The organism is Micromonospora sp. H61, assembly GCF_018070325.1.
In the GTDB taxonomy this organism is placed as follows: Bacteria; Actinomycetota; Actinomycetes; order Mycobacteriales; family Micromonosporaceae; genus Micromonospora; species Micromonospora salmantinae.
This window is the reverse complement of the sequence record NZ_JAGPXY010000007.1, coordinates 57,265-114,935: the sequence shown is the minus strand read 5'-3', so window position 1 is coordinate 114,935 and position 57,671 is coordinate 57,265. Positions and strand designations below refer to the sequence as shown.

42 protein-coding genes and 1 pseudogene (2 of these 43 only partly in view) are annotated in these 57,671 nt (G+C 69.0%); 31 read left to right on the top strand and 12 right to left on the bottom strand.

What is annotated here, in order from left to right; translation table 11 throughout:
• The 3 genes in view from KBX08_RS06390 to KBX08_RS06380 are tightly spaced (at most 21 nt apart) and all read left to right on the top strand, a layout consistent with a single transcriptional unit that may run on beyond the window.
• Positions 1 to 335 carry the 3' portion of a sensor histidine kinase gene (locus tag KBX08_RS06390; protein WP_247668957.1) on the top strand. 1,021 nt of this gene lie to the left of the window's left edge, so the window shows 335 of its 1,356 coding nt (coding positions 1,022-1,356); its start codon lies off the left edge, out of view; its stop codon occupies positions 333 to 335.
• Entirely contained in the window at positions 323 to 967 is a 645-nt protein-coding gene (locus KBX08_RS06385; RefSeq protein ID WP_210781654.1) for a response regulator transcription factor, read from the top strand. The genes KBX08_RS06390 and KBX08_RS06385 overlap by 13 nt, the downstream gene beginning before the upstream one ends.
• Positions 968 to 988: 21 nt before the next feature.
• A complete protein-coding gene (locus tag KBX08_RS06380; RefSeq protein ID WP_210781653.1) occupies positions 989 to 1,210 on the top strand; it encodes a hypothetical protein in 222 nt (73 codons plus the stop codon).
• Here KBX08_RS06380 and KBX08_RS06375 read toward each other — a convergent pair.
• Positions 1,186 to 2,661 (bottom strand): arabinofuranosidase catalytic domain-containing protein, encoded by a 1,476-nt coding sequence (locus KBX08_RS06375; protein WP_210781652.1) that lies wholly within the window; start codon positions 2,659 to 2,661, stop codon positions 1,186 to 1,188. The two genes, KBX08_RS06380 and KBX08_RS06375, sit on opposite strands and share 25 nt — an antisense overlap.
• A 205-nt stretch (positions 2,662 to 2,866) precedes the next feature.
• Here KBX08_RS06375 and KBX08_RS06370 point away from each other — a divergent pair, with 205 nt between their 5' ends.
• The gene (locus tag KBX08_RS06370; RefSeq protein ID WP_210781651.1) at positions 2,867 to 3,880 is read left to right on the top strand and encodes a LacI family DNA-binding transcriptional regulator; all 1,014 of its coding nucleotides are present in this window, start codon (positions 2,867 to 2,869) and stop codon (positions 3,878 to 3,880) included.
• Between the two features lie 10 nt (positions 3,881 to 3,890).
• On the opposite strand, the gene KBX08_RS06365 is transcribed toward KBX08_RS06370, so the two are convergent.
• The 4 genes from KBX08_RS06365 to KBX08_RS06350 form a co-directional block, all read right to left on the bottom strand.
• Positions 3,891 to 5,603 carry an amylo-alpha-1,6-glucosidase gene (locus KBX08_RS06365; RefSeq protein ID WP_210781650.1) on the bottom strand — a complete coding sequence of 571 codons (1,713 nt, stop codon included), beginning with the start codon at positions 5,601 to 5,603 and terminating at the stop codon, positions 3,891 to 3,893.
• A 56-nt stretch (positions 5,604 to 5,659) separates the two neighbouring features.
• Positions 5,660 to 6,484, bottom strand: coding sequence for a carbohydrate ABC transporter permease (locus tag KBX08_RS06360; RefSeq protein ID WP_210781649.1), 825 nt, complete (start codon positions 6,482 to 6,484; stop codon positions 5,660 to 5,662).
• Positions 6,481 to 7,320 (bottom strand): carbohydrate ABC transporter permease, encoded by an 840-nt coding sequence (locus KBX08_RS06355; RefSeq protein WP_238689546.1) that lies wholly within the window; start codon positions 7,318 to 7,320, stop codon positions 6,481 to 6,483. Before KBX08_RS06355 ends, KBX08_RS06360 begins: the two co-directional genes overlap by 4 nt.
• A gap of 150 nt (positions 7,321 to 7,470) precedes the next feature.
• A complete protein-coding gene (locus KBX08_RS06350) occupies positions 7,471 to 8,709 on the bottom strand; it encodes an extracellular solute-binding protein (RefSeq protein WP_210781648.1) in 1,239 nt (412 codons plus the stop codon).
• 299 nt (positions 8,710 to 9,008) lie between these two features.
• On the opposite strand from KBX08_RS06350, the gene KBX08_RS06345 reads away from it, so the two are divergent.
• Both KBX08_RS06345 and KBX08_RS06340 read left to right on the top strand, forming a co-directional pair.
• On the top strand, positions 9,009 to 10,844 hold the full coding sequence (locus KBX08_RS06345) for an RICIN domain-containing protein (protein WP_210781647.1): 1,836 nt from the start codon (positions 9,009 to 9,011) through the stop codon (positions 10,842 to 10,844).
• Positions 10,845 to 11,030: 186 nt separating this feature from the next.
• Positions 11,031 to 12,608: an arabinofuranosidase catalytic domain-containing protein gene (locus KBX08_RS06340; RefSeq protein ID WP_307850460.1), complete on the top strand. Its 1,578-nt coding sequence runs from the start codon at positions 11,031 to 11,033 to the stop codon at positions 12,606 to 12,608.
• Between the two features lie 81 nt (positions 12,609 to 12,689).
• On the opposite strand, the gene KBX08_RS06335 is transcribed toward KBX08_RS06340, so the two are convergent.
• Positions 12,690 to 14,012, bottom strand: a complete 1,323-nt coding sequence (locus KBX08_RS06335; protein ID WP_210781646.1) for a PHB depolymerase family esterase — start codon at positions 14,010 to 14,012, stop codon at positions 12,690 to 12,692.
• A gap of 733 nt (positions 14,013 to 14,745) precedes the next feature.
• Between KBX08_RS06335 and KBX08_RS06330 the strand changes: the two genes are divergently transcribed.
• Both KBX08_RS06330 and KBX08_RS06325 read left to right on the top strand, forming a co-directional pair.
• On the top strand, positions 14,746 to 16,215 hold the full coding sequence (locus tag KBX08_RS06330; protein ID WP_210781645.1) for an endo-1,4-beta-xylanase: 1,470 nt from the start codon (positions 14,746 to 14,748) through the stop codon (positions 16,213 to 16,215).
• Between the two features lie 428 nt (positions 16,216 to 16,643).
• Entirely contained in the window at positions 16,644 to 18,041 is a 1,398-nt protein-coding gene (locus KBX08_RS06325) for an RICIN domain-containing protein (RefSeq protein ID WP_210781644.1), read from the top strand.
• 70 nt (positions 18,042 to 18,111) lie between these two features.
• On the opposite strand, the gene KBX08_RS06320 is transcribed toward KBX08_RS06325, so the two are convergent.
• Complete coding sequence (locus KBX08_RS06320; RefSeq protein ID WP_210781643.1) at positions 18,112 to 18,882, bottom strand: FadR/GntR family transcriptional regulator; 771 nt, start codon at positions 18,880 to 18,882, stop codon at positions 18,112 to 18,114.
• A 147-nt stretch (positions 18,883 to 19,029) separates the two neighbouring features.
• On the opposite strand from KBX08_RS06320, the gene KBX08_RS06315 reads away from it, so the two are divergent.
• From KBX08_RS06315 to KBX08_RS06280, 8 genes are all read left to right on the top strand, one after another.
• On the top strand, positions 19,030 to 20,292 hold the full coding sequence (locus KBX08_RS06315; RefSeq protein ID WP_210781642.1) for an ABC transporter substrate-binding protein: 1,263 nt from the start codon (positions 19,030 to 19,032) through the stop codon (positions 20,290 to 20,292).
• A gap of 4 nt (positions 20,293 to 20,296) precedes the next feature.
• Entirely contained in the window at positions 20,297 to 21,277 is a 981-nt protein-coding gene (locus tag KBX08_RS06310) for a carbohydrate ABC transporter permease (protein WP_210781641.1), read from the top strand.
• The gene (locus KBX08_RS06305) at positions 21,277 to 22,104 is read left to right on the top strand and encodes a carbohydrate ABC transporter permease (protein ID WP_210781640.1); all 828 of its coding nucleotides are present in this window, start codon (positions 21,277 to 21,279) and stop codon (positions 22,102 to 22,104) included. Before KBX08_RS06310 ends, KBX08_RS06305 begins: the two co-directional genes overlap by 1 nt.
• Before the next feature lies 1 nt (position 22,105).
• Positions 22,106 to 23,329, top strand: coding sequence for a mandelate racemase/muconate lactonizing enzyme family protein (locus tag KBX08_RS06300; protein ID WP_210781639.1), 1,224 nt, complete (start codon positions 22,106 to 22,108; stop codon positions 23,327 to 23,329).
• A gap of 106 nt (positions 23,330 to 23,435) precedes the next feature.
• Complete coding sequence (locus tag KBX08_RS06295; protein WP_210781638.1) at positions 23,436 to 24,461, top strand: zinc-binding dehydrogenase; 1,026 nt, start codon at positions 23,436 to 23,438, stop codon at positions 24,459 to 24,461.
• Positions 24,458 to 25,219 (top strand): 2-dehydro-3-deoxy-D-gluconate 5-dehydrogenase KduD, encoded by a 762-nt coding sequence (gene kduD, locus KBX08_RS06290; RefSeq protein ID WP_210781637.1) that lies wholly within the window; start codon positions 24,458 to 24,460, stop codon positions 25,217 to 25,219. Before KBX08_RS06295 ends, kduD begins: the two co-directional genes overlap by 4 nt.
• On the top strand, positions 25,216 to 26,094 hold the full coding sequence (locus KBX08_RS06285; protein ID WP_210781636.1) for an amidohydrolase: 879 nt from the start codon (positions 25,216 to 25,218) through the stop codon (positions 26,092 to 26,094). The genes kduD and KBX08_RS06285 overlap by 4 nt, the downstream gene beginning before the upstream one ends.
• Complete coding sequence (locus tag KBX08_RS06280) at positions 26,091 to 27,083, top strand: aldo/keto reductase (RefSeq protein ID WP_210781635.1); 993 nt, start codon at positions 26,091 to 26,093, stop codon at positions 27,081 to 27,083. The genes KBX08_RS06285 and KBX08_RS06280 overlap by 4 nt, the downstream gene beginning before the upstream one ends.
• Before the next feature lie 89 nt (positions 27,084 to 27,172).
• Here the strand turns inward: KBX08_RS06280 and KBX08_RS06275 are convergent, their stop codons facing one another.
• Positions 27,173 to 30,715 (bottom strand): ThuA domain-containing protein, encoded by a 3,543-nt coding sequence (locus KBX08_RS06275; protein ID WP_210781634.1) that lies wholly within the window; start codon positions 30,713 to 30,715, stop codon positions 27,173 to 27,175.
• 525 nt (positions 30,716 to 31,240) lie between these two features.
• On the opposite strand from KBX08_RS06275, the gene KBX08_RS06270 reads away from it, so the two are divergent.
• From KBX08_RS06270 to KBX08_RS06245, 6 genes are all read left to right on the top strand, one after another.
• Positions 31,241 to 32,752, top strand: coding sequence for a sugar ABC transporter ATP-binding protein (locus KBX08_RS06270; protein WP_210781633.1), 1,512 nt, complete (start codon positions 31,241 to 31,243; stop codon positions 32,750 to 32,752).
• Positions 32,753 to 32,807: 55 nt separating this feature from the next.
• Positions 32,808 to 33,779, top strand: coding sequence for an ABC transporter permease (locus KBX08_RS06265; RefSeq protein WP_210781632.1), 972 nt, complete (start codon positions 32,808 to 32,810; stop codon positions 33,777 to 33,779).
• A gap of 2 nt (positions 33,780 to 33,781) precedes the next feature.
• Entirely contained in the window at positions 33,782 to 34,765 is a 984-nt protein-coding gene (locus KBX08_RS06260) for an ABC transporter permease (protein WP_091401048.1), read from the top strand.
• A gap of 13 nt (positions 34,766 to 34,778) precedes the next feature.
• Positions 34,779 to 35,963 carry a substrate-binding domain-containing protein gene (locus KBX08_RS06255; protein ID WP_238689555.1) on the top strand — a complete coding sequence of 395 codons (1,185 nt, stop codon included), beginning with the start codon at positions 34,779 to 34,781 and terminating at the stop codon, positions 35,961 to 35,963.
• Positions 35,964 to 35,970: 7 nt separating this feature from the next.
• On the top strand, positions 35,971 to 36,822 hold the full coding sequence (locus tag KBX08_RS06250; protein WP_210781631.1) for a sugar phosphate isomerase/epimerase: 852 nt from the start codon (positions 35,971 to 35,973) through the stop codon (positions 36,820 to 36,822).
• Between the two features lie 80 nt (positions 36,823 to 36,902).
• Positions 36,903 to 39,296 (top strand): RICIN domain-containing protein, encoded by a 2,394-nt coding sequence (locus KBX08_RS06245; protein WP_210781630.1) that lies wholly within the window; start codon positions 36,903 to 36,905, stop codon positions 39,294 to 39,296.
• 63 nt (positions 39,297 to 39,359) lie between these two features.
• Here the strand turns inward: KBX08_RS06245 and KBX08_RS06240 are convergent.
• Positions 39,360 to 40,319, bottom strand: a pseudogene (locus KBX08_RS06240) (family 43 glycosylhydrolase); the annotation flags it as partial.
• 54 nt (positions 40,320 to 40,373) lie between these two features.
• Positions 40,374 to 41,399: a LacI family DNA-binding transcriptional regulator gene (locus KBX08_RS06235; protein WP_210781628.1), complete on the bottom strand. Its 1,026-nt coding sequence runs from the start codon at positions 41,397 to 41,399 to the stop codon at positions 40,374 to 40,376.
• Between the two features lie 372 nt (positions 41,400 to 41,771).
• On the opposite strand from KBX08_RS06235, the gene KBX08_RS06230 reads away from it, so the two are divergent.
• The 8 genes from KBX08_RS06230 to KBX08_RS06195 all read left to right on the top strand — a co-directional run bounded on the left by KBX08_RS06230 (position 41,772) and on the right by KBX08_RS06195 (position 53,227).
• Positions 41,772 to 43,127 carry an ABC transporter substrate-binding protein gene (locus KBX08_RS06230; RefSeq protein ID WP_210781627.1) on the top strand — a complete coding sequence of 452 codons (1,356 nt, stop codon included), beginning with the start codon at positions 41,772 to 41,774 and terminating at the stop codon, positions 43,125 to 43,127.
• Positions 43,124 to 44,077: a carbohydrate ABC transporter permease gene (locus KBX08_RS06225; protein WP_210781626.1), complete on the top strand. Its 954-nt coding sequence runs from the start codon at positions 43,124 to 43,126 to the stop codon at positions 44,075 to 44,077. The genes KBX08_RS06230 and KBX08_RS06225 overlap by 4 nt, the downstream gene beginning before the upstream one ends.
• Positions 44,074 to 44,898: a carbohydrate ABC transporter permease gene (locus tag KBX08_RS06220; protein ID WP_210781625.1), complete on the top strand. Its 825-nt coding sequence runs from the start codon at positions 44,074 to 44,076 to the stop codon at positions 44,896 to 44,898. The genes KBX08_RS06225 and KBX08_RS06220 overlap by 4 nt, the downstream gene beginning before the upstream one ends.
• Positions 44,899 to 44,901: 3 nt before the next feature.
• Positions 44,902 to 46,056, top strand: a complete 1,155-nt coding sequence (locus KBX08_RS06215; protein ID WP_210781624.1) for a serine hydrolase domain-containing protein — start codon at positions 44,902 to 44,904, stop codon at positions 46,054 to 46,056.
• A 282-nt stretch (positions 46,057 to 46,338) separates the two neighbouring features.
• Positions 46,339 to 48,804, top strand: a complete 2,466-nt coding sequence (locus KBX08_RS06210) for a glycoside hydrolase 43 family protein (RefSeq protein ID WP_307850459.1) — start codon at positions 46,339 to 46,341, stop codon at positions 48,802 to 48,804.
• Between the two features lie 204 nt (positions 48,805 to 49,008).
• A complete protein-coding gene (locus tag KBX08_RS06205) occupies positions 49,009 to 51,429 on the top strand; it encodes a family 43 glycosylhydrolase (RefSeq protein WP_210781623.1) in 2,421 nt (806 codons plus the stop codon).
• A 26-nt stretch (positions 51,430 to 51,455) separates the two neighbouring features.
• Complete coding sequence (locus KBX08_RS06200; RefSeq protein ID WP_210781622.1) at positions 51,456 to 52,088, top strand: hypothetical protein; 633 nt, start codon at positions 51,456 to 51,458, stop codon at positions 52,086 to 52,088.
• A 59-nt stretch (positions 52,089 to 52,147) separates the two neighbouring features.
• A complete protein-coding gene (locus KBX08_RS06195) occupies positions 52,148 to 53,227 on the top strand; it encodes a WxL protein peptidoglycan domain-containing protein (RefSeq protein ID WP_210781621.1) in 1,080 nt (359 codons plus the stop codon).
• Between the two features lie 61 nt (positions 53,228 to 53,288).
• On the opposite strand, the gene KBX08_RS06190 is transcribed toward KBX08_RS06195, so the two are convergent.
• A complete protein-coding gene (locus KBX08_RS06190; protein WP_210781620.1) occupies positions 53,289 to 54,602 on the bottom strand; it encodes a hypothetical protein in 1,314 nt (437 codons plus the stop codon).
• Positions 54,603 to 55,017: 415 nt separating this feature from the next.
• On the opposite strand from KBX08_RS06190, the gene KBX08_RS06185 reads away from it, so the two are divergent.
• Positions 55,018 to 56,568 (top strand): polysaccharide lyase family 1 protein, encoded by a 1,551-nt coding sequence (locus tag KBX08_RS06185; RefSeq protein WP_210781619.1) that lies wholly within the window; start codon positions 55,018 to 55,020, stop codon positions 56,566 to 56,568.
• 138 nt (positions 56,569 to 56,706) lie between these two features.
• On the opposite strand, the gene KBX08_RS06180 is transcribed toward KBX08_RS06185, so the two are convergent.
• Positions 56,707 to 57,671 carry the 3' portion of a radical SAM protein gene (locus KBX08_RS06180; protein ID WP_247668956.1) on the bottom strand. The gene runs 313 nt beyond the window's last position, so the window shows 965 of its 1,278 coding nt (coding positions 314-1,278); its start codon lies off the right edge, out of view; its stop codon occupies positions 56,707 to 56,709.

The window sequence follows — 57,671 nt, the reverse complement described above, 5'->3', positions numbered from 1 at the left end:
CGACCACGGTGGTGACCCGCCTACCCGGACGGCTGCCGGCCCCGATCGAGTCCGCGGCCTACTTCGCCGTCGCCGAGGCCTTGTCGAACGCCATCAAGCACGCCCAGGCCCAGCAGATCCGGATCACCGTGGAGTTCGCACCCCACCGGGGCGGCGCTGCCGGGGAACTGACGATGCTGGTGTCCGACGACGGCCGTGGGGGTGCTTCGATCGATTCCGGCACGGGCCTGCGTGGCATCGTCCGTCGCCTGGCGGCCTTCGACGGCACGCTGACCGTTGACAGCCCGCCGGGCGGACCTACCGAGGTGAGGATGTCGCTGCCGTGCGTATCGTGATAGCCGAGGACCTCGCCCTGCTCCGCGAGGGCCTGATCAGGATCCTGCGGGCCAATTCATTCGAGGTCGTGGAAGCCGTTGACAACGGCCCCGCGCTGATCCGGTCGCTGACGACGCACCGCCCCGACGTCGCCATCGTCGACGTGCGGTTGCCGCCGACCTTCACCGACGAGGGGCTGCGTTCCGCGATCGAGGCCCGCCGCCAGATTCCAGGGCTGCCCATCATGGTGCTGTCGCAGTATGTCGAGCAGATCTACGCCAGGGAGCTGATGTCAGATCGCGCGGGCGCGGTGGGCTACCTGTTGAAGGACCGGGTTACGGACGTCGACCAATTCGTCGCCAGTGTCCGGCAGGTCGCTACCGGCAGCACCGTTATGGACCCCGACGTGGTGAGTGCGCTACTCACCCACCGCTCCACCGACCCTAAGCTCCTGGAGCTGAGCCCACGCGAGCATGAGGTCCTCACCCTGATGGCCGAGGGCCGCTCGAACGCTGCGATCGCCGCCCGGATGTTCGTCACCGAGAAAACCGTCAGCAAACACAGCAACAACATCTTCACCAAGCTCGGTCTCAAGCCCTCCGAGGACGACAACCGCCGCATCCTGGCGGTCCTCGCCTACCTGGAAGGCTGATTCCTTGGCCGCTGCCCCACCATGAGTGCGACCGAGGAACTGCCGAGCAACAAGGGCCGGTGGGGCGACGACGAAGAACAAAGCACCCTGAATCTGGTCACGTCGGAGGATCTTGAGGCCGCGGCGCTCCGCTCCGCCTCGTCGATGCCGGTGCCGTCCTGTCGTGCCGCCCCCGGCGGCGCTGCGGGGGCGGCACGATCGACCGATCGGGCGGTGGGTCAGCTGCGGGTGGACCACCGCTGATTGGTGCCGCCGTTGCAGGCCCAGAGGATGAGCTTGGTGCCGTTGGCGGTGGCGGCCGCGTTGGCGTCGAGGCAGAGCCCGGACTGGACGCCGGTGATGGTGCCGTTGGAGTTGAGGTTCCATTGTTGGTTGGTGCCGCCGTGGCAGTCCCAGATGATGGCCTGGGTGCCGTTGGCGGTGCCCTGGCCGGAGGCGTCGAGGCACTTGTTGCCGTACACCTGGAGTTGTTTGCCGGCGGTGTGGGTCCAGCGCTGCGCGGTGTTGCCGACGCAGTCCCAGAGTTGGACCTGGGTGCCGTTCGTGGTGCTGCCGTTGGGTACGTCGATGCAGCGGTTGGACTGGGCGCCGACGACCTGGACGTTCTGTTGCGGGTTGCCGCCGCCGGCCGGCGCGTAGGCGGCGGCGTTGATGTTGGCCTGGACGGCGTTCTCGGTGGCCGCCGTCGGGTAGCCGGAGGTCAGTACGCCCTCGAAGAAGGTGCCGCGACCGGTGATGCTGTTGTCACCGCCGATGCCGAGCAGGATGGCGCCCTCCTTCTTCATCGGGTGGTAGCCGTTGGGGCGTGGCCCGTCGAAGTAGGTCGTCAGGCTGCCTGACTGGGCGTTGCCGCCCCGGATCGCCCAGTGGTTCGGCTCGCCCTTGACCATGGCGGTGACGAAGCGGTGGTTGATCGACGCGATGTTGTTGTAGCCCGCGTTGACCCCGGAGAACAGCCCCCACTCCAGGTCGGCCATGATCCACGGGCCGGCCCCCGCCCCGTAGCCCCACTGTTTGTTGGCGCCGAAGTAGACGGTCTCCATGATGGCGCGTTCGTCGGCGAGGTTGTTGGTCTGCGCGTTGCCGTAGTCGAAGCAGCACCACTGGTTGTAGTGCGTGCCGTCGACAACCGCGTAGATGCCCTCGGGCTGGTCGCCGGTCGCGACACCGTTGGTGTTGTTGTTGCGGTAGCCGGTGCCGGGGGCGATGTAGACGCCGTACGCCTTCTGCCCGCCGACGGTGACCGGTGCCGCCTTCGCGTCGGCGAGGTTGTCGAATCCGCCGGGAGCGGGGCCGACGAAGTAGCCGGGGGGCGCCTGGGTGAGACGGTTGTTGCGGCCGGACTGGTCGTAGATGATCGTGATGACGCAGTTGGTGTTGGCGCAGAACGTGTCCTGGGTGGCGGCGTTGGCGTAGCCGCCCTCGCTGAGCACACCGACGTCGCGGGTGGTGTTGTCCGACGATCGTCGGACCTGGTAGAGCGGGCCGTTGTACGCGCCGTACAGCGCGCGGGTGGTGCTGTGCGCGGCCACGCACGGCGTGCCGCCGGAGGCGTAGATGTCACATGGACCCGTGCCGGCGGCGTGGGCGACGCCCGGCGCGTCCGAGACCACATAGGCGCCGGCGCCGACGACGAGGACGAACAGGGTCCCGGCGGCGGCCGTCAGGCGACCCAGTTTTCTCTTCACGTTCATCGGATCCTTTCGGGTGCGTGGTGGGGGTGGGGTGCGGCGAGGGAATTGACGTCACACGTCATACCTGTGACATTAATGGGCGTCCATCTATTAGCGCTAGTTCGCACACGTTGGTCATCGATCGATGAGCCTGAGGACGGATATGCTGGTCGGCGGAGCAAGGTGCGTCCCCGTATCGGGGCAAAAATCGATTCGAGGGCGATTGATGAACATCGGGGAGATCGCTCGCCGGGCGGGGGTGTCCCGCAGCACCGTTTCCTACGTGCTCAGCGGAAAACGCAGCGTGTCGGAGGCGACCCGGCAACGGATCCAGTCGGTCATCGACGAGTTGGACTACCGGCCGAACGCCAGCGCCCGTGCTCTCAAGGAGGGGCGCACCCGCACCCTCGGGCTGGTCATCCCGCCGGCGAGCCAGCGGTTGACCGACATGCAGCTGGGCTTCGTGGCCAGCGTCGTCGAGGCCGCCGCCCGCCACGACCTCGACGTGCTGCTGTCCCCCTCCGGTGGCGACCATGACCGGTCGTTCGAGCGGATCGTCACCGGGCGCCGGGTGGACGGCGTGGTCCTCATGGAGATCCGGTTGGCGGACGACCGGGTGACCCGGCTGACCAAGGCCGGCCTGCCGTTCGTCACCATCGGCCGGACCGCCGAGCCGCACGGGATGAGCTGGATCGACATCGACTACGCCGGGCTGATCGCCCGCTGCGTGCAGCACCTGGCCGATCTGGGGCACCGGCACGTGGCACTCGTGAACCGGTCCGCCGAGTTGGTGGCCGCCGGGTACGGCCCCAGCCATCGCGCGCTGACCGGCTTTCGTGCGGCGGCGGTGGAGCGGGGCTTGACCGGCGTGGAGGTCTGCAGCGGCGACGACACCGCCTCCGGCGAGGCGTGTATGGAGCAACTGCTCGCGACGCACCCGGAGGTCACGGCAGTGGCCACCATCAACGAGGCCGCACTGCCCGGAATGCAGCGCGCGTTGACCGGCGCCGGGCTGTCAGTGCCACGCGACTTCTCCGTCACCGGAGTCGCCGCGCAGCACTGGGCGGAGGATTTCCGCCCGCCGCTGACGGCCGCCGACGTGCCGATGGTCGAGATGGGCGCCGAGGCGGTGTCGCTACTTTTGGAGATCATCGCGGCTCCCGGCGCCGTGCCACGACACCGCCTTTACAGCCCGCCCATCTCGTTGCGTTCCAGCACGGGCCCGGTCCGGGGCCGCTGATCCGACTCGGCTATCCGCCCCTGGCCCGCCGTTCCTCCTGGGCGGCGGCGAGGATGAGATAGCTGCTGGCGGTCCAGGTGTAGGCGCGGTCCCGCAGCCCGGTGCCGGTCTCGGCGTCGAAGTTCTCCGCGAAGCCGGACTTCTCGCACAGCGCGAGGAACCGCCGACTGATGTCGTCGGCGATTCTGGTCTGCCCGGCCCGGCGTAGGCCGTCCTCGACCAGGACGGTGGAGGGTGCCCAGATCGGGCCACGCCAGTAGCCGTCGGCCAGGTAGTGGGCCGAGTCGGTCGGTTCGGTGGCCAGCCCGTGCGTGGTCAGGTGGGTTTCGACGCCGCGCGCCAGGGCAGCGGCGACCGTGGCCGGCAGGTCGGCCCCGAGCGCGACGGGCATCAGGTCGAGCAGGCTGCGGCTGGGTCGCCGGTGCCCGGTGTGGGGGTCCCGCGCGCAGAAGCGTTCGCCGTCCCACAGGTCGCGCAGCATCGCCCCGTGGATCCGGTCGGCCTCCCGGGACCAGCGGGTGGCGGGCTCGCCCAGCTCGGTGGCGAGGTCGGCGAGGTAGCGAAGCTGCGAGACCAGGAACGCGGCGAGGTCAGCGGTCTCGAGGACCCGGTTGTCGTCGAAGGTGGTGGCGTTGTCCCAGCCGCTGTCGTTGCCGTGCTGGTAGTGCGGCAGGTCGTGGCCGGGGGCGCGTCGCGCGTCGAGCCAGAACCCGGTCCAGCGGGCGAGCCGGTCGTACGTCTGCGCCAGCGCCGCCCGGTCCGGTGGCTGGGGAAGGCGTCGGCGCAGGTGCCGGAGGGCCCAGCCGTGGATCGGGGGCTTGACGTAGTTGTGCAGGACCTCCGAATGGGTGACCGAGTCGGGGAGGGCGCCGGCCTCGTCCTGGTGGTCGAAGGGCAACTGGAACTGGTGCCAGGCCAGCTCCGGCTCGCCGGCCGCCAGGGCGATCGCGTTGAAGCAGTGGTCCCAGCTCCACACCTTGTCCATCCAGTGCTTGGACATCAGGACGGCCGGCCGGGTGACGAAGCCCGCCGGGGCGACAGTGGCCGACCACAGGACGTACGCGGCCAGTTCGGCGGCCGGGGTCTCCGGGCCGCGCCAGGGCGCTATCGCGTCGACGAACGCGGTGAACTCCGCGAACCGGTCGCGGCACAACTGCTCGAAGGTGGCGGACCCGGCGTACGGGCGGCGGGCGGTGGCGTACTCCTCGATCGCGATCTCCCAGGGCTGGTCCCCGGGAAGGTCAAGGGAGCGCTCGGCGGTGCCGAGCGCCTGCGAGCCGTCGGTCCGCAGCAGTGCGCCGGAAAGCACGGTGACGCGGTAGCGGCGACCGGTCTCGTACGAGGTGAACACGTGTGATCCGTCGACCGGATCGGCGTACAGGTAGGTGCCGCTGAACGGGGTGAGGGTGTGCGCGGCAGCGGCCACCCGCAGGCCGAGCCGGTGGCCCCGGATCCGCAGGGTTTCCGGCCCTTCGTAGACGGCCTCGATCCGGTTGGCCCCGTTGCGCCAGGTCAGCAGCGCGGGCGTGGCGACGACAGTGGTGCCGGCGACCATGGGAGTGAGTCGCAGTACGGGGTGCAGCCCGGTCTGGTGGGAGACCAGGTGCAGGTCGTCGGCGTACGTCTTCTCGGCTACCACCGGGGAGATGTTGAACCAGGATCCGCGGTAGCTGAACGGGATGTCCTGGATTGCGAACTCCGGACCGGACGGGGCGACGGTCATGGGTGGCGGGTGCCTTTCTGTGGTGCGGGTGGTCAGTCCTCGACCGCCGCGGATGGTCAGTCCTTGACGGCGCCGGCGGTCACGCCCATCGAGACGTACCGCTGGGCCAGGACCAGCAGCACGGCGGCGGGGATCGAGGCGACGACTGCGGTGGCCATGATGGCGTTCCACTGCTGGTTGTTGTTGCCGATGTAGTGGTAGATGCCGAGGGTGATCGGCTGGTAGTCGCCGCCGCCGGCCAGGGTCGAGGCGAAGATGAAGTCCGACCACGACCACAGGAACGCGAAGAGCGACACCGTGACGATCGAGTTGCGGCTGACCGGCAGCACGACCGACCAGAAGGTCCGCAGCCGACCGGCCCCGTCGACCACGGCGGCCTGGAGCAGTTCGTCGGGGATGCCGGACATGAACGCCGTGAAGATCAGGACAGCGAACGGCACCGCGAGCGTCGTGTCGGCCAGGATCAGGCCGGGCAGCGTGTTGAGGACGCCGAGGGTGAGGTAGATGGCGTAGAAGCCCATCGCCATGATGATCCCCGGGATCATCTGCGCGATCAGCAGCAGGAAACTCAACGCCGGGCCGCCGGGCGGCCGGAGCTTCGCCAGGGCGTAACCGGCGGGGGCGGCCAGCGCCACGGTCAGCACCACAGTGCCGAGGCCGACCAGAAAGCTGGTGCCGAGGTACGGCAGTTGCTGGTCGAGCACCGCCCGGTAGCCGTCCAGGGTGCCGTTGGTGGGGAACAGGTGCGGGGGACTGGCCCGCATGTCCTGGTCCCGGGTGAAGGACACGTTGATCATCCAGTAGACGGGGAAGAGCATCAGCCCGGTCAGCACCAGGCCGACGCCGGTCTTCCACCAGGCCCGAGGCGTCGAGGTGGTCATCGGAGCTGCTGCCTCCGCTCGATCCGGATGTAGACGAGGCCGGCGATCAGGGCCAGCACGATGAGCAGGTTCCCGATGGCCGCGCCCGGGCCGAACTCGGGCAGCAGGTTGCCGAAGCCGAGCCGGTACGACCAGGTGGCGAGGGTTGCCGAGGAGCCGGTCGGGCCGCCCTTCGTCATGATCCAGATGATGTCGAAGACCTTCAGCGTGTAGATCAGCCCCAGCAGCAGCGTGATCAGGGAGACGGGACGCAGCAACGGGAAGGTGATCCCCCAGAACCGTTGCCACCCCGTCGCGCCGTCGAGCGCGGATGCCTCGTACATCTCGGTCGGGATCGCCTGTAGGCCGCTGTAGAGCACCACCAGGTTGAACGGGATGCCGATCCAGACGTTCGCGATGATCACCGAGGTGAGTGACCAGCCCGGCGAGGTGAGCCAGTTGACCGGGTCGATCCCGACGACGCCGAGCGCCGCGTTGACCAGCCCCGAGTCACTGTTGAGCAGCCACGACCAGGTCGACGCCGAGACGATCAGTGGCAGCAGCCACGGCACGAGGATCAGTGCCCGCAGCGTGCGCGACAGCGGGAAGTGCTGGTGGAAGAAGAGGGCCAGGGCCATGCCGATGGTGAACTGGAAGACGAGCGAGGCCGCTGTGAAGACCACTGTGTGCGTCAGCGTCGGCCCGAACGCCGGGTCGGTCAGGACCGTCCGGTAGTTGTCGAGGCCGGCGAAGGGCGCTCCGCCCTGCACGAACGAGCGGACTGTGTACTCGCGCAGGCTCAACTCGACGTTGCGGTAGAGCGGGTAGGCGTAGAAGGCCGCCAGGTAGATGGTCACGGGTGCCAGGAAGCCCCACGCCCACCATCGGCTGGGCCGCCGGGCACGGGACGGGGGAGGCCCGGGTGGGGCGGCGCTCGCCGCCCCACCCTGGTCTCGTACGGCGGTGGAGGTCTCTGTCGTGGAGGGCATGGTGTCGGTTCGGATCGCTTACCTGGTCGTGGCGGCGGTCTGCGCGGCGGCGAGTGCCTCCTGTGGCGACTTCCCGCCGCTGAGGGCCGACTGCACAGCGGTCCACAGCGCTTCGGAGATCTTCGGGTACTTCGTGCCGAGGTCGTCACCGGTGCGGCCCTTGGCTGCCCGGACCGCCTCCACCCACACCTTGAGCTTGGGGTCCGCGGTGGCCTGTCGCTCCTGTACGGCGGCGACGGGCGCGACGTAGGAGAGCGTGGTGTCGGTGGTGAGGAGGTTGTCGGCGTTGGTCAGGCAGGTGACGAGCTTCTGCGACGTCTCGTACCGGCTGGTCTTCTTCTGCACCGGGATGGAGACGAACTCACCGCCGGTGGGCGCCGGGGCCGGGCCGCCCGCGCTGGCCGGGATGGGGATAGTGCCGTACGAGAAGCCCAGCTTCTCCGCGTTGGCCAACTGCCAGGTGCCGTTCTCGGCGAACGCGTAGTCGCCGGTGGCGAACTCCTGCCAGCTCGTGGTCTGGGTGTTGTTGATGACGGAGTTCGGGGCGTGGCCCTGCTTGAGCCAGTCGGTCCAGAGCGTCAGCGCGGACACCGCCTGCGGCGAGTCCAGACTCGTCAGTTGGGCACCCGACCCCCAGAACCAGGGCAGGAACTGGAAGCTGCCCTCCTCGGTGCCGATCGCGGAGAAGGTGATGCCCTTCTTCCCCTTGGCCTTGACCTTGGTCAGTGCCGCGGTCAGTGAGGTCCAGTCCTTGACGGCGGCGGGATCGACGCCGGCGGCGGTGAGCACGTCCTTGTTGTAGTAGAGGGCGAGGGTGTTCGCCCCGATCGGCACCCCGTAGGTCTTGCCGTTGCTCTGGCCGGCGCCGAGCAGGTTCTTCTCCATGGCCGAGACGTCCAGCTTGTTGTCGTCGGTGGTGGTGAGCGCACCGGCTTCGGCCAGAGTTGAGATGACCGGGTTGTCCACGATCAGCACGTCCGGTGAGTTTCCCTGCTGGGCGGCGAGCAGCGCCTTGTTGGTCAGGTCGGTGGTGTCGTAGCCGGTCCGCTCGACCGTCACGCCCGCGGAGGTGCCGCACTTCTTGAGCAGCGCTACCCACTCGGAGTCGTCGGCGAACTGCGGATACGGGTCCCAGACGAGGTAGGCGCCACCGTCGGCGCCACCGTCGCCGGACGACGAACAGGCGCTGCCCGTCACTGTGGCGAGAGCTATCACGGCGACGGCGGCCAGGCGCCGCCGACGACTGAGTCCGGTCATGTGGTGCCTCACTTCAAATCGATCGTCAGGTGGGGTGTGTCGGTTGATCGTCGCGGGTCGGACCAGTCCAACCATGAGGCGAATCGATTCGACGAATCGGTTCGCCCGAAGATAGGTCTGGCCATACCCGGGGGTCAAGGGTCAGTTGGTCGTACCGGGAGGATCGCTGGGCAACGCGGGCGTCACCGCGCCGTCACTTCATTGACATCGTTCAGTTCCCGGTCCTACGATCCGTGCGAATCGATTCGCAAGTGCTGCCCTCCGGAGAGCGTCCCCCGCGCCCCACCAAGGAGCCGCCCGTGAAAACCCCGTCCCGCAGCAGGTCAGGACGAGCCCGCGTGTTCGTGGCCCGACTCGTCGTCGGCCTGCTCGCCGCCGCTGCCGCCGTCACCGTCGTCCCGGCCCCCGCCCAGGCCGCCGACGAGTCGATCAGCGTCAACTTCGCCACCACCAACGGCGCGCCGACCTACCGCGCCTCTGGCTGGATCTACGGCATGACCGAGAACGCCAGCGGTCCGGCCGACCACTTCTACCGGGACGTCAAGTTCCAGTACATGCGCGCCGGCGGCGCGCAGCTCCCGGGCAGTGGCTGGGTCGGCGGAACCTACGACCGGCGCTGGAACTCCACACTCGCCCAGGCGCGTCGTACCACCGCCCTCGGCGGGAAGTTCATTCTCCTGCCGCACGACCTCTGGGGTGCCGACGGCGCCGGAATCTCCCGCTTCCCCGGTGACAACGGAAACTGGACCGACTACGACAACTTCCTGACCCGCCTGATCAGCGACGTCCGGGCGTCCGGGCTGTCGGTGCAGTGGGACATCTGGAACGAACCCAACATCACCATCTTCTGGAACCGGCCGATCTCCCAGTACCTCGAACTGTGGCGGCGGACCTACCAGCGCATCCGGGCGGAGTTCCCCAGCCAGCTCATCGTCGGGCCGAGCTGCGCCTGCGTACCGTCGACCACACACACCTTCTGGAACCAGTACCTGGACTTCGTCCGCTCGACAAACACCGTGCCGGACATCATCAGCTGGCACTCGCTGCCCGGTGACCCGGTCGCGAACGTCGCCGCCGCCAACGCCACCCTCGACCCGCGCGGCATCGCCCACCCGCGTCCGTACCAGATCAACGAGTACGGCGCGCCCGACGAGCAGAACCCGGCCGACGGCGCCTGGTACATCGCGCGCCTGGAACGGGCCCGGGCCGACGGCCTGCGGGCGAACTGGGCCAGCGGCGGCAGCCTGCACAACGACCTCGGCAACCTGTTGATCCGTAACTCGGCCGGCCAGCACCAGCCCAAGGGGGAGTGGTGGAACTACCGCTACTACGCCTCCCAGGTCGGGGAGATCGTCGCGGTGACCCCCAGCCAGTCGTACGACGCGTATGCCACCAAGGCTGCCGGGGTGGCGAAGGTGCTGGTCGGCGGTGGTCGTACCACCGGGAACCTGTCCGTCAACCTGCAACGACTGGACACCACCAGCGGCATCGTGCAGAACAACCAGGTCCGGGTCCTCACCCAACGCATTGCGCACAACGGTGGCGGTGCCGTGGCGGGGCCGGTCACGGTCTCGAACAGCGTGGTCGGGGTGTCGAACAACAACGCCACGGTGACAGTGCCGTACACCAACCAGAGCGACACGTACACCGTCACGCTGCTGCCCCCCTCGGACGGTGGCTTCCAGTCGGTGGCGGTGGCCCAGCACTCTCAGCAGTGCCTGAACAACGCCGGCCTGAGCACCGCGGACGGCAACGTCCAACAGCAGAACTACTGCGACGGCGGTGACCAGCAGCTCTGGAACTTCCGCCCGGTCGCCGGAGTGGCCAACACCTACACCGTGGTCAACCAGCAGAGCGGCAAGTGCCTCGACGTCAGCGGCGTCTCCACCGCCGACGGCGCGGCGGTGCACCAGTGGACCTGCCTGAACGGCCTCAACCAGCAGTTCACGCTGCGTAAGGTCACCTACTCGGGCAACGACTCGCACGACTACCAACTCGTCGCCCGACACAGTGGCAAGTGCGTCGATGTCAACGCGGTCTCCACGGCGGCTGGCGCGCTGGTCCACCAGTGGACCTGCAGGGCGGTCAATCAGGGCAGCCCGTTGAACCAGACCTGGCGGCTCCTGGGGCGGTAGGCGTCCCGGGACGGTGGATGCGCTGGCCGTCCGCCCAACGGCCAGCGCACCACCCCGCTACCGCATTCATTGACACCAATTAATTAAAGGTCATACGATTCGCTGCGAATCGATTCGCCATCGCCACCACCCCTCGTGGCGCGTCGACACCCCCACCGCGCTTCCACGACTCCGAGGAGCCACCTCGTGCGAACCCCTTCCCCCACCGGGCCAGGAACAGCCCGTGAACTCGTCCCGAGACGTCATCGCGCCCGACGTCTGACCGCCCTGGCGGCCGCGCTGGTCGGAGTGCTCGTCGGCATCGGCGCCACCCCCGGTGCCACGTCGCCGATCGCCGAGGCCGCCGCCGCCCCGATGGCCGCCGCCGCCATCACGCCGGGGCAGAGCACCCCGATCGTCGGTACGCCGTCCGGCCGCTGCCTCGAAGTGCCCAACTCCAGCACCACAAACGGCACCCAGACGCAACTCTGGGACTGCAACGGCAGCGCCGGCCAGACCTGGACCTGGACGTCCACCAAGCAGATCCAGGCGTACGGCAACAAGTGCCTGGACGCCTCCGGCCGTGGCACCGCCAACGGCACCCAGGTGATCATCTGGGACTGCAACGGCCAGAACAACCAACAGTGGAACGTCAACAGCAACGGCACCATCACCGGTGTGCAGTCCGGGTTGTGCCTCGACGCCAACGCCGCGGCCACCGCGAACGGCACCAAAATCATCCTCTGGGCCTGTAACGGCGGCACCAACCAGCAGTGGGCCTCGCCGACCACCACCCCGCCACCGACCGACCCGCCGACCGGCGCGCGTCCGTGCGACATCTACGCCTCCGGCGGCACCCCGTGCATCGCGGCGCACAGCACCACGCGGGCGCTCTTCGAGGCGTATGCCGGCAACCTCTACCAGGTCCGACGCTCGTCGGACAACACGACCCGCAACATCGGGCTCACGGGAACCGGCGGCACCGCCAACGCGGCGACGCAGGACTCGTTCTGCTCCGGCACCACCTGCGTGATCACTGTCGTCTTCGACCAGTCCGGGCGCGGCAACGACCTCTGGTACCAGGGTTCGAGCGTCGTTCCGGGCTCCCCGCAGAGCAGGCCGGCGATCGCGACCTCGGAGTCGCTGACAGTGGGCGGCGCCAAGGCGTACTCGCTCTACATCAACCCCGGCAACAGCTACTGGCGCGACGGGCACCTCACCGGCGTGCCGACCGGCGCGGCACCCGAGGGCATGTACATGGTCACCAGCGGCACCCACGTCAACAACGGCTGCTGCTTCGACTACGGCAACAGCGAGACGACGCGCAAGGCCGACGCCGCCGGTGCGATGGACGCCATCAACTTCAGCAAGCAGTGCTGGTTCGGTGGCTGCTCCGGCAGCGGGCCCTGGGTGCAGGCCGACCTCGAGTGGGGTCTCTTCCCCGGTGGCAGCCAGAGCTGGAACCCGAACCAGCGCGCCTTCACCAGCAAGTTCGTCACCGCGACGCTGAAGAACAATGGCACGACCCGGTTCGCCATCAAGGGTAGCGACGCGCAGGCCGGCAGCCTCTACACGCTGTACGACGGCTCGCTCCCGCCGGGCTACAGCCCGATGAAGAAGCAGGGTGCGATCATCCTGGGCAGTGGCGGTGACTGTTGCAAGCCCGACGGCGGCGCGAACCTGAGCGCCGGCACCTTCTACGAGGGGGCCATGGTCGCCGGCTACCCGTCCGACGCGACCGAGGCCGCGGTGCAGGCCAGCATCGTGAGCGCCGGCTACCGCTGATCCTGGCTACGCCGTACGAGTCGTGCGCCGGTCACCACCTCGTGGTGACCGGCGCACGCGCGGGTGGACGTCGAGCCGGTCTCAGGCGACGGTGCAGGACGCGCCGTTGAGGGTGAACGAGGACGGTCGGGCGTTGTTACCGGTGTGGGTGGCCTGGAAGCCGAAGCTCACCGAGCCGTTGGTGGGGATGCCGCCGTTGTAGGCGACGTTGCGCGCCGTCACCTGCCCCGAGCTGGGCGAGTAGGTGGCGTTCCAGCCCGAGGTGATGGTCTGCCCACCCGGCAGGGTGAAGACCACGGACCAGCCGTTGACGGCGCTGGTGCCGGTGTTCGTGACGGTGATGTTCTCGGTCAGCCCGGTGTTCCAGGCGTTGACGTCGACGGTCACCCGGCAGGCGCCGGAAGCCGGCGGCGGGGTGGTCGGCGGCGGCGTGGTGGGCGGTGGCGTGGTGGTCGGGGGCGGTGTCGTGGGGTCGGTCAGTCCGAAGAACGCGATGGCGGACGCGGCCATGCCGCCGGAGGGCAGGCTGTGCCCGGCCCCCTGGATGCTGTACGCCTCGACCTGGACGGTGCCGCCGCTGTCGGCGTACCGACGCCGGTTCCAGTTGGCCTGGGGTGTGTCTGTGGAGGTGGGTGTCTGGCTCAGCCCGAACACGTTGGTCCACTGCTCGATCGCCTCCTGCAACAGCGAGTACGGCACGAGCGTGTCGTTGGTGCCGTGCCACAGCTGCACGCGCGGGCGGGGCCCGGAGTGGCCGGGGTACGCCTGGCGGACCGCGTCACCCCACTGCTGCGGGGTCCGGTTCATGTTTCCGCCGGTGCACTGGCTGCTGGTGGGCGGGAAGTCCGCCGCGTTGGCGAAGCAGTTGAACGGCACGCCCATGAACGCGGCGCCGGCCTTGAACAGGTCGGGATAGAGCGCCAGCATGTGGTTGGTCATCATGCCGCCGGACGAGCTGCCGGTGGCGTAGACCCGCTCCGGATCGGCCGCGTACTGCTGTTGCACGTACCTGACCATCGAGACGATCGACACCGGGTCGCTGCCGCCGCCCCGTCGCTTGGCGGCGTCCGACCAGACGTCGAAGCAGTTGCCGAAACCGGCCTGTTGGGTGGCGGACGGGTAGATCACGATGTACCCGTGGCGGTCGGCGAGGCTGGCGAACTCGCTCCCGGAGTAGAAGCCGGGGCCGGACCCGCCGCAGCCGTGCATGGCCACCACGACCGCCGGCCGGGCCGGACGGTTGTCCGGCACGTAGACGTGCATGCGCATCCGGCCCGGGTTGTCACCGAAGCTGGTCACCTCGGTCAGTGACGCCGCGTACGCGGGCCCGACAGTGGGGGCCACCAGGCCGGCCGCCACCAGTGACGCGGCCAGGGCGAGTAGCAGTTTCCTTCTGATTCTCAACGGACGACTCCTTCGATTGCCTGTGCAGGCTGGATTGGCCGTGCGAACCGGTCGCGGTGTGCCCGACTCCCGCGGTGATCGCACGATGCCCGCTACCTGTGGCTCGCCCAGCCCGGCTTCGGATGGCGTCGCGTAGCAGTTAGTGTTCTCTCCGGGCCAGGAAGTGTCAATCGAGGATCCTCGATCCATGGTGATGGCTGACTACACGCCGCGAACCCGGGTCGCCCTCCCGTCCGCGGCCATCGTCGCGCTGCTCGAGGAGACCGGCGTGCTACCGGGTGCTCGTGAACGACCAGGGGTCGCGGGCCGCGACTGTGAGCGATAACAGGATTGCCGTCCGGCGTGGCCTGAGCGACGCGGTGGCACGACTCGTCCGCTGGTCGCGCGGTGGTTGAGCACTGTTGCTCTGGGGGTTTGGTACCGGGCGAAACGCGGCGTTCCGGGAGATCGGCGTGAACGACCCGTTACGTCTTGACGAACGGCATGTTATCGCTCACTCTCGATATAGAGGACGATCGTTGCCGTGGCTCACCGGGCGAGCCGCACGGGTCGTGCCTCTGATCACGACGTCCGCAAGGGCATGCGGCCGTCACCTCGGGACCGGCAGTTGCCGGCGACAGCCCTCTCGGACCGCGCGTGCTGATGCCGGGTGGCCAGGAAGACCGTCCCGATCGGTCGCCCCGAGTGAAGTGGCACATCACCACCACCGATGCAACCACTGAAAAGGAACGCCATGAAACCCATGAGAACGATGCTGGCGGCGGCGACAATCGCCGTCGCCCTCACCGCCGCCGGTATGACGGTGGCGCTGGCTCCCGCATCCGGTGCCGGCACGACCCTGAAGGCGGCCGCCGCCGAGAAGGGCCGCTACTTCGGCGCCGCCGTCGCGACCGGCAAGCTCTCCACCGGCGCCTACACGACCATCCTGAACCGTGAGTTCAACAGTGTCGTGGCCGAGAACGAGATGAAGTGGGCATCCAACGAGCCGTCGCAGGGCCAGTTCAACCACTCCGGTGGTGATCGTCTGGTCAGCCATGCGCAGGCCAACGGGATGAGCGTGCGGGGTCATACCCTGCTGTGGCACGCACAGCAGCCGGGCTGGGCGCAGGGCATGTCCGGCACCGCGTTGCGGAACGCGGCGATCAACCACGTCACGCAGGTCGCGACGCACTACCGGGGCAAGATCCACTCGTGGGACGTGGTGAACGAGGCGTTCGCCGACGGTGGTAGCGGTGGGCGTCGTGACTCGAACCTGCAGCGCACCGGCAACGACTGGATCGAGGCGGCGTTCCGGGCGGCGCGGGCTGCGGATCCGGGCGCGAAGTTGTGTTACAACGACTACAACACCGACGGGATCAACGCGAAGTCGACGGGCATCTACAACATGGTGCGGGACTTCAGGTCCCGTGGCGTGCCGATCGACTGCGTGGGCTTCCAGTCGCACCTGGGCACCTCGCTGGCCGGTGACTACCAGGCCAACCTGCAGCGGTTCGCCGATCTCGGTGTGGATGTGCAGATCACCGAGCTGGACGTGATGACCGGCGGCAACCAGGCCAACATCTACGGCGCCGTCACCCGCGCCTGCCTGGCCGTCTCGCGCTGCACCGGCATCACCACCTGGGGTGTGCGGGACTGCGACTCGTGGCGCGGTTCCGACAACGCCCTGCTGTTCGACTGCAACGGCAACAAGAAGGCCGCGTACACCGCCGTCCTGGACGCCCTCAACGGTGGCTCCACCCCGCCCACCACGCCCCCGCCGGGCTCCGGGGTGGACACCAGCGCCTGGTACGTGTTGCTGAACCGGAACAGCGGCAAGGCGATGGACGTCTACGCCTCGGCGACCAACGACGGGGCGCGGATCAGCCAGTGGACGCGCAACAACGGCGTCAACCAGCAGTGGCAGTTCGTCGACTCGGGGGGCGGCTACTACCGGCTGAAGGCCCGCAACTCCAGCAAGGTGCTCGACGTCAGCGGCTTCTCCACCGCCGACGGCGGCGCGATCGTGCAGTGGTCCGACCTCAACGGCACGAACCAGCAGTTCCGACTCGCGAACTCGGCCGACGGCTACGTGCGCCTGATCAACCGCAACAGCAACAAGGCCGTCGAGGTGCAGGGCGCGTCCACCGCCGACGGTGGAAACGTCGTCCAGTACGCCGACTGGGGCGGTAACAACCAGCAGTGGCAACTGGTCCGAATCGGCTGACGACCGCCCGTCATCGACTGGCGGAGCGGGAGTTGCCGGCCGTACGGGATCCGGCCGGCGCCCGCCCAGGCGAGGCGTGACGAGTGGCGGCCCGCCCACACCGGGGCGGGCCGCCGCGACCGTCGGGTTGCCGCTGCCGGACATCTGCTCGGATCGACATCAATCGTTTGACGTATGACGTCTTACCCGCTAATTTTCACCCCGCGGGCCACCCGGCCAGCGGGAGCCACGACGTCGTACCGCGCGATTCGGCGCGGGCCTGCCACGAAGCCCGGATCGTGGCATCGCCCATCGACGTACGCCGTTGGCCGCGGGTTGCCCGCACAACACCCCAGACGTGCTGACGCCACCACCACGACGCCGGCACGCACGCCAGGGCACGCGCGGGCGCTCCCGCTCGTGGGTGACCCCGATCGAAGGAGTGGACCATGGAAGCCCTCGGTGAGGCTCGTCCCGCCTCTCGACAAAGATCTCGCTGGCGGTCAGGGTTGGCCGTGGCGGCTGCCGCGGTCATGGCAGCCAGCGCACTCGTCGCGGTCAACGCGGCGCCCGCGGCGGCAGCGACAGTGGACACCAACGCCTCCTACGTGCTGGTGAACCGCAACAGCGGTAAGGCGTTGGACCTGTACGCCTCGGCCACCAACGACGGGGCGCGGATCAGCCAGTGGACGCGTAACAACGGCGCCAACCAGCAGTGGCAGTTCGTCGACTCCGGTGGTGGCTACTACCGGATCAAGTCGCGGCACTCGGGCAAGGTGCTCGACGTCAGTGGTTTCTCCACCGCCGACGGTGGTGCGATCGTGCAGTGGGCCGATCTCAACGGGACGAACCAGCAGTTCCGGCTGGCCGACTCGGACGGTGGCTATGTTCGGCTGATCAACCGCAACAGCAACAAGGTCGTCGAGGTGCAGGGCGCGTCCACCGCCGACGGTGGGAACGTCGTGCAGTACGCCGACTGGAACGGCGCCAACCAGCAGTGGCAGCTCGTCCGCGTCGACGGCGGGACCGACCCCACGACGCCACCCCCGTCGGGTGGTAGCGGGTGCGGCAAGGCGCCGACTCTGGCCAGCGGCACGCACACCATCCAGAGCAACGGCAAGAGCCGAACCTTCATCCTGCGGATGCCGGCGAACTACAACAACAGCAACCCCTACCGGCTGATCTTCGCGTTCCACTGGCGCGGCGGCACCATGCAGGAGATCTCCTCCGGCGGCACCAGCGGAACACCGTGGTCCTACTACGGGCAGCAGGAGCAGTCGAACAACAGCGCGATCCTGGTCGCGCCCCAGGGGTTCGGCAACGGCTGGGGCAACTCCGGCGGTGAGGACATCGTCTTCGTCGACGACATGATCAGCCGGATCGAGAGCAGCCTCTGCGTCAACCCGAGGCAGCGGTTCGCGCTCGGCTTCAGCTGGGGTGGCGGCATGAGCTACGCCGTCGCCTGTGCGCGGGCCAACGTCTTCCGGGCCGTCGCGGTCATCTCCGGTGGGCAGATCAGCGGGTGCAGCGGCGGTACCCAGCCGATCGCGTACTTCGGGCTGCACGGCATCTCGGACAATGTCCTGGGCATCTCGGGTGGCCGGGCGTTGCGCGACACGTTCGTCCGCAACAACGGCTGCACCGCGCAGAGCCCGCGCGAGCCGGCGGCCGGCAGCCGCACGCACATCACGACCACGTACTCGGGTTGCCGGGCCGGATACCCGGTGCAGTGGGCCGCGTACGACAACGGCCACATGCCCGGCCCGGTGGACGGCACCTACGCCGAGAGCGGCATCACCACCTGGACCAAGGGTGAGATCTGGAGGTTCTTCGCCCAGTTCTCGTGACTCTTGTCGGCCACAGCTGGCGGCGCCTGCTCCCTTACCGGGGGCGGGCGCCGTCCGTTTCCCGTGACGGTCAGCGTTCGAGGCGGACCGGGCTCCCCGAGCCACTGCGACGGACCAGCCAGGCCTCGGTGATGTGGGTGAACATCGCCTCGGCGGCGCCGTTGGGGTCGTGGGCGGCGATGCGTTCGTAGATGCGTCGGTGACCCTGGTTGGACGCCACGCACAGCGCCCGTTCGGTCCGGCCCATGTACCGGGCGGTGTTGATGACCTGGCTCTCCAGCGCGCGTACGACGCCACGGGCGATCCGGTTCCCGGATGCCTGCATGATCGTGTCGTGGAAGGCCCGGTCGTGGTCGTGGTACGTGACGTGGTCGTCGACGAGTTCGTCCATCCGGTCCACCATGGCCCGGAGTCGATCGACGGTGCCGCTGTCGGCGAGGCGGGCGGCGACGTTCGCCATGTCGGACTCCAGCACCCGCCGGGTGACGACCAGGTCGTCGAGGATGGCGAGGCTGTCGTCCACGGCGATGGTGGCCGCGAGGACGAGTTCGTCGAGCATGTCCCAGTGTGACGGCGGGGTGACCATGGTGCCGGCGCCCTGACGGACCTGCACCAGCCCCTTCTCCTGAAGGATCTTCACTGCTTCCCGGACGACGGTCCGGCTCACGCCGAAGGTCTCGCAGAGGATCGGCTCGGGAGGTAGGGACGACCCGGACGGGTGTACGCCGCGGACGATGCGCTCCACCAGTTCGGCGGTGACCGCCCTGGCGAGGTTGGTCGGCCGACGCACCCACGCCGGGGTCGCCGGACTGTTCAGGGCTGTCTCCTGCGGTGGCGTCATGTCCCCCTCCGAATGGCTCGCCGTGGCACGACGTCTGGGCCAGTGTACGGCCGACTGTTGACGTCACACGTCATACGAGTTACCTTCCGGTCAACATTTGGCTCGCGGGACACCCGCCGGCCACCCCCCATATAGAGGTGACAATCGATGAGACAGCGCGCAATATGGTCGGCCGTCCTCGTTGTGGGCCTGGCCCTGACCGGTTGTGGAAGTGCTAGCGATTCGGGCAAGTCAACCAGCTCGGACGGCAAGTTGGTCGTGTGGGACTGGAAGTCCGGCGAGCCGTTCGCCAAATCCTATCTGGAGAAGGCCAAGGCCGACTTCAAGAAGAAGCACGCCGACGTTGAGGTCGAGTTCGTCGCGCAGCCCTTCGACCAGTACTACACCCTGCTCGGTGCAGCGATCCAGTCCGGCAAGGGCCCGGACGTCATGCTGTTCAACGGTGGCGGCCAGATCCGCGACCGGGTGGACGCGCTGGTGCCCCTCGACGACTACGTGGCCGAGGACAGGCAGCGGCTGGCCGGCTGGGAGGCGTTCGGCAAGGACGGCAAGACCTACGCCGCCCCGGTGACGCTGCAGGGCTACCCGATCTACTACAACAAGGCGATCTACCAGAAGGCGAACCTCGACCCGGCGAGCCCGGCCACCACGTGGGACAAGTTCGTCGCCGACTGCGCCGCCATCGCCAAGGCCGGCTCCAAGTGCTTCGCCCTCGGCAACAAGGAGGGCGTCGGCATCCAGTTCTGGCTCTCCAGCATGGGCTCGACCACCCTCACCGCCGCGGAGTACGACGCCTGGATCGCCGGTAAGCGCGACTGGAACTCGGCCAACGTCAAGCGGCTCTTCCAGACCTGGAAGGAGACCGGCGACAAGAAGATGAACAGCGACGGGGCCAACTCGACCGCCATGTTCAACGACTCCTTCGCCCTCTTCCAGTCCGGTAAGGCCGCCCACGTCATGGGTCTGATGTCCGACGTGGGGCACTGGCAGGACTTCAACGAGTTCCTGACCGCGGAGAAGCTCGGCGTCATGAAGGCCCCCGTCGTCACCGCCGGCACCACCCCGAGCCTCCCGTACGACGGTGGCATCGGGTACGCGGTCGCCAAGTGGACGAAGGACCCGAAGGTGGCCGCCGACCTGGTGCGCTCCCTGAGCTCGGCCGATGCGTTGAAGGCCTTCTACGCCGACGCCGGCGCGATCGCCGCCGACACCACCATCGACGTGTCGCAGGCCGGGCCGGCCGTCGCCACGCTCGTCGGCGAGCTGAAGAGCGGCAAGCCCGCTCTGCACGTGGCGCTCTCCTCGAAGACGCTGGACCTGATGGGGCGCCTCTCCCAGCAGCTGCTCAGCGGGTCGATCACCGTCGACGAGGTGGTGAAGCAGTTGGCCGCTTCCGACCAGGCGGGCTGACCTCGTGCCGATCGGAAACACGCAACCGTCGGTCCGTCCGGCTTCGGCCGGACGGGCCGGCGGGGCGGCGCCCACCCCCGCCGCGCATCGGCATGGCGCACAACCCCGTCGCACCCGTGGCGGCCTGGGGGCCGAGCGCTTCGCCCCCTACATCCTGGTCCTTCCGGCCGTCCTGATCATCGTGCTGCTGCGGCTCTACCCGCTGCTGCTGGGTGTCAACTTCTCCTTCACCGGTGACGGCGCGCAGAACGGGACCGCTGTCGGATTCGGCAACTACCGCGAGCTGTTCGGAGATCCGCTGTTCCGGACCGCGCTGAGCAACGTCGGGCTGCTGGTGCTGCTGTTGCCGGTGGCGGTGGCGATCCCCGGTCTGCTCGCGACGTTCATCTACCTCCGGGTGCCGGGCCACCGCTTCTACCGCAGCGTCTACTTCTTTCCGGCTGTGCTCTCGCCGGTCATCGTCGGCGCGATCTTCAACCTGTTGCTCGCCTTCGACGGCCCGCTCAACGCCGTGCTCGGGTCGTTCGGTGTCGGTCCGGTGGACTGGCTCGGAGACCCGGACATCGCGATGTTCATGGTGGTGGGCGTGCACATCTGGGCCACCTTCGGGATGGCGCTGGTGGTGTTCCTCGCCGGCTTCGCCACGCTGGACGCCGCGCTCCTGGACGCCGCCCGGGTGGACGGTGCGTCGTTGCGCCAGGTCGTCTGGCACGTCATCATCCCGAGTCTCGCCCGGACCATCCAGTTCGTCTTCGTGACCACGATGATCGGGATGCTGACCTCCATGTTCGGTCTGCTCTTCGTGATGACCAGCGGCGGCCCGGAGGGCTCGACATACCTGCCGGAGTACTACATCTGGATCCAGCAGGGCCAGATGAACCGTCCGGCTCTCGCGTCGGCCGCGTCGACGATCCTCTTCGTGATCATGCTCGTCGTGGGGCTGTTGCAGATCAAGCTGCTCGAACGATCCGGAAAGGAGGATTGATGTCTCGCCTCCGCCTGGGACGGTGGCTTATCGCCATCCCCATGTCGCTGCTCGCCCTGGCGACGATCTACCCCCTGCTGTTCACCGCCAACGTCGCGATGAAGACCCGGCGTGACTACATCCTCGACCGGTTCGGTCTGACCGACGCCCTGCGCTGGGAGAACATCAGCACGGCGTGGAACAGCGTCGGCATGGGCCGTTACTTCATCAACTCGCTGTTCGTCGTGACGGTGTCGGTGTTCCTGCTGCTGCTGTTCGGGTCGATGGCCGGCTTCGCCCTGAGCCAGCTGCGGTTCCGCGGCTCGTCGGCGCTGTTCCTGGGTTGCCTCGCGGGGCTCTTCATCCCGTTCCAGGTGATCATGGTGCCGCTCGCCCGGATCATGGCCGACACCGCGCTCATCGACACGTACCCGGGCCTGATCCTGGTCTACGTAGCCCAGTTCCTGCCCTTCACGGTCTTTCTCATGACGAGCTACTACAAGGGCATTCCGCCGGAGATCGTCGACGCCGCGCGGATCGACGGCAGCACCGTGTACGGCGTGTACCGCCGGATCATGCTGCCGCTGGGCACCCCGGCGCTGTTGTCGGTCGGCATCCTCAACGCCCTGTTCTGCTGGAACGACGTCCTCATGGCGCTGGTGATGATGCCCTCGGCCGAGCACCGGACGCTCATGATCGGGGTGACCTCGCTGCGCGGGCAGTACTCCGACAACATCCCCACCTTCGCCTCCGGGGTGCTGATCGCCGCGATACCCGTCCTGTTGGTCTACCTGTTCCTCCAGCGCCAAATTGCCGACGGCGTGGCCGCCGGTTCCACGAAGGGTTGACATGCGGATCACGGGATATCGGACGCTCTCCACGGTCCAGGAATGGGGCCGACCAGTCGGCGACGCCAACGGTGTGTTCGCCGACGGGGTGGTTCCGGTCTCGATCGTCATCGTCGACACCGACGAGGGCATCTCGGGAGTCGGCCTCGGGCCGCACGTCGAGATCGAGCGGATCTTCCCAGCCATCGAGGGTGAAGACCCCCGGGCCGTGACGTCCCTGTACGACCGTATGTTGCGGCACACCTTCAAGGCGGGCCACGCCGGGCCGGTGTTCGGCACCATCGGCGCCCTGGACACCGCGCTCTGGGACATCAAGGCGCAGGCCGCCGGCGAACCGCTGTGGCGGCTGTTGGGCGGACGGGACCGGCGGGTCACCGCCTACGCGTCGGGGCTGGACATCGGGCTCACCGACGACGAACTCGTCGCGGAGTACGAGGTCTACGCGAGCCACGGCCTGCGGGCGGCCAAGCTCAAGGGCGGCCTCGACGTCGAGCGCGATCGGCACCGCCTGAGCCTGGTCAAGGAGGTCCTGACCGAGGCCGGGCACGGCAGACGGCCGGGCCTGATGCTCGACGTCAACGAGGCGTGGACCCGCAAGCAGGCGGTCCGGCATGTCTGCGAACTGGAACGCACCCTGGATCTCATCTGGATCGAGGAGCCGGTCCGGCGCTGGGACGCCGAGGGTCTCGCCGCGGTCAGCCGAGGCGTGTCCGCGTCGGTCGCCACCGGTGAGAACCTCACCGGGCTCGAACAGTACCGTCCCCTGATCGCCGCCGGCGCTGTCGACATCGTCCAGATGGCGGCCGTCTGGGGGGTCACCCACTTCCTGCGGGCGTCCGCCCTGGCCCACGCCCACGACCTGCCGGTCAGCCCGATCGGCAACAGCCCGGTCGGGTTGCTGCACGCCGCGACCTCGGTGCCGAACCACCTGACCAGCGAGTTGCAGGACCTGCACACACCCGTTGGTGTCTCCATCGACCTGCACGTCGAGGACGGCGCCTTCATCCTCGGCGACACACCCGGGCTCGGGGTCCGGGTGGACGAGGAGCGGATCCGGGCGGTCAACCGCCGCCCGCAGGCGCAGACGGCCGACAGCCCCAACGTCCGGCCGGAGCGGGCCGGACGACGGCTGCTGGCCGGAGTCGACGGGGTGATCCCCACCCGCCAGGTGCCTGTCGTGTCGCTGAACTCCCGCAACGAGGTGTCGCCGACCGTACGGCACTGAGCTGACCACCAGAACAGGAAAGGCGTGGGTGCATCGCGACGGCGGTGCACCCACGACCATGCCCGGTCGGCACGACCGACGTACCGACCGTCGAGACGGAGGAACGATGAAGGCAGTCGTCTACCGGGGAGCGCGACACCTCGGAATCGAGAACCGCGACCCGGAGCCACCGGGCCCTGGCCAGGTACGGATCGAGGTGGCGTACACCGGCATCTGCGGTACGGATCTGCACATCTACCACGGGGACATGGACGCCCGGGTCGGTGACTCAGCGATCATCGGGCACGAGATGTCCGGGCGGATCGCGGCCGTCGGCGAGGGCGTGACCGGCTGGAGCATCGGTCAGGCCGTCACCGTGATGCCGACCCGGCCCTGCGGACGCTGCGCCGCCTGCCAGCGGGGCAACTCCCACGTCTGCCACGCGATGAACTTCCTCGGCATCGACTCGCCGGGTGCCATGCAGTCCTCCTGGACCGTGCCGGTGGAGCTGGTTCTGCCGCTTCCGGACGAGTTGCCCCTCGACCACGCGGCGCTCGTCGAGCCGGTGGCGGTCGCCGTGCACGACGTACGCCGGGGCAACGTGACCGCCGACGACCAGGTGGTAGTGGTCGGTGGTGGGCCGGTCGGCGTCCGCATCGCCACCGTCGCGCGGGGCCGTGGCGCGCGGGTGCTCCTCGTCGAGCCGGACCCGTTCCGACGCGAGGTGGCGGAGGGGATCGGGATCGAGGCCGTCGATCCGCGAGTGACCGACGTCGTGGCGCTGGTCAACGACCGCACCGATGGCGCGGGCGCCGACATCGCCTTCGAGGTGTCCGGCTCCCCGGCCGGCGTCACCACGGCGGTAGACGTTCTCACCACTCGCGGGCGGTTGGTCATGGTGGCGATCCATCCTCAGCCCCGCGAGGTCAACCTGCACCGGTTCTTCTGGCGTGAGCTGGAACTGCTGGGTGCCCGGCTGTATCAGCGCGACGACATGGTGGAGGCGATCCGGTTGGTCGCCTCGGGTGCGATCCCGGCACGGCAGCTGATCTCCCGGGTCGAGCCGGTCGAGGCGGCCAGCGCGGCCTTCGCGGCGCTGGAGGGTGGCGGCGTCATGAAGGTGCTGCTCGATGTGCGGGAGGGTAACCAGTGACCACGTTGTTCGACCTGTCCGGCCAGACCGCCGTCGTGACCGGGGCGCGGCGCGGTATCGGTCTCGCCATGGCCGAGGCCCTGGCCCTGGCCGGCGCCGACATCGTGGGGGTCTCCGCCCAGCTCGAAGCGGAGGGCAGCGAGGTCGAACGCCGGGTGCGCGCCACCGGCCGCCGGTTCACCGCGCTGCGGGCGGACCTCGGCGACCGGGCGGCCGTGCACCGGTTGGCCCGCGACATCACCGCTCTCGGGCCGGTCGACATCCTGGTGAACAACGGCGGCACGATCGCCCGGACGCCGGCCGCGGAGCACCCGGACGAGATGTGGGACCACGTGATCGAGGTGAACCTCAGCAGCCAGTTCATCCTCAGCCGGGAGATCGGCCGGACGATGGTCGAGCGCGGCCGAGGGAAGATCATTTTCACCGCGTCGCTGTTGAGTTTCCAGGGCGGCATCACCGTCCCCGGTTACGCCGCGTCGAAGTCGGGCGTGGCCGGCCTCACCAAGGCGTTGGCGAACGAGTGGGCGGCCCACGGGGTGAACGTCAACGCCATCGCACCCGGCTACATCGCCACCGACAACACCCAGGCGCTGCGCGACGACCCCGACCGCAACCAGGCGATCCTCGGCCGGATCCCGGCCGGGCGGTGGGGCCGGGCCGACGATCTCGGCGGCGCCACCGTCTTCCTGGCGTCGACCGCGTCGGACTACGTCAACGGCGTCGTGCTGCCCGTCGACGGCGGCTGGCTGGGCCGATGACGGGCGCACAGGAGCCCGGGCGGGCCGGGATCGTCGACGCGCACCACCACCTCTGGGTCCGCGCCCGGCACCCGCAGCCGTGGATCGACCCGGTGACCATGGCGGCCATCGACGCCGACTTCGAACCCGCCGATCTCGCGCCGCTGGCCCGGGCGGCCGGGGTCACCGCGACAGTGGTGGTGCAGTCCGTCGCCTCCGACACGGAGACGGTCGACCTGCTGGGAGTGGCGGCCGAGGACCCACTGGTCCGTGGGGTCGTCGGCTGGGTGGACCTGACCGCCGACGACGTTGCGGAGCGCCTCGACGGTCTGCGGGCGGCCCGAGGTGGGGAATGCCTCGTCGGCATCCGCCACCTCGTGCAGTCCGAGAGCGACCCGGCGTACCTGGACCGTCCCGACGTCCGTCGGGGGATCGCGGCGGTGGGCGCCGCCGGCCTCGTCTTCGACCTGCTGGTACGCCAACACCAGCTCCCCATGGCCGCGCGTCTCACGCGAGACCTGCCCGAGGTGAGCTTCGTCCTCGACCACCTGGGCAAGCCGGCGCTCGGCAGTCCGGAGATGGCCGAGTGGAGCCGGGACCTGCGCTCGGTGGCGGCCTCGCCCAACACGACGGCGAAGCTCTCCGGGCTGGTGACGGAGGTGCCGCTCCCGCACTGGACGCCGGCTGACCTCCGACAGGCCGTCGAGGACGCCCTCGACGCGTTCGGGCCGGACCGACTGATGTTCGGCTCGGACTGGCCGGTCTGTCTGCTCGCCAGTTCCTACCAGCGGTGGGTCGACACCCTGGCGGAGCTGCTGGAGGGCGAGGACGGGACCGGCCGGGCGTCGGTCTGGGGCGAGACGGCCCGCCGCGTCTACGGGCTGGGGCCGTCATGATGGCGCGCGCACTGCCGCGCCGCCCGCAGCTACGGCTCACCGAGCTGGGCTTCGGCGCGGCCCAGGGGGGCAACCTGTACCGGACGACGACGGACGAGGAGTTCGCCTCGGCGGTCGACGCCGCGTGGGAGGCGGGCGTCCGGTACTTCGACACCGCGCCGCACTACGGTCTCGGGCTGTCCGAGCGCCGCCTCGGCGCCGCGCTGCGCCAACGGCCGCGCGACGAGTACGTGGTGTCGACGAAGGTCGGGCGACTCCTGGTGCCGTCGCCTCAGGACGCGCACCTGCGGGACTCCGACGGGTTCGACGTGCCCGCGACCCACCGGCGGGTGTGGGACTTCAGCCGCGACGGCGTGCTCCGCTCCATCGAGGCCAGCCTGGACCGGACCGGGCTGGACCGGATCGACATCGTCTACCTGCACGACCCGGACGAGCACTGGGAGCAGGCGGCGCACGAGGCCGTTCCCGCCCTGATCGACCTGCGGGACGAGGGTGTCGTGGGTGCCATCGGCGCCGGCATGAACCAGTCGGCGATGCTGGCGCGGTTCGTCCGGGAGACCGACGTCGACGTGATGATGTGCGCCGGGCGGTACACCCTGCTCGAACAGGGCGCGGCGGCCGACCTGCTGCCGGCCGCCGAGAACCGGGGGGTGGGCGTGGTCATCGCGGGCGTCTACAACTCGGGTCTGCTGTCGCGGGACCGGCCGCCGGCCGACGCCGTCTACAACTACCAGCAGGCCCCGGCGGCGCTGATCGAGCGGGCGCGGCGGATCGCCACTGTCTGCGAGACATACGGGGTGACCCTGCCGCAGGCGGCCCTCGCCTTCGTCCGCCGGCACCCGGCCGTGGTGTCGACGGTGGTCGGCGTTCGCAACGAGGCGCAGGCGGTCGAGACGGTACGACGGTCCGGGATCGTCGTACCGGAGGAGTTGTGGGACGACCTGGCGGCGGCCGGGCTGCTCGCCGCGCCGCCCGGCCTGCCTGCCTGACCGACGACGACGTCCCGGCCGGGACCGGCTCCGTTACTCGGACACCGGTCCCGACCGGGACGTCAGTTGTTACCGCGACAGTTGCGGGGTCACACCGCGGTGAACCGCCACTGCTGGTTGGCGGCGCTGTGGCAGGTCCACTGCAACAGCCGGGCGCCGTCGGTGGTGGCGGCACCGTTGACGTCCACACAGAGCCCGCTCAGCACGTTGCGCACCGTGTACACGCCGGAGGTTCCGGTCGCGGTGGCGGTGAACTTCTGCTGGTTGCCGTTGTTGCAGGTGGCCTGCTGGAGGAAGGCACCCGCCGCTGTGGAGCTGCCGACCACCTCGACGCACTTGCCGCTGTGCACCGCCTTCAGGTAGACCGCGCCGCTGCCGGCGTCGACCGCCTGCCACTTCTGGTTGTTGCCACCGGTGGACGCCCACTGGGTGATCTGGGCGCCGTCGGCGGTGGAGACACCGCTGACGTCCATCAGCTTGTTGCTGTGCTGTGCCGTGAGGGTGTAGGTCTTGCCCGCCAGGCCACCACCGGTGCCGGGTGTTCCGACGCCGTTGCCGCCGAAGGTGTGCGAGTCCAGATCGAACGAGTTGCTGCTGTTCTTGAACACCATGTAGAGCGTCTGTGTCCCGCTGAGCGCGGCGACGCTCACCGGAGTCGTGGACTGGTAGTTGTCCCAGCCGCCCGTACTGGGCACCGTGGTGGTGGCCAGCAGGGTGCCGGTCGGCGAGCCGGCGCGCAGCTCGATCGAACCGCCACCGGAGGGCGACGACACCCGGTAGCTGACCGTCGAGATGCCCGACAGGCTCATCGGGCTGAACGCGATCCAGTCGTTGGTGGAGATGTCACCGACGCGCTTGGTGCTCTCCGCCGCGGCCTGGTCGACGACCCGGATGCCGGACTGGCTGCTGAAGTACTCGGACTGCTTGTGCTTCGGTTGCAGGATCGCCTGCGCGGTGCCGGTGAGCGGGGACCCGCCTCCCGAGCCGCCGTTGTCGGTGTACCGCGCGTTCAGCACGTAGAACAGGTTGGCGCCATCGGGGTGCCCACCGAGCAGATCGGTGGAGATGGTGCCCGAGCAGCCCGGGTACTCCGTGGTCTCGTGCGCGTGGTCGTCGTGACCCAGCGCCGGGTTGAGGATGACCTTCGAACAGTCGACGGTGCCGCCGTCCGGATCGGTCACGGTGATCTGGTACGACACCTTGTCGCCGAAGGTCAGCATGCCTCCGTTGCCCGGTGTGGTGATGGTGACCACCGGGGCGCTGTTGCCCACCGTGATCGGGACGTTGGCGAAGCCGGTCTTACCGGTGCTGTCGGTGACCTTCAACTGGGCCGTGTAGTTGCCGTTCGAGGTGTACGTCTTCGACGGGTTGGCCGCCGTCGAGGTGGTGCCGTCGCCGAACGTCCACAGGTAGCTCAGCGTGTTGCCGTCCGGGTCGGACGTGCCCGCGCTGCTGAACTGGACGGTTAGCGGTGCGGTGCCGCTGGTGGGTGTGCCGGTGGCCTTGACGATCGGTGACCGGCCGCCCTGGATGTAGTCGATCCGGTAGAGCCCGGAGTCGCTGTTGCCGCCGCCGAAGTTGGTGCCCCACTCCAGCAGGTAGAGCGAGCCGTCCTTGCCGAACTCCATGTCCATCGGCTTGTTGAACCCACCGCCGGGCAGGAACGGGTTGGTGCGGGTCACCGCCGAGGAGGAGTCGAAGTGCACCTCCTTGATGTAGTTGCGCGACCACTCGTAGAAGAAGTGCACCCCGTCGTAGTAGGGCGGGAACTTCGTCGCGGACGGGTTCGCCGCGTCGTACCGGTAGACCGGGCCGCCCATCGGCGCGGAGCCGCCGGAGCCCAGCTCCGGGAAGGTCGTCGAGGCGGGGTAGCCGTACCAGATGTTGGGCATGACGACCGGCTTCAGGCTGGTCAGCCCGGTGTTGTTGGGTGAGTTGTTGACCGGTGCCGAGCAGTTGAACTTCGCGCCGACCACGCCGGTGTCGGGGTTGTACGGCGCGTAGGGCTGGTTGTTGCCGTGGCAGAACGGCCAGCCGTAGTTGCCGGGCGTCTTGATCACGTTCAGCTCGACCAGGCCCTCCGGGCCACGGTTGGTGGTGGGCGGGTTGCGGTCCGGCCCGTAGTCGGCCAGGTAGACCCAGCCGGTGGCCGCGTCGATCGAGAAACGGAACGGGTTGCGGAAGCCCATCGCGTAGATTTCCGGCTTGGTCTGCGCCGTGCCCTGGGGGTAGAGGTTGCCGCTTGGGATGGTGTAGCTGCCGCTGGCGCCGGGGCGGATACGCAGCAGCTTGCCGCGCAGGTCGTTCGTGTTGCCCGCGGTCCGGGCGGCGTCCAGGTTGGACTTGCCCGAGCGCCAGTCCAGCGGGGCGTAGCCCTGCCAGTTGGGGTCGAGGTTCGGGGGCGTGTCGTCGCCGGTGCCGATGTAGAGGTTGCCGTCCGGACCGAACTCGATGTAACCGCCGGTGTGGCCGGGCTCCGGGAACGTCCGGTCCCGGTACGCCGGGATGTCGATGATCGTCACGCCGCTGGACGTGTTCAGCGTGTCGCCGCTCATCGTGAAGCGGGAGACCCGGTTGACGTCGGTCGAGCTGCTCGCCGGCGAGTGGTACAGGTACACGTACCCGTTGGTGGCGAAGTTGGGGTCCAGCGCCATGCCGGTGAGGCCGTCCTCACCGCCGGTGTAGACGCTCAGCGTCCCGGCGGTCACCGTGCTGTTTGTGGAGGGTTTGAAGATTTTCAGCTGCCCGCCGCGCTGGGCGTAGAACACGCGCCCGTCCGGGGCCACTGCCATCGCCATCGGGTCGACTGTGTTGTCGTCCAGGGTGCGCTTCTCGAAGTTGCTCCAGACGGTGCCGCCGCAGTCGCCGGGAGCGTTCCCGGCGGCCCACTTGATGCCACCGAGGACGTGGTTTTGGAAGTTCGTCTCGCTGTAGGAGGCGATCGCGTGGCCCATCGCGGTGGCCCACACCCGCCCGCCGCCGGTGTCCCGACACCAGGAGATCGGGTGGTCCGGGCCCATCGCCCGGGATCCCGGGTTGTAGGTGCGCTCGTCGGCGGTCACCAGGACGTGCACCTTGCCGCGCGGGTTGGTGTCGAAGTTGTACCACTCCTCGCTGCGGTTCCACCGGTCCGGCAGGGAGGCCGTCGACGGGTGCTTCTTGTCGGCGACGATCGCGGTGCCGGGCAGCACTCCAGGGGAGTGCTCGGGCATGTGGGCGCCACCGTTGATGGTCTGGTCCCACCACGGGTACTCGGACTCGATGCCCATGTCGGTGGCGTTGTGGACGGCCACGATGCCCTTGCCGCTGGCGAGGTAGCCCTCCACCGCCTGACGTTGGGCGGTCGAGGTCCAGACCATGCCGGAGGTCTGGAGCATGATGATCACGTCGAAGGTCGCCAGGTTACTGGCGGTGAAGACGCTCGAGTCCTCGGTCGCCACCACCTCGAAGTTGTTCGCGGTGGCCTGCTGCTGGACCATGGCGATCGCGGCGGGGATCGAGTCGTGCCGATAGCCGGTGGTCTTGGTGAACACCAGGGCGCGGAAGGCCGGGGCGGCCGACGCCGGTGGAGCGAGTCCGAGCGCCAGCAACAGGCCGGCGATCACTGAGATGAGCAATGTGTTGCGACGCATGCCGTCTCCTAGGTTGGGCGGGCAACTTCGTTTGCCACCACGGGCCCCACGGCGCGCCAGGTTGTGCCTGGACGCGCAAGGGTGCACGGGGTGCGGTGGTCGGTCTTCGTGCCGTTCGCCGAGACGGCAGTCAGACCCGCAGAACGTCACACAGCGTGATGGTCGCTGTAGATCTCGTCCGTTGATCCACGAGGTCAGGATGAGCTAGAGATAGAACAGTGTCAATTAATGGAGTGACGTCCGACGTCCTGCCCAGGTGACGACGGTCGTGCACGGCTCCCTCGCTGGGGCACCGCTGTCGATCGGGTGACGGCCCTGGCAATCAGCCCCGGTCGAGGATTGCGGACCCGCATCCAAACATCTATCTTCATACGTGTGATGTTTCGACGATGTCAAGGGAATGTTCGTAACACGCAAACATAAGCCTTCGTCGATAGCTATGAAAGTTCGCCGTGCGGTGCGGCAAAACCGCCGGAGCGCGGGGCTGGATCCAGTCGATAACTACTATCTGTGAGGGCTTTCGGGATGTCAGATCCGCCGCCGACGCCGCTTCTCACCCTTCGGGGCATCGGCAAGTCCTTCCTCGGAGTCCGCGTTCTCGACGGTGTCGACCTCGATGTCGCGCCGGGCGAGGTGCACGCCGTGGTCGGTGAGAACGGGGCCGGGAAGTCGACCCTCATGAAGATCGTCTCGGGCGGGTACGCCCCGGACGGGGGCACCGTCGAGTTCGCCGGTGCGACGCGTACGTTCCGTGGTCCGCGCGACGCGCAGCGGGCCGGCATCGGCATCATCCACCAGGAGTTCAACCTGCTCCCGGAGCGCACCGTCGCGGAGAACGTCTACCTGGGGCACGAGCCGGTCCGACGTGGGCTCGTCGATCGTCGGGCAATGCTCGACCGCACCGCGCGGCTGCTCGCCTCGATCGGTGAGACCACCTTGCCGGCCGACGCCCGGGTGGGGCAACTGGGCGTCGCGCAGCAGCAGGTCGTCGAGATCGCCAAGGCGCTCGCCCTGGACGCGCGGCTGCTCATCATGGACGAGCCGACCGCCGCGCTGGCCGACCACGAGGTCGAGTTGCTCTACGGGCTGGTGCGCCGACTCCAGGAACGGGGCATCGGGCTGCTGTACGTCTCGCACCGGCTCGCCGAGGTCTTCGACCTTTCCGGTCGGATCACAGTGCTCAAGGACGGCCGTCGGGTCACCACGGTGGACACCGTGGACACCACCGCCGACCAGTTGGTGCGGCACATGGTCGGCCGGGAACTGTCCAGCTACTACCCGGACCGGGCCGCCCCCGAGGACCGGGGCCCGGTGCGGCTCAACCTTCGCGACGCGGGAAACCGGAAGCTGCGGGACGTCAACCTCCAGTTGCGCGCCGGCGAGGTGCTCGGCATCGGCGGCCTCCAGGGCTCCGGGCGCTCGGCGCTGGCCCGCGCGATCTTCGGGGTGTCGCCGTTCACGACCGGCGACGTCACGCTCGACGACCGGCCGGTCCGACTGCGCTCACCCCGCACCGCCATGCGGGCCGGCATCGCCTACGTCACCGAGGACCGCAAAGGCGAGGGGATCGTTCCCCGGCAGTCGGTGCTGGACAACGCGCTGCTCGCCAGCCGGGCCGTCTTCGCCGCCCGGTCCGGCCGGGCCGCGAGGACCGCCCGGGTACGCGAGTTGCTGGCCGCCGTGGAGATCCGCGGCGCCGGCGACGACCAGGAGATCCGCTTTCTGTCCGGCGGCAACCAGCAGAAGGTCGTGCTGGCCCGGTGGCTCGCGCTCACCCCGCGGATCCTGCTCTTCGACGAGCCGACCCGGGGCATCGACGTGGGCGCGAAGTCAGCCATTCACGACCTCGTCCGCCGCCTCGCCCGTGATGGCGCGGCCGTGCTGATGATCTCGTCCGATCTACCGGAGCTGCTGGGGATGAGTGACCGGATCGTCGTCATGAGGGACGGCCACGTCGCGGGCGAGCTGCCCGCCGGCGCGACCGAGGAGGAGGTCGTCGCCTTGGCGGTCGGCGCCGTGCGGGAGACGGTCCAGTGAGCGCGAGGAGTGAGCCGGGTTTGCGAGCCCCGCAGTCGCGAACCGAGGTGACCCGGTGAGCGCTCTGTCGCTGCTGCCGGCCCGGCGTTCCGTACCGGGCGTGTTCGTGGCCCTGACCCTGACCCTGACGATCGGCTGGCTGGTCGTCCTGCTCGACGGGGGTCAGCTCTTCAACCAGTCCACGACGGTGAGTCTGCTGCATGTCGCCGCCGGCCTCGGGCTGGTGGCGGTGGGCCAGACCCTGGTCATCCTGGGGGGCTCGCTCGACCTCTCGGTGGCGTTCGTGATCAGCCTCAGCACCCTCGTCGCGGCCGAGACGATGAACGGCAGCGACGGCGCGGTGCTGCCGGCGATCGGCCTGGTGCTTGTCGTCAGCGCCGGCGTCGGGCTGCTCAACGGGATCCTCGTCACCAGGTTCCGGGTCAATGCGTTCATCGCGACCCTCGGCGTCGGGCTGCTGCTCAAGGGTTACCTCGACAACGGTTACGACGGCCCGGCCGGCACCACGGCACCCTCGCTGGTGCAGGCGCTCGGCTATCAGCGCGTCGGTCCGGTGCCGGTGTCGTTCCTGCTGCTGATAGCGGTCACCGCGGCGGCCTGGTTCGCGCTCTCGCGGACCCGCTTCGGTCACCACCTGGTCGCCGTCGGCGGGGATCCGGAGGTGGCCCGGCTCTCCGGCGTCCGCAACGACCGGGTCCTCGTCACCGCCCACATGCTGTGCTCGATGTGCGCGGGGCTCGCCGGCATCTACCTCGCCAGTCGGCTCGGCTCGGGCGCTCCGCGCGTCGGCACCGAGGGCCTCTACGACCTGGAGTCGATCGCCGCGGTGGTGATCGGCGGTACCGCCCTCGCCGGTGGGCGCGGCGGCGTCATCGGCACTGTCGGCGGGGTGCTGCTGCTGGCCAGCATCGACGCCATCTTCAACCAGCTCGAGGTCGACGCCTTCTTCAAGCAGGTGATCCGGGGCGTCATCATCATCGCCGCGGTCGCCGTCTACGCCCGCCGGGCCATGCGAAAGGCGGCCTAGCCATGCAGACCGTCCAGCCCCGTTCCCTGCCGCTGCGTCTGCCGCGGGTGCGTCCCGGTGGTGTCCTGCCGATCCTCGCGATCCTCGCGGTGCTGTTGGTGCTCGTCGGCATCCGGCAGCCCGACTTCCTGGCCCCGCAGTCGCTGATGTCCTTCCTCGGTCGGTCGGCGCCGATCATCCTGTTGGCCGCCGGCCAGTATTTCGTGATCGTGTCCGGCGAGTTCGACCTCTCGGTCGGTTCCCTGGTCACCGCTCAGGTGGTGGTGGCCGCCCGGCTGATCGACAGCGACCCGGCGCGTACCTGGCCGGTGGTGCTGCTCCTGCTCGCCTTCGGCGCACTGGTCGGGCTGGTCAACGGCCTGATCACGACACGGCTGCGGGTGCCGTCGTTCATCACCACCCTCGGCATGTTCCTGATCCTCGTCGGCGCCGTCTACCTGTGGTCCGACGGCGCACCGAAGGGTGGGCTCTCCGAGGAGTTCCGGCGGTTCGGCCGGCGGGCCTTCGAGGACGTGCCAGTACTGGGCCGCGTGCCGTACGCGCTGCTGGTCCTGGTGGTCCTGGCGGTGGCTGCCGTGCTGCTGATGCGCTCCGACTTCGGCCGGACGCTGGTCGCCGTCGGCGACAACCCGCGCACCGCCGAGCTGAGTGGCGTACGAGTGTGGCGCACCCGGACCTTCGCCTTCATCCTCAGTGGGCTTGCGGCGGCGGTGGCGGCCATCCTGCTGGGCGGCTACAGCGGCGTGTCGTTCCAGGCCGGCGCTGGTCTGGAGTTCGGTGCGATCACCGCTGTCGTTCTCGGTGGGGTGGCGCTCGGCGGGGGGCGCGGCGCCGTCGTCGGGGCGATGCTCGGCGCGCTGACCCTCGAACTGCTGTTCGCCCTCATGAATTTCTACGGCGTCTCCGGCGCCCTCAGGTCGACCGTCCAGGGCGGGATCATCCTGCTCGCCGTGGCGGTCTCGGCAACGCGTTCTTCTTCGAGATAAAGGGGAAACCATAGTGCGACGTTCCATGGCGGCGATTGCCGCCGTCACCCTGCTGTCCCTCGCCGCCTGTGCCACCGACGAGCCGGCCGCCAGCCCGTCGGGAAGTGCATCCGCCGCCACTGGTTCCGGCACCGGGGACCAGTCGAAGTTCTTCGTGCAGGCCGACTACGACGCCGAGCTGGCGCTGCTCGACGCGGCACCGACGGGCCCGGCCGACAAGCCGTGGGAGCAGGTGCTCAACCCGACGATGGTCGACACCGCCAAGTTCAAGAAGAACGGCCCACACAAGATCTGCTTCTCGAACGCGGCCCTGAACAACCCCTGGCGGCAGGTCGGCTTCAAGACCATGCAGGCCGAGGTCGAGGCGCAGAAGAGCCGCATCAAGGAGTTCGTGCACGTCGACGCCGAGGGCAAGGACCAGAAGCAGATCGCTGACATCAACGATCTGCTCGGCAAGGGCTGCGACGCGCTCATCGTCTCGCCGAACACCACCGCCACGCTCACCCCGGCCGTCGAGGCGGCCTGCAAGGCCGGGCTGCCGGTCGTCGTCTTCGACCGTGGCGTCAACACGAAGTGCCCGGTGACGTTCATCAACCCCATCGGCGGTTACGGGTTCGGCCACGTCGGGGCCGAGTTCGTCAGCCAGAAGATGAAGCCCGGCGGCAAGGTCCTCGCCCTGCGGATCCTGCCCGGCGTCGACGTCCTGGAGACCCGCTGGTCGGCGGCGAAGGTGGCGTTCGACAAGGCGAAGGTCGACGTCGTCGGTGTCGAGTTCACCGATGGTGATCCGGCCAAGACCAAGAAGATCGTCGACGACTACATCCAGCGGTACGGCACGATCGACGGGGTCTGGATGGACGCCGGGGCGGTGGCCGTCGCGGCGGTCGAGGCGTTTCAGGACGCGGGCAAGCCGGTTCCGCCGATGAACGGTGAGGACCAGCTCGACTTCCTGAAGATCTGGAAGGACAAGAAGCTCACCGCTATCGCGCCGACCTACCCGACCTACCAGTGGCGTACGCCGATCATCGCGGCGCTGCGGATCCTCGACGGCCAGCAGGTGTCCAACCCGTGGAAGCTGCCGCAGCCGACAGTCACCCAGGACAACCTGGACCAGTACCTCGACGCGGGCATGCCGCCGCTGCACTACGCGATGTGCGGCTGCACCGACCTGCCCGGTTACCCGCAGCGCTGGAAGTAGGGGTCTGATGTACGCCATCGGCGTCAACCCCTGGGTCTGGGCCTCGCCGGTCGACGACAAGGCCCTGGCCGAGTTGATCCCGCGGATCGCCGCGTTCGGCTTCGACGCGGTCGAGTTGCCGATCGAGCAGCCCGGCGACTGGGACCCGATCCGTACCCGGGACCTGTTGGCGGCGCACGGCCTCGTCGCCGCCGGCGTCTGCGCGGTCACCTCGCCCGGGCGGGAACTGGTCGACGCCGCACCAGCGGTGGTCGAGTCGACGGTGGCGTACCTCATGGGCTGCGTGGCGAGCGCGGCGGCCGTCGGCGCTGGATGCGTCGGCGGTCCCGCGTACGCCTCGGTCGGCCGCACCTGGCGGATGTCGCCGGCGGCTCGCGCGGCCTGCTACGCGGATTTCCGGCGGGCCCTGGCGCCGGTTGCCGAGCAGGCCGGCGAGTTGGGCGTGAGCATCGGTGTCGAGGCGTTGAACCGCTATGAGACGAGCGTCGTCAACACGATCGAGCAGACGATCGAGTTGATCGACGGGCTACCGCCCAACGTCGGCATCATGATCGATACGTATCACATGAACATCGAGGAGGCCGACCCCTACGCGGCCGTCGCGGTCGCCGGCCGGCACATCAAGCACGTCCAGGTCAGCGGCACCAACCGGGGCGCTCCCGGTGCTGACCACTTCGACTGGCCCCGCTTCTTCGCCGTCCTGCGGGACACCGGTTACCAGGGCGCGATCTGCATCGAGTCGTTCACGGCGGAGAACGAGGCCATCGCCACCGCCGCGGCGATCTGGCGTCCACTGGCCCCCTCGCAGGACCGTCTCGCCACTGACGGTCTGCGCTATCTCCGGGAGATCCTCGAATGACCGCCCCGACCGGCCACCCCCGCACTGGTCGAGGCCGTTCCACCACCCCCACCCCGAACTCATGTCAGGAGCACCGTCCCGTGTCCTCGTCCCTTCCGGCGCTGCGCCGACTGCTGGCCGGCGCCGCCGCGACAGCGGTGACCGCCCTGGTGGCGGTAACCGCCTCGGCGTCCCCGGCCCTCGCGGCCACCACCACTCTCTACGCGTCGCCCTCCGGCACCGGCACCACGTGTTCCGCCAGCCAACCCTGTTCGCTGACCGCCGCGCAGACCGCGGTGCGGGCGATCAACAGCGCGATGTCCGGTGACATCGTCGTGGAGTTGGCCAACGGCGCGTACCGGCTCTCGTCGCCGCTGCGGTTCACCGCGGCCGACTCGGGCAACAACGGCTATCAGGTGATCTGGCGGGCGGCCTCCGGGGCACGTCCGACGATCACCGGCGCCCGGGCGGTCACGGGCTGGTCGCTCGTCGACTCCGGGAAGAACATCTGGCGGGCCAACGTCGGCGCCGGGCTCGACTCCCGTCAGCTCTACGTCAACGGGGCCGTCGCCACCCGGGCACGCACCGCAGTGAACCGTTCCGACTTCACCTTCACCACGTCCGGCATGCGGTTCACCAACAGCGCGCTCAACTACCTGAACAACCTCGGTAACCAGAACCGTGTCGAGGTGGAGAGCGTCGGCTCATTCACCGACCGGTACTCGCCGGTGCAGAGCATCAGCGGAAACTTCCTGACGATGCAGCAGCCCGCGTGGAACAACAACACCTTCGGGTTCGACACCCTCTCCAGCCCGCACCGCGCCGGGCCCTTCTACCTGACCAACGCGTACGAGTTCCTGGACTCGGCGGGGGAGTGGTACCTCAACCCCAGCAACGGCCAGCTCAACTACATCCCGCTCGCCGGGCAGAACATGAGCTCGGTCAGCGTGGAGCTGCCGCAGTTGCAGTCCCTGGTGAACGTCGGCGGCACCTACGACGCGCCCGCGCACCACATCTCGTTCAGCGGGATCACCTTCACCGGCACCAGCTGGCTCGGCCCGAGCAGCAGCAACGGTTTCGCCGACCAGCAGACCGGCGCTCACATCACCGGCACCTGGTCCCGTCCGTCCGACGCGCTGACCTCCTGCCAGGCCGGCTGCCCCCAGTTCGAGGCCACCCGGCCCAACTGGAACCAGATGCCCGCCGCCGTGCAGGTCTCCGCGGCGAACACCATCACGTTCAGCGACTCCCAGTTCGTCAACCTCGGGCAGACCGCGATCGGCATCGGCAACGACGCCAACGCCCACGCCAGCGGTGTCGGCCTGGGGGCCAACAACATCACCGTCACCCGCTCTGAGATCGCCCGCAACTCCGCCGGTGGCGTCGTGGTCGGCGGCGTGCGGGCCGACGCCCACCACCCCAGTGACCAGCGGATGGTCAACCGCAACATCACTATCAGCAACAACAAGGTGCATGATCTCGGTCTGGAGTACCGGGGCGTCGTCTCGATCCTGACCACCTACGTGAACACCTCGCTGGTCTCGCACAACGAGGTCTACAACATGCCGTACACCGGCCTGTCGATCGGCTACGGCTGGGGCGCCAACGACGCCGGCGGCAGCCAGCACTACGCCAACCGTGGCCTGTACAACTACCAGCCGCGCTACTCCACGGCGACCACCGCTGCCAACAACCAGGTCATCGGCAACTATGTGCACGACGTCATGCAGCAGATGACCGACGGCGGGTGCATCTACTCGCTGTCGGCGAACCCGGGCGGGTTGATCGCCGAGAACTACTGCCTGCGCACCAACGGCTGGTTCGGGCTCTACTTCGACGAGGGCTCGCGCTACTACACCGCCCGCAACAACGTGTTCTCCTCCACCGGCACCTGGGCCACCGCCAACTACTGGTACGCGGAGAACATGGGCAACTTCACGGTCACCAACAACTGGTCGACGAACAACAGCACGAATGTGACGAACGGTGACCGCGGCAACGTCGTCAACGGCAACGTCACGGTCAGCAACGGCAACTGGCCGTCGGGCGCGCAAACGGTGATCAACACGGCCGGCGTGCAGAGCGGTGGCAGCACCAACCCGACGAACGTGCAGATCGTGGGCGTCCAGTCGGGTCGGTGCGCCGAGATCGGTAACTCCAGCACGACCAACGGCACGCAGGCCCAGATCTGGGACTGCATCAGTAACGCCGCCAACCAGCGGTGGACCCACACCGCGAGCCGGCAGCTCATGGTCTACGGCACCAAGTGCCTGGACGCCTCCGGCCAGGGCACCGTCAACGGCACGAAGGTGGTGATCTGGGACTGCAACGGCGGCACCAACCAGCAGTGGAACGTCAACGCCAACGGCACGATCACGGGCGTGCAGTCGGGTCTCTGCCTGGACGCCAACGGCGCCGCCACGGCGAACGGCACGAAGCTGATCCTCTGGTCCTGCACCGGCGGCACCAACCAGCAGTGGCAGCTGCGCAGCTGATCCAGTAGCTGGACACCGACAGGTCCGGGCCGGGGCGAGACGCCTCGGCCCGGACCTGTCCGGTTACGGCGCTTCGACCACTGTCAACCCGGTCGCGGCTTCATAGCGGACCGGGATGGGATCGGTGAGTTCCCCGACGAACGTCTCGTCGACGTGGTCGAGGAAGCCGATGAGGGACCAGTCGTCGGCGGGTCCGGGGACCAGCCGGGGCGCGTACAGGTGTGGGTGGGCGAACGGTTGGGCGGACGCGATGTCCCACGGCCCGAGGACGGTCTCGCCGGTCGCCACCCAGATCCGGTGGTCGTCGCGCCGAGCGCTGCCGGTGGCCTCGGTGGAGAAGAGCAGCAGCGGCTGCCCGTCGAGGACCGCTACCTGGGGCACCTCCAGGTGACCGAAGCCGGCCGGGGTCGACAGCGGCGGCGCGACGGTCCAGGTGACGAGGTCGGTGGAGGTGGCGTGGCCGACGACGCCACGGGTGTTCGCCGGGCCGGTGTTGGCACGGGCGGTGATGAGCATGTGCCAGCCCTCGCCGTCGGGGTCGGGGAACACCCACGGGTCACGCCACGCCTGCTCGTACCACAGCTCCTTGTCCAGCAGCTCGTACCAGGTGGGATCGGCCTGGACGATCGGTTCGGTGCCGTGCCGGTGCCAGGTCATGAGGTCGTCGGAGACGGCCAGTCCGATGCGTTGGACGAGCCCGTCCTCCGCACGACCGACCCCGGTGTAGAACAGGTACCACCGTCCGTCCGGCCCGCGGACCGTGCAGCCCGTCCAGGTCGCCAGGTCGTCCCAGCTGGGCGCGTCGGCGGGGACCACGGCGTCGGCGACCAGGCGCCACGAGCGCAGGTCCGCCGAGACGGCGTGGCCGATTGTGGCTCGGCGGTGGCGGCGGTGCGGGTCGTGCAGGGCGCGGGACGCGCGCAGGAAGAACACGTGCCAGAGGCCGTTGTCGTCCCGGGCGTACCAGCTGTCCCACACCCAGTGGTCGGGTAGACGAAGCATGGTCGGAAAACTAGCACTAAACCGTTTTAGCGTCGGCCAACGTCAACCCGGCGGCACGGATCGGAGGGCCGGTGGTCAGCCGGGCGGAGGCGCGAGGGACCGGCGTCGGCGCAGGGGCATCGCAACGAGCGAGGGCTCGACGGCGCCCCCGTCCAGGAGCAGCTCGACCGCTCGCCGCCCCATCTGCTCGTGCGGCAGCGCCGTGGTGGCCAGGCTCGGGCGCAACCAGGCGGCGATCGGGTCGTCGTCGAACGAGATGACCGAGATGTCCTCCGGGACGGTCAGCCCCGCCTCGCCGAGTGCCTGGTAGGCGCCGAAGGCCAGCCGGTCGTTCATGCAGATGATCGCGCTGGGTCGCCTCGGCTTGCTCAGCAGGCCACGCATGGCCGCGTACCCGTGCTCGGGCAACCACTCGGTGCAGAAACACTCGGCCAGGAGGCCGACCTCTGCCTCGTCCAGCGTCTGCCGGATGCCGTGCAGGCGGGCGCGGGCGGCGAGCGAGACCTCCGGGTCGTCCTCCTTGAGTCGGTTGCGGCCGATGAGCGCGATCGCGTCGCGGTGGCCAAGCTCCAGCAGGGCGGTGGCGACGGAGCGGCCGGCCCCCTCGTCGTCGGGGACCACGCTGGGCAGACCGTCGGGGCTGGTGGCGTTGAGCAGCACCACCGGGCCGCCGAGGATGGCCGCGGGCACCGTCAGCCGTCGAGTCGCCATCGCCGCGTAGATCACCCCGTCGACCTGCCGGTCCAGGACGGCCTCGATGGCGTACTGCTCGAAGGTGGCGTCGCCCTGCGTCTCGGTGATGAGCAGGACGTGGTCCCGTTCACGGGCCGCGTCGAGGGCGCCGCGGATGAGGTCGCCGGCGAACCGGGTGGTGGCCACGATGTCGGAGACGAACGCGATGGTGGCCGTCTTGCGGGTGCGCAGGCTGCGCGCGGCGAGGTTGGGCCGGTAGCCGAGTTCCTCGGCGGCGGCGAACACCCGCTGGTGTGCCTCGGCCGAGAGTCGGGTGCCCTCCCTGCCGTTGAGCACCATCGACGCGGCGGTCTTGGACAAGCCGGCTTTCCGCGCGACGTCGGCGAGTGTTGCTCTGTTGCGGCCCATCAGTCCTCCGAATCAGGCGCGGTGCCACAGGCGCCGCTCCCGCCCATCATGATGCGTCGCCGCCCGGGATCGAGCGCCGGTCACGTCGGCGTGGTGTGAACCCGACGTTTCCGCACCGTTGCCAAGTTGTCCTTGACAGCTTCCCGTGCCGCGCGCATGCTCTGCTAAATCAGTTTAGCGACCACTTCTGGTGCATCCAGAGGCGCCTTCGGTGGCCGTGCCGGGTTCTTTTCCGCTGACGGTACGGGTGCTGCGCCCGGGCGACAGGTCACGGCGTACGTGTCGTGGCGGCCACCCGGTCGCGGTGGTCCCGGTGGAGCCGTCGCGCGGCCATGGGCCGCGGGACGCGTGGAGATGTCAAGGAGTCATGAGATGGCAGAATTGCTGACAAAGTTTCCGCGACGGAGAACGGTGCTCCTCGCGTCGCTGCTGGCGGTCGGGATGACCGCGACGGCCTGCAGCGCGCCGGGCGAGGACCGGTCGTCGACCCAGAAGTCCGACGCCGCCGTCAAGACGGAGCTGGGCACCGACCCGATCACCCTGGAGATGTACGCGGAGACCGGCTTCCCGCTGGCCAAGGCGTTGGCCGACGAGTTCTCCAAGCAGCACTCGAACGTCAAGTTCAACATCCGCGAGGACCAGTTCACGGTGATCGTGGAGAACGCGCCCCGGGTGATGGCCTCGGACAACTCGCCCGACATCATCCGGCTCCCGACCATGGTCGACCTGGTCAAGGACGACCTGCTCAAGAACCTCGACCCGTACTTCACCGCGTACGGCTGGGACAAGTTCCCCGCCTCGCAGCTCATGCAGCTGCGCGTCGGCGAGAACACCCGGGGCACCGGCTCGCTGTACGGGATGGGGCTCGGCTACAGCGTCACCGGCGTCTTCTACAACAAGAAGCTGGCCAGCCAGATCGGCATGACCCAGCCACCGGCCACTGTCGCCGAGTTCGAGGAGCTGCTGGCCAAGGCGAAGACCGGCGGGGTCCAGCCGATCATGCAGTTCAACAAGAACACCGCTGGCATCAACTTCCCGCACCAGGCGCTACAGAACCAGTTCGGCGACCCGACCCAGGTCGCCGACTGGATCTTCCAGAAGCCGGGGGCCACGTTCGACACCCCGGCCGCCCTGAAGGCCACCCAGACCATCCAGAAGTGGGCCCAGGCCGGCTACTTCACCAAGGACGCCAACGCCCTGGACTACGCGGGAATGGTGGGGGAGTTCCAGAAGGGCAACGGCCTGTTCATGTTCAACGGCGACTGGGAGTCGGCCAACCTCGACAAGTCGATGCCCGGCAACGTGGGCTTCTTCCTCTTCCCCACCGAGTCTCCCGGTGGAAAGCACGTGGCGATGTCCGCTCCCAACACCTTCGGCGTCTCCGCCAAGGCCAAGAACCCGGACGCCGCCGCGTACTTCCTGAACTGGGTGCACACCAACGCCAAGGCCCGCGAGATCTCGGTGACCGTCGGCGGTTCCAGCCCCGGCGGCCCGAGTGACCTGCCGGTGCCGAGCGCCGCCCCGAACACGGTGCTGGCCGAGACCCTCAAGGCGTCGCAGCAGCTCGGCACCGAGAACGGCGCTGTGGACTTCACAGCGAACGCGACCGGCGGCATCTTCGCCGCCGCGATCACGCCCGAGATGCAGAAGCTGATCGCCGGTCAGCAGACGCCCGAGGGGTACGTGAAGGCGGTCCAGGCCGAGTATCAGAAGGAACTGTCCCGATGACGTCTGCCCTCGGCAGCGCACCAACCGGGCGCGACGATCGTCGCGCCCGCCCCACCCCGACGCGGGCCCACCCATTCCCGTGGGCCCGCGCGGCCGGGACCGGCTGGTTGTACGTTCTGCCCGCCCTGGTGATGTACGCGGTGTTCGTCCTGCGCCCGCTCGTCCTGACGCTCCAGTACTCGCTCTACGACTGGAACGGCATCGGGGTGGCCCGCTGGGTGGGCCTGGACAACTACCTGACCGTCTTCACCGACAGCGACCTGCTGAAAATCATCGGCAACGCGATGGTCCTGATCGTCTTCTTCAGCTTCATCCCCGTCGCGCTCGGGCTGTTGGTGGCGAGCATGGTTCGCCGGATCACCACCGGCGCGTTCGGCACCGTCGTCCGGACCATCCTGTTCCTGCCGCAGGTCATCCCCCTGGTGGCGGCGGGCATCGCGTGGAGCTGGCTGCTCTCGTCGAACGGTCTGGTCAACCAGGCGCTGCGCGCGGTCGGGCTGGGTGGCGTCGCCCGTGCCTGGCTCGGCGACTTCGACACGGCGCTGCCCGCCGTCGGCGTCATCGGGGCCTGGGTCCTGCTCGGCCTCTGCACGATCCTGCTGGTCACCGGCATGAGCAAGATCGATCCGGCGCTGTACGAGGCCGCCCGCCTCGACGGTGCCGGTCCGGTACGCGAGTTCCTCGCCGTGACCCTGCCCAGCCTGCGCCAGGAGATCGGCGTCTGCCTCACCGTGACGATCATCGCGGCGCTGGCGAGCTTCGACATCGTCTACATCTCGACCAGCGGCGGCCCCGGCCTCCAGACCACAGTGCCGGGCCTGGAGATCTACCGGCTGGCCTTCTCGCAGCGGCAGGTGGGGCTCGCCTCGGCGCTCGCTGTCGTACTCATGCTGCTGGTGCTGGCGTGTGTGCTGCCGATCCAGCGCCTGAGTCGAGGGGAGAAGCCGTGAACCTGAGCCGACGCGAGCAGTTGACCGGACGGGTCTTCCTGATCGCCCTGATCGTCGTCACCCTGCTGCCGTTCGTGAGCATGCTCTCGGCGGCGTTGCAGCCCCGGGGCACAGTGCCCAGCGGCCTCGAGTGGCCGTCGGACCCGCAGTGGGGGAACTTCGCCGACGCCTTCACCGCCGCGAACATGGGGGCCCTGCTCCGCTCCAGCCTGCTCATCGTGGCCGGTGTCGTACCGGTGTCGGTGCTCATCGCGACCATGGCCGGCTTCGGGCTCGGTCAGCTGCGGGTGCCCGGTGGCCGAATCGTCTTCGGCCTCTTCCTGCTGGGTCTGACCCTGCCGTTCGAGGCAGTGGTCACGCCGCTCTACTACCAGATGCAGGACCTCGGCCTGCTCAACACCCGCTGGGCAATCATCCTGCCGCTGATCGGGCTGTACATGCCGTTCGCGGTGTTCTGGATGCGGGCGCACTTCACCAACGTGCCGGTCGAGTTGTCCGAGGCGGCCCGGGTGGACGGCAGCAGCACGTGGCAGTTGTTCTGGCGGGTCCAGGTGCCGCTCGCCCGGCCGGCGATCGCCTCGCTGACGATCCTGATGTTCCTCTGGACGTGGAACCAGTTCCTGCTCGCCATCGTCCTCGTGGACGACGCCACCAAACGCACGATGGCCGGGGCGCTCGGCGCGTTCCAGGGCCAGTGGGGCACCGACCTGGTGCTGCTGTGCGCCGGGTCGCTGCTGATCCTCACCCCGACCCTCATCGTGTTCCTGATCTTCCAGCGACAGTTCATCAAGGCCCTGATCCAGGGGTCAGTGAAGGGGTAGGCAGTGGTCACACAGCCGCAGATCCACGGCGACGTCGACGATCGCTTCGGACGCGTCGCCGACGTCTTCCGCGACAACTTCACAGCCCGGGGCGAGGTCGGCGCCGCGGTCACCGTCTACGTGCGGGGCCGCAAGGTCGTCGACCTGTACGGCGGGGTGGCCGACACCCGTACCGGGCGGCAGTGGGACGCGCACACGCCGGTCGTCGTCTTCTCCTGCACCAAGGGGATCCTGGCGATCTGCGCCTACCTGCTGGCCCAGCAGGGCCGGCTCGACCTCGACGCTCCCGTGACGCGCTACTGGCCGGAGTTCGGACAGCACGGCAAGGCGCACATCCCGGTGCGCTGGCTGCTCACGCACCAGGCCGGTCTGCCCGCGGTGGACCGACCGTTGACCCTCGACGAGGTCCTGGCCTGGGATCCGGTCATCAAGGCGATCGAGGCGCAGGCCCCGCTGTGGGAGCCGGGCACGGCGCACGGCTACCACTCGATGACCTACGGCTGGCTGGTCGGAGAGGTGGTCCGCCGCATCACCGGCCAACTACCCGGCGCGTTCTTCGCCGACACCGTCGCGGGCCCGCTCGGCCTGCACACCTGGCTGGGGCTCCCCGCCGCCGAGAGCGACACCGTCGCCTGGGGCCTGGCCCCGCCCCCGGACCCTGATCCGTTCGTGGACCCGGTCGCCGAACGGGGCATCACCATGGGGGGCGCCTTCGCCTTCCCCGCCGACGCCGACGGCCTGGTCAGCTTCAACGACGACGCCATCCGGGCCGCCGGTGTGCCCGGCGCGGGCGCGGTGAGCACCGCCGAGGGCCTCGCGCGCCTCTATGCGGCCTGTGTGTCGGATCTTCGGGGTGGACCGCTGCTCACGGCGGCGTCGGTGGACGACGCGGTAGTGGTCCGCTCGCGTGGTCAGCAGCGGCACGGGCCGCCGGACACCGGGCAGCGCTGGGGCACCGGCTTCCTGCTGCACTCGCCACCGGCCCGGCCCCTGCTGGGTGAGCGCAGCTTCGGCCATGACGGCGCGGGCGGGAACCTGGCCTTCGCCGACGCCGAGCATCAGGTGGGCTTCGGCTACGTGGTCAACCAGATGCGCGGGATGGGCGACGAGCGCGCCAATCTGCTCACCGCCGCCGTCCGCACCTGCCTCGACGACTGAGGCGTCCGGGCCGAACGCGACCTCGGTGACCATGAAGTTATTGCCCTCGATGCCGGCGTGTCGGCGCAACAACTTCATGGTCACCGGGGTTCGACCTGGGAGCGTGGTGTCCACTGAGGATGGTGGGAGGTGTTACGGGGATACTTCGGGCGCGTTTCATCGATAGCCTTGACAGGTGTTGTTAGCGATAACACGATGGCCTTCACGCCGCTCTCGCGTTTGGAGCTCGCCTTGGTCGTGTCGGTCCGCTCGCGTGTCCTGAACATTGCCCGCGCATCCGCTGTGAACAGCCTGAACGCCGCCGCTCGCCACGCCACCACCACGTTGACCCGCCTGGCGTCCACAGTGCTCCCGGATCGCCTCCGTTCACTGTGTGCGCTCGCATCGGCGGCCGTTCTGGTCGGTGCGGGCCTGGTGGCCACCCCCGCCGCCGCGCACGCCGCCGACGGATGGTCGCCCCGATCGTCGTACACCTCGACCGACACCGGCGCCGGCACCTACTCGGTGCCGCTGCTCAACGCCGACGTGCCGGACATCAGCGTCGAACGGGTGCCGGCCGCCGAGAACGACGAGGGCCGCGACCTCTACTACATGATCAGCACGACCATGCACCTGAGCCCGGGCGCGCCGATCATGAAGTCGTACGACCTCGTCAACTGGGAGATCGTCAACTACGTCTTCGACCGGGCGAGCATCGGCGACTCCTTCTCACTGCGCAACGGCCAGAACTCGTACGGCCAGGGCCAGTGGGCGTCGTCGCTGCGCTACCACGACGGCACGTTCTACGCCGTCTTCAACACCAACAACCTCAGCGGGGCGTACCTCTACCGCACCGATGACATCGAGAACGGCCCGTGGCAGCGCACCGCCCTCGGCCGTGGCCTGCACGACCCGTCGCTCTTCTTCGACGTCGACGGCACGCCGTACATCTTCTACGGCTCCGGTGGCACCAGCGCCGTACGCCTCAACGCCGACCTGACCGCCATCGCGCAGGACTACCCGAACATCTTCACCGCGAACAACTACGCCGGTCAGCCGTTCATCGGCGGTCTGTTCGAGGGCGCGCAGGTCTACCACATCGACGGCTGGTACTACGCCGTCATCATCACCTGGCCGTCCGGGCAGGGGCGCCAGGTGGTGATGTTCCGGTCGAAGGACCTGCTCGGGCGCTACACCTCGGCCGGCGGGGTCAACACCTACGAGGCGCGCGGAGTGCTCAACTCCAACGGCTTCGCGCAGGGCAGCCTGGTGCCGATCAGCCGCGCGGGCGGCGGGACCGACTGGCACGGCATGTTCTTCCGGGACACGTTCCCGATCGGCCGGATCCCGGCGCTCATCCCCGCCACCTGGCAGAACGGGTGGCCGACCTTCGGCACCAACGGGGTCGTGCCGGTCAACGGCCTCTTCGACAAGCCCATCCGGCTCAGCCCGGCCGAGGAACTGTTCGAGCGGCAGAAGAGCATCGTCGCCTCGGACGACTTCGCCAACGACGGGCCGCACAAGGCGTACCAGGACGAGCAGTGGACGGTCCCCGCGCCGCTCGACCCGGCGGAGATCGCCCCCAACGGGTCGCGGCTGGACCTGGCCTGGGAGTGGAACCACGCCCCGGACAACCGGTACTGGTCACTCACCGACCGCGACGGCTGGCTGCGGTTGACGGCCGGCACTGTGGTCACCGGCCAGTACGTCTACACGAAGCTGTCCAACCGGGCCGAGCTGGCGTGGTTCGAGGAAGCCCGCAACACGCTCTCGCAACGGACGTTCGGGCCACGGCAGTCGGTCCAGACCCGGATGGACGTCTCCGGGCTGAAGAACGGCGACGTCGCGGGCCTGGCCGCCTACAACCGCGGATTCTCGTACGTGGCGGTCAAGCGCGTCGGTGACGTCAACACCCTCGGCGTGGTGAACCGGTCGCAGCCGTTCGCTGTCGACCTCGACCAGTCGACGCTGGAGAACTTCGTCGCCGGCACGACTGTGTCGCTGGGCGACGCGACCGAGGTGCACGTGAAGGCGGACCTCGACTTCTCCTCGCCGGTCGGCCAACTGTGGACGACGTTCTACTACAGCCTGGACGGGGTCCAGTGGACCCGGCTGGGCAACCGCGTGGGCCCGCAGGCGCTCGACGGAAGCCTCGCCCACTTCATGGGGCACCGGGTGGGCCTGTTCAACTACGCGACCCAGGAGACCGGCGGCCACGTCGACTTCGACGACTACCTGCTCAGCGACGTGCTGACCGCGCAGGCCCGGCCACTGGACACCACCGCCCTCGACGCGGCCGTCGCCCACGCGCAGACGCTCGACGCGCGGCACTACCCGGCCGACGCCTGGGCCGCGACACAGTCCGCGCTGGCGGCGGCGACGGCGGCACGGGCCGGCCAGTTCGGCACCCAGAACGAGATCGACGCACCGGAGCGGGCACTCAGCTACCAACTGGCCCGACTCGGAGTCCTGGCGGCGCTGCCCGTGACGGCCACCGCCCAGGCGCGCTGCCTGAACGGCAAGACGTACCTGGCGGTGCAGGCGCGCAACGACTCGGACGAGCCGGTCGACATCACCGTCGAGACCCCGTACGGAAACCGGTCGTTCGCCGCCGTCGCGCCGGGGGCGAACGTCTACCAGTCGTTCAACACCCGCGCGTCGTCGGTGCCGGCCGGCTCGGCGACGCTGCGGGCCACCGGTGCGGTCGCCGGCCGGGACGTGACCACCGTCCACGCCGCCCAGCACCCCGCCAACGCCTGCGGCGGATAACCCCACCACGGGCCCTCGGCCCACCGACCAGCACCACCGGCTACCGGACGTGCGGCGCGGAACAGCGGACCTGTCCCGCGCCGCCGGCCACTGTCGGACCGGCGGCGGCAGTCGGCCCCTGATGTCCGGACCACCCACCGAAAGCGCACCCACCAATCCCCCGTACACCGATGACCGCACGTCAGAGATGAAGGAGGATGTCTCGTGGAACAACGAATGCGACGGGCGACCCGAGGACGGGTCGCAGCGCTCGCGACGGTCGGCCTGATGCTGACCACGGGGTTCGTCGCCCCGGCGGCGCCGGTCCAGGCCGCCGACACGAACCTCGTCGTCAACGGCGGGTTCGAGGACGGCCTGACCAACTGGTTCGTCAACAACGGAAACGCCTCCGACGGCGCCCAGTTGTCGGCCACGTCGGACGCCCACTCCGGCGCGAGCGCGGCGCTCGTCACCAGCCGGACGACCACCGGGTCCGGCCCGATGCAGGACCTCAGCGGCAAGGTGCAGGCCGGCCAGGCCTACACCCTCACGGCCCGCATCAAGTACGAGAACGAGAGCGGACCGGCGACGAAGCAATTCTTCGCCACCATGCACTACGGCGGCGGCACCTACACCAACCTCGTCAGTGTGACGGCGACGAAGGGCGTGTGGGCACAGTTCAACGGCACGTTCACGATCCCGACGACGCAGAGCGTGTCGACGGCGCGCCTGTTCTTCGAGACCCCCTGGACGAGCACGCCCTCCACCGACCCGGCTCTGCACCTGATGGACTTCAAGCTCGACGACGTGTCGGTGATCGGCGCCGCACCGCCCGCGCCCGCGTCGAAGACCATCGAGGTCGTCGGCAAGCTGCCCGAGGAACACAACCCGTTGATCGGGCACAAGTTCGGCGCTGACGGTTTCGGCCTCGTGCACGACGGCCGGGTCTACATGTACATGACCAACGACACCCAGGGCTACGCCCCTAACCCGAGCACTGGCGTCTCGCCGGGGATCAACTACGGCGACATCAACCAGATCACGGTGATCTCCTCGGAGGACCTCGTCAACTGGACGGACCACGGTGAGATCCAGGTCGCCGGCCCCAACGGGGTGGCCCCGTTCACCGCCAACTCGTGGGCTCCGGGCATCACCAAGAAGGTGGTGAACGGAGTGGAGAAGTTCTTCCTCTACTACGCCAACGGTGGCGGCTCCAGCAACGTGATCACGGGTGCGTCGCCGCTCGGCCCGTGGACCAGCGAGCGCACCAGCACGCTGATCGACGGCCGTACCCCCGGGGCCGAGGCCGTCGCGTGGAAGTTCGACCCGGCCCCGTTCGTCGACGACGACGGCCAGCCGTACCTCTACTTCGGTGGTGGTCCCGCGTCGACGAGCATGCCGCCGGCCGAGCGCTTCAACAACCCGAAGAACATCCGGTCGATCGAACTCGGCGACGACATGGTCTCGACCGAGGGAACGGCCGCGGTGGTCGACGCCCCGGTCGCCTTCGAGGCGGGCCATGTCTTCAAGCGCCAGGGCAAGTACTACTTCTCGTACTCCTCGCACTTCGGCGGGAACGACTTCGGTGGCAGCCAGCAGCCGCTCCCCGGTTACCCCGGGGGTGGCCAGATCGGCTACATGATCTCCGACGGGCCGATGTCGTGGCCGAAGGAGACCTACGCCGGTGTGCTCTTCCCGAACCAGTCGCAGTTCTTCGGGGCCGGCACCGGTGGCAACAACCACCAGTCGGTGTTCGAGTTCGGGGGCAAGTACTACTTCACGTACCACGCCCCGACGCTGAACAAGCGCATCAACGGCAACACCACCCAGGGGTACCGCAGCCCGCACATCCAGGAGCTGACCTTCAACCCGGACGGCACCATCCAGCAGGTCGTCGGTACCTACGCCGGCGTGGACCAGGTCAGCGACTTCGACCCGTACCGCGTCTTCGAGGCCGAGACCTTCGGCTGGAGCAAGGGCGTCGCGACCACGAAGGTCGACGGCAGCTCCGCCCAGTTCGGTGGCGCGGCACCCAACCTCGTGGTCCGCGACATCGACGACGGGGACTGGACGGCGCTGTCCTCGGTGAACTTCGGGGACAACGGCGCGCAGAGCCTGACGGCGCGGGTGCGTGCGCTGGCCGCCGGCGGGCAGATCCAGGTACGGCTGGACGACGTCAACGGTCCCGTCGTCGGCACGGCCACGGTGGACAGCCCGGTCGGACAGTGGGCGGAGGTGGCCGCCGAGCTTGACGGCGTCACTGGCGTGCACGACGTCTACTTCACCTACACCGGCCCGGCCGGCGTCGACCTCTTCGAGATCGACAACTGGGCCTTCGCGGCGGCAAGCCTCGACCTGCCCGTCACACTCACCGCGTCCGCGCGGTGCGTGGGCGGCAAGGCGTACGTGGCCGTGCAGGCGCGCAACGACCACGACACGCCGGTGGGCATCACCCTCGAGACGCCGTACGGCGAGCGGTCGTTCACTGCCGTCGCGCCGGGCGCGAACGCCTACCAGTCCTTCAACACCCGTCAGGTGTCGGTGCCGGCGGGTTCGGCGACGGTCCGGGTGACCGGGGCGATCGGCGGACACGACGTGACGACCGTCCGCACCGTGCAACACCCCGCCGGCACCTGCGGCGGATAACCCCCAAGGCGGAGAACGGAGATCACATGAACACATACAAACGGCGGCAGACACTCGCGGCCGGCGTCGTCGGCGCCGTGCTGACCGGGGCGGCGGTGCTGCCGGCGCCCGCACTGGCCGAGCCCGGTGACGACGCCAGCGTGCGGGTCACCGTCGACATCGACGAGATCAGGGAACCGGGCGTGCTCGCCCTGTCGATCGCCGGCGACGCCGTCGCGCTGTCCGAGGACGGCTCGACCCTGCTGGTTCGCCAGTTCGTCGGCACGCTGCCGACGGTGACGGTGACCGACACCCGCGTCGCCGACGAGGTGCCCGACGGCGCCAACTGGGCGGTGCTCGGCAGCGCGACCGACTTCGCGGGCGCCGCCGGCCAGGCGTCGATCACCGCCGACCACTTCGGTTGGAAGCCGCGCCTGCTCGACGGCGGGGAGACCGGCCTGGTCACCGAGGGTGAGGAGGTGGTGACCAGCCTGGACGAGGAGACCCAGCCGGGCAACAATGTCGGCCTCGTCGACCAGGAGCTGTTGGTCTCGGCCTTCGACTCCGAGGCCGTCGCCAGCGACTCGTACTCGGTGAACGCCGACCTCTACCTGCGGACCCCCGCGGAGGTCGCCGCCGGCGAGTACAGCTCCACGCTCACGCTCTCACTGTTCGAGTAGTCGCCTGGGCGGGGGCCCGGATCGGGCCCCCGCCCAGCCCCGTGCCGAAGGGCCGTCTCATGACCGTCACCCCGCTGCGCCGCGCGTTCGTCGTCCTCGCCGTCGCGTCCCTCGCGGTTGCGCCCGCGCCGAGCGCGGCGGCGGCGGAACCGGACCCGAAGGCCCTGACCTGGACGGTCCAACCGGCCACCGCGACTGGGCCGGACCAACGCCGATGGATCAACGCCAGCCTCGACCCGGGGCAGACGGTGACCGAACACCTGGCGGTGCGGAACTTCAGCCGCACCGCCGTCGCCTTCTCCCTGAAGGCCGCCGACGGCTACCTCACCGACAAGGGTCGCTTCAACATGCTGTCGTCCGACCGTCCCTCCGTCGACGGCGGCACCTGGATCGACGTGCAGGAGAAGGTCACCGTCGGCCCCAACGAGACACGGGTGGTGCCGTTCACGATCACGGTGCCCCAGGGCGCCACACCGGGCGACCACCCGGCCGGCATCGCCGCGACAGTCACCAGCACCGGCGGCACGGTAAACGTCGAGAGCCGCGTCGGCTTCCGGGTGATGCTTCGGGTGAACGGCTCCGCGCAGGCCGCCCTGGCTGTCCGGGGCCTCGGCGCGACGTACTCCCCGTCGTGGAACCCCTTCGCCGGTGGCACGGTGCGGGTCCGCTACACGGTCGAGAACGACGGGAACGTCTGGGTCAGCGGAACGAGTCGGGTGGCGATGTCCGACCTCCTGGGCCGGAGCAGCCACGACGCCACCAGCGCCGTCGAGGAGTTGCTGCCCGGCGGCGCTCGGACGGTGCAGACCCGGGCCGACGGCGTCTGGGCCCTGGTGCGCCTCCGCACGACAGTCAGCACCTCGCCCACGTTGCTCGGCGACGGCCAGGCCGGGGTCGACCTCCGACCGGCCTCCGCGACCGTCACCACCTGGGTCGTACCGTGGGCGCAGCTCGCACTGTTGGGTCTGCTCGCCGGCCTGTTCCTGGGGCTGCGGGCGGCGGCCCGGCACCGGCGGCGTCGGTTGGCCGGGCTGCTGGCCCGCGCGAGGCAGGAGGGCCGGCAGGAGGGGCAGGAGTCCGTGCTCGTCGGGGGCGCGCCCGGTGCTGCCGAGTCCGACGCGGGCGACGCCCGCCGGTGACCTGTCGGCGCGAGCGAATCGCGCCGGCGGATCGTGGCGAGGCGTCGCCCGGTCCGCGGCCTCAGGGCTTGGACTGGCTCAGCAGCCAGCGCAGGATGCTGGCGTCCTCGTAGGTCGGTCCGAACGCCGCGTGGTAGTCCGGCAACGAGAACGCGGCGTCGGCGTACTCGGTGTAGCGCACCAGGTTGGCGGCCTGGTCCGGCGTCTTGCCCCGGTCGGCGTACGCCTGCCGCAGCACCGCCGTGGAGTTGCGCGCGCCCGAGACGTTGAGCAGGTGGTCGTGCTCGCCGTGCGTGATCCACACCGGCACCTCGGCCGCCGCGATGGCGGTGGCCTGGGTGGCGTTGACCGGGAAGCCACCGGTCACCAACCCGCCGGCGAACAGGTCGGGACGCTTGGCGAACGCCTCCCAGAGCAGCTGGGAGCCGTACGACACTGTGGTCGCGTACACCCGACCGGTGTCCACCGCGAACTGGCCGACGAACTGGTCGAGCAGCTTGACCAGCAGGTCCGCCTCGGCGACCCCACCGACGCGCTGGTGCTGGGGCGCCAGGACGATGGCGTCCTCGGCGGTGCCGGTCCACCGCGGTTGGAGCCACGCGGTCGCCGGGATGTCGGCGGCGAGTTGGACGCCGAGGTTGTCACCGTCCCAGCCCATGCCGTGACCGGGCAGGACGACCATCAGTGGGTATTTGCGGCCCGGCTGGTAGTTCTTCGGCAGGTGATAGTGGTACGGCAGCACCATTCCGCCACTCAGGAACGAGCCGTAGGTGAACTCGTCGACCAGTTGGTTGACCGGCTTCTCGGTGACGGGACGGGATTCGCGCGGGGTGGCCCGGGCGAGCACCGGCCCCTTGCCGGCCCCGCGGCCGGGCTGGCCGTGCACGTCCTTGCGTTGCACGACCCGGGTCGGCAGCTCGGGGTTGACCTTCACCGTGCAGAGGAAGGTCGGGCACTTGGAGACGATGACCGTCGAGCCGCCGGTGTCGGCGGGGTCGAGTTCGACGATGACGTACCGGCCCGGCGCCGATCGGTGGTCGGCACGGGTGCCCGGTGTTGCGTTGGTGTAGGTGTGGGTGACGGTCCGGTCGGCGAGCTTCGGCAGGTCCTCGATGGGGTTGAAGCGGAAGTTGTAGATGGTGTCCGTCACCGAGAACGTCGCGGTGTCGAGGGTGCGCGGGTTGACAGTGGCCCCGTACTCGATCGCCACCGCGGAGACCTTCTGGCCGTAGGTGTAGACGGTGGTGATCGGGGTGATGCTGCGGATTCCGTCGGTGGCGCCCCGGCTGTCGCTCGCGCTGCCGTACGCCGCGCCGGAGGCGCCGGCCAGGACGAGGGTGGCGGCGAGTGGGATCAGTCCTCTTCGCAGTCTCATGCGGGTCCTTTCTCGGGGGTGGCGCGCTCAGTCAGCGATCCCGCACGGGGAGCGGCAGTGGGACGGGCCGGAGCGAGCCGGTCGCTAAACTGATTTAGCAGAGCATCGATGGCCGGCCCGGCGGTGTCAATACCGAGCACTGCAACAAACCTGCAAGCGCCAGCTATTGCCTTCAGGGAAACCGCTTTCCTACGATTGCGTTACATCGATGTTTCATATGACGGTCGGGCGAGCGATGGCACCGGGCGCACTCCGCTCGCACGACACAACCCTGCTTCTACCAGGGCGCGAGAGACCTCGATGAAATCTTCGCGATTGACTGTCGCCAATTTCTGAATGACGTCCGTCGGCGGGTGTGGTCGCGATGTCCATCGAGTTGAAGCCTGGAACGAGACGAATGCGAAGGTGAGGCGACATGAGACGACCAGTCGTGCTGCGACGCCAGGCGGTGCTGGCCGCGGTGGCCGTGGTGATCGCGGTCGGGGTGGCACTACCGACCCCGCAGGCCTCGGCGGCGGTCGGCAGCGCCACCGGCTACGCCACCCAGAACGGCGGGACCACCGGAGGCGCGGGCGGGCAGACGGTGCGGGCCACCACGGGCACGGCGATTCACGCCGCGCTGTGCGGTCGGACCAGCAGCAGCACCCCGATCACCATCGAGGTGACCGGGACCATCAATCACGGCAACACCAGCAAGGTGTCGGGGTCGAGCTGCAACACCGCCGCGGGCGTGATCGAGCTCAAGCAGATCAGCAACGTCACCATCATCGGGGTCGGCAGCGCCGTCTTCGACCAGCTCGGCATCCACATCCGCGACTCCAGCAACATCATCATCCAGAACGTGACAGTGCGGAACGTCAAGAAGTCGGGCTCGCCCACCTCCAACGGCGGGGACGCCATCGGCATGGAGAGCACGGTCCGCAACGTCTGGGTCGATCACGTCACCCTGGAGGCCTCGGGCGGAGAGTCCGAGGGGTACGACGGCCTCTTCGACATGAAGGACAACACCCAGTACGTGACGCTGTCCTACAGCGTCCTGCGCAACTCCGGTCGCGGCGGCCTCGTCGGGTCCAGCGAGAGCGACCTGTCGAACGGCTTCATCACGTACCACCACAACCTCTACGAGAACATCGACTCCCGCACGCCGCTGCTGCGCGGCGGGGTCGCCCACATCTACAACAACCACTACGTGAGCCTGCACGAGTCCGGGATCAACTCCCGGGCGGGGGCCAGGGCCAAGGTGGAGAACAACTACTTCCGCGACTCCAAGGACGTCCTGGGCACCTTCTACACCAACGAGCGCGGCTACTGGCAGGTCGCCGGCAACGTCTTCGACAACGTGACCTGGTCCAGCGCCGGCAGCGAGAACTACCCGGCTGGCCCCAACCCGACCTCCAACACCACTGTCAACATCCCGTATTCGTACAGCCTCGACGGGGCGAGCTGTGTGCCGGACATCGTCCGTCAGACGGTCGGTGCCAACACGGGCCTGAAGGTGTCCAACGGCAGTTGCTCGCCGCAGACCCCGCCGCCCACCACCCCGCCGCCGACCACGCCTCCGCCCACGACGCCGCCGCCGACCACGCCTCCGCCCACCGGCGGGACCAACCTCAGCCTCGGCGCCGGCGCCGACGGCTCCAGCAAGGCCAGCGGGACCAGCTACGGCAACGTGCGCGACGGCATCCTGAGCACCTACTGGTCGCCGGCCGGGTCGACCGGCACGATCTCGATCAAGTGGGGCTCCGCGACCCGGGTGTCCCGGGTGGTGATCCGCGAGCCGTCCGGCACCCAGGGCTCCATCGGGTCCTGGCAGCTGATCAACAACGACAACGGAGCCGTCCTGGCCTCCGGTAGCGGGGCGGGTTCGATCACCTTCTCGGCGACCGCGATGAGCAAGATCAACTTCAAGATCAACAGCTCCAGCGGTACGCCACGGGTCGGTGAGTTCGAGACGTACGCCAGTTAGGGCCTGGCTTGGCCGCCCGCTGTCAATCGCCGTCGGCGGGGCGGACGCGGTGCTAAGCGGTATACCTCAGAGGTATGAATATGCCTCTGAGGTATACCGCTCCTCGGCGGATCGACATGGGCCAGCCGAGCGCGTCCGTCACGAATCAGTGGACGGCAGCGTGTCCATGAAGGAGCTGACCGAGAAGACCGCTCGCCCGGGCCCGGCGGGGCCGTAGCCGGGCGGGCTGGACAGGCCATGGGCGTCCATGGTCGCTCGGTAGGCCTCCAGCAGACGGACGTGGTATTCGAGCGGCGCGCCCTGCGGGTTCGTCCGCCCCAGCGGCGTGGTGGGCTCCGGGCACCAGGTGGTGAACCGGGGCGTGATCCCCCGGGACATGAAGTAGTCAAGCCCCTCGGTGGTGGAAGCGATCGCCTCGTCGATGCTCGTGAAGCCGTGCGGGGCGGCCATCTCGACGCCCGCCACGAAGTTCGGGATCACGTTGCGCGGGCCGAACACCTCGGCGGAGTCGAGGATGCGCCGGTGCCACTCCTCCCGACCGACGTACCGCTCCTTGCCCGGGCAGTACAACTCGAACAGCCGCTTGTCCCACACCTCGTAGTTGGGGTGGTAGATGCGGATCCCGTAGTCGTGGAACCGCTGCACATCGGCTCGGGGCAGCGCCTGGGCCACGACCTTGCCGATCCACCGTCCCGGAAACCGCTCCTCGATCGCCTGCGCGTACTGCCCGTAGAAGTCGGCCTCGGCCAGCCCGTTGACCTGCGAGGTGATGCTGCCACCGGTCAGCGTGTACGCCCGCGACGCGCGGTCGACGTCGTGCCGATCGATGATCTCCAGGGCCTCGAGGACCTCGTCGACGGGCTTGACCCCGGTGTAGGGCCGGCCGGCCTGCTTGTGCTGCCGCCAGTTGTGGTTGATGTCGCAGTACTGGCACTCCTCCTTGGCGCCGAAGTACTGGCAGACCCGGAACGCGGTGAGGTAGATGAGATAGCCCCACTGGATCGTCGGGGCGACCTCCATCACCGACTTGCCGTTGGCGAGCGTGTGGCGGTAGTACGCCGGCATGGGGGGCAGCCCCACATCGGCGATCGGCCGTCCGTCCA

Bases quoted from the DNA above. Each gene is read 5' to 3' on its own strand.
- KBX08_RS06380 (WP_210781653.1), top strand. From the start codon at position 989: ATGAGTGCGACCGAGGAACTGCCGAGCAACAAGGGCCGGTGGGGCGAC.
- KBX08_RS06375 (WP_210781652.1), bottom strand. From the start codon at position 2,661: ATGAACGTGAAGAGAAAACTGGGTCGCCTGACGGCCGCCGCCGGGACC.
- KBX08_RS06370 (WP_210781651.1), top strand. From the start codon at position 2,867: ATGAACATCGGGGAGATCGCTCGCCGGGCGGGGGTGTCCCGCAGCACC.
- KBX08_RS06365 (WP_210781650.1), bottom strand. From the start codon at position 5,603: ATGACCGTCGCCCCGTCCGGTCCGGAGTTCGCAATCCAGGACATCCCG.
- KBX08_RS06360 (WP_210781649.1), bottom strand. From the start codon at position 6,484: ATGACCACCTCGACGCCTCGGGCCTGGTGGAAGACCGGCGTCGGCCTG.
- KBX08_RS06350 (WP_210781648.1), bottom strand. From the start codon at position 8,709: ATGACCGGACTCAGTCGTCGGCGGCGCCTGGCCGCCGTCGCCGTGATA.
- KBX08_RS06330 (WP_210781645.1), top strand. From the start codon at position 14,746: ATGAAACCCATGAGAACGATGCTGGCGGCGGCGACAATCGCCGTCGCC.
- KBX08_RS06325 (WP_210781644.1), top strand. From the start codon at position 16,644: ATGGAAGCCCTCGGTGAGGCTCGTCCCGCCTCTCGACAAAGATCTCGC.
- KBX08_RS06320 (WP_210781643.1), bottom strand. From the start codon at position 18,882: ATGACGCCACCGCAGGAGACAGCCCTGAACAGTCCGGCGACCCCGGCG.
- KBX08_RS06315 (WP_210781642.1), top strand. From the start codon at position 19,030: ATGAGACAGCGCGCAATATGGTCGGCCGTCCTCGTTGTGGGCCTGGCC.
- KBX08_RS06305 (WP_210781640.1), top strand. From the start codon at position 21,277: ATGTCTCGCCTCCGCCTGGGACGGTGGCTTATCGCCATCCCCATGTCG.
- KBX08_RS06300 (WP_210781639.1), top strand. From the start codon at position 22,106: ATGCGGATCACGGGATATCGGACGCTCTCCACGGTCCAGGAATGGGGC.
- KBX08_RS06295 (WP_210781638.1), top strand. From the start codon at position 23,436: ATGAAGGCAGTCGTCTACCGGGGAGCGCGACACCTCGGAATCGAGAAC.
- KBX08_RS06285 (WP_210781636.1), top strand. From the start codon at position 25,216: ATGACGGGCGCACAGGAGCCCGGGCGGGCCGGGATCGTCGACGCGCAC.
- KBX08_RS06280 (WP_210781635.1), top strand. From the start codon at position 26,091: ATGATGGCGCGCGCACTGCCGCGCCGCCCGCAGCTACGGCTCACCGAG.
- KBX08_RS06275 (WP_210781634.1), bottom strand. From the start codon at position 30,715: ATGCGTCGCAACACATTGCTCATCTCAGTGATCGCCGGCCTGTTGCTG.
- KBX08_RS06270 (WP_210781633.1), top strand. From the start codon at position 31,241: ATGTCAGATCCGCCGCCGACGCCGCTTCTCACCCTTCGGGGCATCGGC.
- KBX08_RS06260 (WP_091401048.1), top strand. From the start codon at position 33,782: ATGCAGACCGTCCAGCCCCGTTCCCTGCCGCTGCGTCTGCCGCGGGTG.
- KBX08_RS06250 (WP_210781631.1), top strand. From the start codon at position 35,971: ATGTACGCCATCGGCGTCAACCCCTGGGTCTGGGCCTCGCCGGTCGAC.
- KBX08_RS06235 (WP_210781628.1), bottom strand. From the start codon at position 41,399: ATGGGCCGCAACAGAGCAACACTCGCCGACGTCGCGCGGAAAGCCGGC.
- KBX08_RS06230 (WP_210781627.1), top strand. From the start codon at position 41,772: ATGGCAGAATTGCTGACAAAGTTTCCGCGACGGAGAACGGTGCTCCTC.
- KBX08_RS06225 (WP_210781626.1), top strand. From the start codon at position 43,124: ATGACGTCTGCCCTCGGCAGCGCACCAACCGGGCGCGACGATCGTCGC.
- KBX08_RS06200 (WP_210781622.1), top strand. From the start codon at position 51,456: ATGAACACATACAAACGGCGGCAGACACTCGCGGCCGGCGTCGTCGGC.
- KBX08_RS06195 (WP_210781621.1), top strand. From the start codon at position 52,148: ATGACCGTCACCCCGCTGCGCCGCGCGTTCGTCGTCCTCGCCGTCGCG.
- KBX08_RS06190 (WP_210781620.1), bottom strand. From the start codon at position 54,602: ATGAGACTGCGAAGAGGACTGATCCCACTCGCCGCCACCCTCGTCCTG.
- KBX08_RS06185 (WP_210781619.1), top strand. From the start codon at position 55,018: ATGAGACGACCAGTCGTGCTGCGACGCCAGGCGGTGCTGGCCGCGGTG.